Below are 57,671 nucleotides of genomic sequence, written 5' to 3'. Positions count from 1 at the left end.
TCTAAAAGATGGTATTTTACGGCATACTTATAATTTTAATTTTTTTACACCAAAGTTTCTATAAATTTAACAGGCTCTCCTTGTGAAGGTGTAACAATTTCACCTTCCCACATAACGCGCATACCACGGATAATAGTCCCAACAGGCCAACCTTTAACTTTTTGACCATCATAAGGTGTCCAACCGGTACGCGAACCAATTAAGCTATTCGTAATAATTTCTTCTCGCTTAAGATCAACAATGGTTAAATCAGCATCAAACCCAACAGCAATGCGCCCTTTACAACTTATACCAAAAATACGACTAGGGCCATGTGAAGTGAGATCAACAAAACGTTCAAGAGATATTTTTCCTGCATTCACATGTGTCAACATAATTGCTGCTGTTGTTTGCACGCCTGTCATACCTGAAGGTGAAGAGGGATAAGGTTGAAGTTTTTCTTCAAGAGTATGAGGCGCATGATCTGAACCTAAGACATCAATAATTCCTTGTTGAACACCGTACCAAAGAGCGTCACGGTGGCGCGGCTCACGAATAGGCGGATTCATCTGAATTAATGTACCAAACTTCTTATAATCATCAGCCGTGAGCGTCAAATGATGTTGTGTCACTTCAATTGTTGCAACATCCTTATGTTTTTTTAGAAAATCAATTTCTTCTTCTGTCGAAAGATGTAACACATGAATCCGAGCCTTCGTCTCATGAGCAATTTTTACCAAACGCTGCGTACATTTTAATGCCGCAACTTCATCACGCCAAATCGGATGTGACGATGCATCCCCTTCAATACGCAATATTTTACGCTCTTTGAGCCTCGCCTCATCTTCAGAATGAAAAGCCGCACGACGGCGTGTATTCTTCAAAATAAGGCGTACACTTTCATCATCATCAACCAAAAGATCACCGGTAGAGGACCCCATAAAGACTTTAATTCCAGCCGCACCAGGAAGTCTTTCTAATTCAGATAGTTCATGAGCATTTTCACGCGTTCCTCCAACCCAAAATGCAAAATCACAATGCATTCGATGAAATGCGCGTTGAACCTTATCGCTTAATGTTTCTTCTGATGTTGTCAATGGATTGGTATTAGGCATTTCAAAAACTGCCGTAACACCCCCTAACACAGCAGAATACGAGCCACTTTCCAAATCCTCCTTATATTCATTTCCTGGCTCACGAAAATGCACTTGGCTATCAATAATTCCTGGTAAAATATGAAGCCCCGTACAATCAATGACCTCACTAGCCGATGCACATGTAAGGTCGCCTATTTCAGCAATACGACCATTTGTAATACCAATATCACGCTTGCTTCTTCCATCATGATTCACAAGTGTTGCACCTTTAAAAATTGTATCAAATGTTTTAAACATAACCACGCTCCTTACATATTGCTCACTTATCGATTATGTAACTTTGAGCAGAAAGGCAAGAACCATGATTGAAAAACAAAATGCCATTTGCTTAAAAAACCGCGGGCTTATTCAAATTACAGGTGAAGAAGCAACAGATTTTCTACAATCCCTGATCACGACAGATGTAAAAAAAATCAGTCCACAGGAACTTTTCCCTGGAGCCCTTTTATCCCCACAAGGAAAGGTTCTTGCTGATTTTCTTATCGGAAAAAAAGAAGATGGTTACTTGATTGATATCAGAATGCCTTTAGCTGATACGCTCCATAAGCGTCTGTTGCTCTATAAGCTGCGCAAAAAAGTAGAAATTACACAACCATTCCAAGAGCTTGTTACAGTTTCTTTGAATAATGAATCAGATGCTTTAAATTTTGATTCAAGTTTTGTTGATAAACGCTTCCCACAACAAGAAAAAATAATACGAATCTATGGCAAAAAACCTTTTTTGACTTCAGAATATCATGACACATGGAATCAATTGCGTATCCGTTATGCAATTGCGGAAAGTGATCAAGACTATGAAATTGGCAAAGTCTTTCCTCATGATATTAATTACGATCAAATCAATGGACTTGCATTCAATAAAGGATGTTATATTGGACAAGAAATTGTTTCACGAATGCACCACCGCCGTGCAGCACGTCGCCGTATTTTTATTGTAAAAGGCCAGTGTAAATTAACCCCTCAATCTAGCATTGAAGCAGGAACAAAATTGCTTGGCTACTTGGGAACATGTGTAGAAAATGAGGCTCTTGCTTTAATGCGTATTGACCACGTCAAAGATGCTATGGATCATAACATCCCCTTTACTGTAAAAAACATTCCTGTCACTATAAGCATTGCTGAAAATATGAATTTTACCTTTCCTGAAAATACTATAGAAAACACTCATGGCTAAAGCTGAATTATTAAAAAATGGAGAAGCCCGCGCTTGGCAAAGAATGCTCTCTGGAAGGCGACTTGATCTTCTCAACCCTTCTCCTTTTGATGTTGAAATTGAAGATATTGCCCATGGACTTGCTCGCGTAGCACGTTGGAACGGTCAAACACGAGGAGAGCATGCCTATTCTGTTGCACAACATTCACTTTTGGTTGAACAAATATTTCAAAAACTTTTTCCACAATCGGGAAGCAATGAATGTCTTTATACCCTTCTTCATGATGCTCCAGAATATGTCATCGGCGATATGATTTCCCCTTTTAAAGCTGTCATAGGAAAACAATATGAACGCGTTGAAAAGCGCATCCAAGATGCTATCCACATGCGCTTTTCTCTTCCCGTTGATCTTTCTCAAAAACTTTTAAAAAAAATTAAACAAGCCGACCGTATTGCTGCCTATTATGAAGCGATTACGCTTGCTGGATTTAATACAGAAGAAGCCCTTCACTATTTTGGCTCTCCCAATAATATTCTACCCGATGATCTTAATTTATCCCCTTATTCTACACAACACATTGAAAACGCATTTTTAACGCGCTTTAATGACTTAGATGCCCAAAGATTATAGACTCTTCGCATTGTTGATTCCTTGTCATTACAGACTCATCACACTGACTTATAATAATAATTCATTGTTTTTTCATTTTGAATGAGAGCTCCTAATATCGTAAGCTTCACTCATTTCAAATCTGTTTATATTGAATCAATCAAAATCATTCTCTTGCACACCACAAGCGGGGCTGGCGTGTGGGTAAAATTTTTTAAAGAAAGAGTTAAAATGCTTCTTATGAACCATCTCAAGTGCTAAGCGCTGTCGCAGCATTGAAAATTGGCAAAGTGTGTGATGATGCCGGCTTGCTTTCTTATGAAGCGTAAAGACGGGAGTGCTCTATAAATTTTATACACTTCATAAGGGACTTACCACTATATTATTCACGAACGCCGTCGCGAAATAGGATTGGGTGCCTTAAGAAAGCTCTCTTTAAAAAAGCACGTGAATTAGCGACCCAATGGCGTTCTGTTTTGCATGAGAGGCGTGACTCCATTCAAGAAATGGAAAAAATCACAGCTCAAATTGTATACAAAATATATTAAATAATGCACATTTATTATCAAAACAACAAATGTTCTCTTGTCAAACCTTTCATCTTAAACTGAAGTTTATTTTAGTTTATAAACTTCATTATCCGCTGGGAAAGCACGAGATGTGACATCCTCTGCATAATTCTTTATTGCAGTTTCCATGGCTTGTTCAAGGTCTCCATAACGGCGTACAAATTTTGGCACATGAGAACCATAGCCCAACATATCTTCCATAACCAATACTTGTCCATCACATTGATTAGACGCCCCTATACCGATCGTAGGGATAGAAAGCTTATTTGTCAGTTTCACCGCTAAAGGTTCGACAATCCCTTCTAAAACAACAGCAAAAGCACCTGCCTCTTCAATCGCTGCTCCATCTGCTTCAATTCTTTGCCAATCATTCTCCTTGCGTCCTTGTGTTTTGAAGCCACCAAAACGATTCACCGCCTGGGGTGTAAGACCAATGTGCCCCATCACTGGAATGCCACGTTTACACAAAAAATCTATTGTTTCTGCTATATAAACACCCCCTTCAAGCTTAACTGCACCACACCCCGTTTGAGCAAGAATACGCGATGCATTAAAAAAAGCTTGTTCTGGACTTTCTTCATAAGAACCAAAAGGCATATCAATAACCACAAGAGCTTTTTGAGATCCACGCACCACGGCTTTCCCGTGTAAAATCATCATATCTAAATTAACAGGAAGCGTTGTCTCAAACCCATACACAACCATCCCAACGCTATCACCAACCAAAAGGATATCGCAATATGGATCAGCAATCCGCGCAGTATAAGCTTGATAAGCTGTTAAAGAAACAATTGGCTGTTGTCCCTTTCTTGCACGTATTTCGGAAGATGTTATACGCTTTACGGTTTTATGTACACTCATTTTCCACCCTTCTCTTGCAATATATATTGATCAATCAGCCTTACCTCACCAAAGCGGACAGTAAGAAGTAAAACTGCTGGTTTATTCAATGTTCCTCTAATCACGCATAAATTTTCCATATCCCGTAAATCTATCGCTTCAATGATTGCACGCGTTTCTTGTTGTAAAATATCATGAACAGTTTTGCATAATTTATCAACCGACCGTTCACCTTCATGGTAAAGCTTTTCAGCAGCTTTTCCACTTTCAGGAAGAATTTTGGCAGCTTTACGATCTTCTAATGTTAAAAGCTGATTGCGTGAAGAACAAGCTACACCATCTGACTCCCGTAGAATAGGAACTCCAACGATTTCAATAGGAAAAGCCAAATCTTCAACCATACGCCGAATAATTAAAATTTGTTGAAAATCTTTTTCCCCAAAAAAAGCCTTATCTGGTTGGACAATGTTAAAAAGTTTAGCAACAACGCTTGTTACACCACAAAAGTGCCCTGGACGTAATTTTCCCATCAAAATACGTGATAATTTTTTCACTTGTACAATTGTGTCATTTCCTGGTGGCCACATTTCATCTACAGAAGGAGCAAAAACACATTCAACACCTGCTTCTTTTAACAAAGCACAATCGCCCTTCAAATCTCTTGGATATTGAGAAAAATCTTCATGAGGTCCAAATTGCTTTGGATTGACAAAAATAGAAACTACTACGCGATCACACATTGCTCTTGCATACTGTACTAATGCAAGATGACCATCATGCAATGCCCCCATTGTTGGAACAAAACCAATCGAAAAACCTAAACGTCGTTCCTCTGAAGTATATTGGCGAACTTCAGCAATTGTCTTTAAAATTCTCATTTTCCCATTCAATTATCATCAGATCAACAAATTAATGCCTGTACACCAAATTGGCGCTCAAACAATTGTATCAAATTCATGCGCACTGACGGCTGCTTTATATCTCGTGGCTCCCAGACATGACGCATAAGAAAAAAACCCGTCAGTATAAAACCATTTATTATATCACTAAAATCAGCAGGACGAGTCATTCTTTGTACAAGAAACTGTGGTAGAATAAGAAGTTTTTTTTTCCAAGGTTCTCCTGCTTCTTCACAGACAGCCCGACCAGATTTTGGTGATACGTAATGAAGCCTTTCCTGACGACCTGTTGCAGCACAACAAGATAAATCAAGACCAAAACCAAGTTCTTCAAGAAGCCGCATTTCAAAACGTACAAGCAATTCTGCATTTACAAATGGTTCATCAAAATTCTGCATAAAAAGGTGTAAAATATCATATAAAATGGGGTGCGGATCACGTTCGGGAAGAAGCCGCAAATGAAAAGCTATCAATTGCAAAGCATAAAGTGCTTCTGGTAGACAGATTAATCGTGCCGCATGTAAATCAAGAGCTTCAAGCCGAAAAAGTCCCAAATGTTCGTCTAAACGAGCCCACCATTCAGCCTCCACAAAATTTCCAGGTTGAAGAAGAGCTGCCATGCGACGCGAGCGCCCCCCTTTTACCACTCCCATATAACGACCATGTTCACGTGTCATAATCTCAAGAATAACACTTGTTTCACCATATTGGCGCGTACCAAGTATAACGGCTTGTTCTTTCCACTTCATTTTACTTTAATTATTTTTAAAAATCTTATTTTAAAAAATCCAATCCCATTTCACGATAACGTTCTGGATCGGTATCCCAATTATCGCGCACTTTCACAAAGAGAAAAAGATGAACCTTTTGATCCATAATTTCCATGAGTTCTTTACGTGCTGCTTGACCAATCGCTTTAATTGTATCGCCTTTTGCTCCTAAGACAATTTTTTTCTGACTCTCACGCTCGACATAAATAACTTGATTAATTTTAACGGAACCATCTGAACGCTCTTCCCAGTTTTCTGTTTCAACCGTTGAGGAATAAGGAAGTTCATCATGAAGACGAAGAAAAAGTTTTTCACGCGTAATTTCAGCAGCAAGATGACGCATAGGCATATCAGAAATTTGATCTTCCGGATAATACCATGGTCCTTCCTGCATCATGTTACTCAACGCATGAAGTAAATCCTTGCAACCAGAACCGTTTAGAGCAGAAATCATAAATGTTTGCGCAAACTTTACACGTTCATTTATTTTAGTGGTTAACGCTAGAAGAGATGATTTAACAACTGTATCAACCTTATTAAGAACAAGAACTTTTTCTTGTTTCATATTGTTTACAATATCTAACATCATATCAACTTCATCCGAAAGACCACTTTGAGCGTCAATTAAAACAAGCAGAACATCAGCGCTCTTAGCCCCTCCCCAAGCAGCAGAGACCATGGCTCGTTCTAAGCGCTTATGGGGACGAAAAACACCCGGTGTATCGACCAACACAATTTGCACATCATCATGAATGACAATACCGCGGATTAAAGTTCGTGTTGTTTGTACCTTATGTGTTACAATTGAAACCTTTGTTCCAACCAATTGATTAACCAATGTCGATTTACCGGCATTAGGCATCCCAATAAGCACAACAAACCCAGAACGCGTTTTCATAACGTCACTCATGATTATTTTTTCCCACTGTTTTCCATACACCCTCTCGTCGCAAAATTTTTTCAGCTGCCATTCTTTCAGCATATCTTTTGGAGCTTCCCTGCCCAATCTCTGAAGCAAACCCAGAAATACTGACCTCTACCATAAAAACAGGATCGTGATCTGGACCTGAACGTTTTATAACCTGATAATGTGGTTGTGCATTGCCTTGGATATGCGCCCATTCCTGTAATTCTGTCTTGGCATCACGTCGACCAGCATCCATTTTCTTTGCCCTACTTTGCCAATATTTTTGAATAAAAGGGCGAACACTTTCCAATCCTCCATCGAGATATATTACGGCAATCAAAGCTTCCACGACATCTGCATGCATATTGATAAGTCGACGCCCCTCAAAATTTTTCATCTCAAAACCAACACGGATCATATCAGGAAGTCTCATTTCACGCGCAATATCAGCACATGTCTGTGCATTGACCAGATGATTTAAACGGACTGATAATTCACCTTCACTTGCCTGAGGAAAAAGTTGATACAGCATCTCTGCAATCAAAAGCCCTAAAACCCGATCCCCTAGAAACTCTAGTCGTTCATAATTCCCCTGTTCCGAATCTTGTACACTCGAGTGTGTTAATGCCTTCTTTAACCTCTCTTCATCTTTAAAACGATGCCCCGTCAGCTTGAAAAGCTGATCAATCATGAGACGTTTCATCGTTGTTTCCTTGCTTGATAAGCGGCAAATCATGAACCGTATTTATGAAAGAAAACAAACGTTTCCAACGCACATCAAATGGCCAACGCCAAATCTGCCAAGCACTTGAACCATTACTGATAGAAAAGAAAATCACGCTCGCGCGACCAATAAGATTTTCTTCTGGAACATAGCCTACATCTAAACGACTATCATCTGAATTGTCGCGGTTATCCCCCATCATAAAGTAATGTCCCTGAGGAACTTCAAAGACTTCTGTATCATCAACTTTCGGGATGAAAGCTAAATCAAGTGTATCATAACTGACACCGTTAGGCATTGTCTCGCGATAAACCTCAACAGGATAGTTCACTTCCGTTATATCAGAATTATCAATCTCCCCCATAAAGTGACGTGAAACAGCCTCATCATTAATATAAAGGACACTTTGACGGACTTGTATACGATCACCTGGTAGCCCAACGACGCGTTTTATATAATCAATCTTCGGATTACTTGGTAAGCGAAAAACGACCACATCTCCACGTTGAGGTTGAGATGCCCAAATCCGTCCAGAAAAAAGAGGAGGAGAAAAGGGGATGGAAAAACGAGAATACCCATATGCATACTTAGAAACAAACAGATAATCTCCCACCAACAAAGTAGGACGCATTGAACCGGAAGGAATACTAAACGGCTGGAAAAAAAGTGTCCGAATAAACGCTGCTAAAAGTAGAGCCTGTATTAAAACAGAAATAAATTCACGAAGCCCACCTTTTTTTTCTTTTTTATGCACTTTATCTTTTTGGATCATCACCAACTGCCTTCTCATCACAGATATAATTTTTTTCATCATAATATTCAAATAACAAAAGCACAATCTCTCACGCCATCTATCCACGTGGAAGTGCTTCGATAATAATAAATGCCTGTGCCCAAGGAAAATCATCTGTTATACTAAGATGAATAACTGCATCATGATGAGGAGGTAATAACTTTTGAAGTTGTATTTGCGCACGATTTGTTAATTGCATTATTGGTTTACCAGATGGCAAATTGACTACCCCCATGTCTTTCCAATTGATACCACAAGCGATTCCCGTTCCTAAGGCTTTAGCACATGCTTCTTTAGCAGCAAATCTTTTTGCATAGGAAGAGGAGCTTTTTTTGAGATTTTCAGATCTATTTCTTTCAATATCCGTAAAAATACGTTGGATAAAACGCTCACCATAACGAACCAACATTTTCTCAATACGTCGTATATCAACCAGATCATTTCCAAGACCAATAATCATAAGATATTACCCGATCTTTCTTACGATGAGCGCTTCTTTAAACGCCTTTTTTTATAATCTTTTGATATCGCTTTTGTTTAAAACGAACCGTTGCTCTGTAAACACCTATATAAGATAAACCACCAAAAACAATACCTAAAAGAGTTCCCCCTAAAATCATAGGACTCATAATTGTGTCCCATGCGCCTTTAAAGAGGAGAGAGAGATTTGACAATGTCAAACCATTAAATAGAGCACGAATTTGCGAAAGAGAAATCTCTTTGACATCGCTAAAAAGTGATAAACAAAAATACCCTACTTTATAATCAGCCATGACAATCAATAAAAATGTGAGTGGATTAGAAAAAATTGTCCCAATGATTGCGGCAGCAAAGTTTGCACGCAAAAGCCAAGAAAAAAATATTGCCAAAATAATATGCAGCCCAAAGAAAGGTGAACAAGCTAAAAAAACGCCAACAGCAACCCCTAATGCTACTTCATGCGGTGTTGCTGATATACGCAAAATACGTTTATGTATGTAGCAAAATGAGCGAGAAAATGAACGACGTGGCCATAACCAAAGTCGAATACGCGTTACAAAATCTATTGGTTTTCGACGACGAAAAAGCATATGACTCTCAATATACATCTTTTGATGATGAAATAATCTATATCATCCAAATTAATCTTTTTAAGCTTTTGCACAAAAAAAATAGAACGACAATTAAATATTTCGACTGCCTGGTTTAATCGCGGGAAGAACAGAAAGCTCTGCAGGAAGTGCATCACTAGCATAAGAGGTTATCTCGTATTCAGCAAGCGCAATCAATGGAACTCCAACATTGACCTTACCACCAGAACGATCAAGGATACATGCACTGGCCAATACCTCTGCTCCTGCTGCAACAAGCGCTTCAACAGTCTCACGAATGGAAAGACCCGTTGTTACAATATCTTCAACAATAACAACCCGTGCACCCTTCTTGATTTCAAAACGACGCAATTCAAAGATGCCATTTACACGCTCTACCCAAAGAGAAGGAACACCAAGGTGACGTGAAGTTTCATAGGAAGGAATAAGACCGCCAATTGCGGGACCAACAACATAGTCAATTTTTCCCTCAATAGATTTTTTGATTTTTTCAGCCAATCCACGACATAACTTTTCCGTCAAGTCAGCATGCATGAATACTTTCGCTTTTTGCATATAAGTCGCACTATGGCGCCCCGATGTTAAAATAAAATGCCCTTCTAGAATAGCATCTGCTTGTTTAAAAATATCAATGACATCTTGTGTATTCATTGCAAAATCTTTCTTTTTATCCATGAACCCGCCGTACTGTACTTACTGAACCTGCCTTTTTTAACTGAGAAAAAATACGATTCAAATGTTTTAAATCCCACACTTCCAAATCAATCATAATTTCTGTAAAATCTGGTGCTGTACGGATAAAAGATAAATTTTGGATATTGGCATCGTTAGCAGAAATTATTTGTGTAATTTCAGCCAAAGAACCAGGACTATTTACAACTAAAATATTCATCCGTGCAGGAAAACGTTCATTCATTTGGGCATCAATATCCCAGCGGACATCAATCCATCGTTCTGGTTGATCATCATACGCCATCAAAGCTGAAGACTGGATTGGATAAATAACGATCCCAGCTCCTGGCTGCATAATACCAACAATCCGATCTCCAGGTACTGCTCCTTCCGGTGAAAAACGTACGGGTATATCTCCACGGGTTCCTCTAATAGGCAAGGCTTTAGATTGATGATTCTCGACCATTCCATTCTTTTCATTTTCTGGAACTTTAAAAATCATACCTTGAGCATTTTCAATATTAAACCAACCTTCTTCCCCAGGCTTAAAAGATGACTTTTGTACCACACGGTGATCTTGATAATCAGGATAAACCGCTTTAATCACATCAGCGGAAAACAGCTCTCCACGCCCAACAGCAGCCAATACATCCTCTACATCTTTACGTGCTAAACGTGGCAAAACTTTCTTCAAAAGGTCTTTTGAAAATTGCTTTCCCATATATTCAAATGAACGCTCTAGAATACGATATCCTAAACCCGAATATTGTTTACGTACCGCTGCACGACTTGCTCGTCGAATAGCTGAACGTGCTTTACCCGTGACAACAAGAAATTCCCATGCTGCTGGCGGAATTTGAGCGTGTGAGCGAATAATATCAACCTCATCACCATTTTTTAATTTGGTCATTAAAGGCATAATACGACCATTGATTTTTACACCAACACAAGAATCACCGATATCTGTATGGACGGCATAAGCAAAATCAATAGGCGTAGCTCCTTTAGGAAAAGCAATTAATCGACCTTTCGGCGTAAAACAAAAAACTTGGTCTTGAAAAAGCTCAAGTTTTGTATGTTCTAAAAACTCTTCTGGATTATCTCCATCAGACAAAGATTGTATCGTTTGACGCAACCATGCATAGGCATTCGTTTCACTTGATAACTTCACAGTCGAATAATTGGAGCCGTGCTCTTTATATATGGAATGAGCAGCAACCCCATATTCAGCAACTTCATCCATAGCAGCCGTTCTAATTTGCAACTCAACACGTTGTCTTGAAGGACCAACAATTGTTGTATGAATAGAACGATAATCATTTTGCTTTGGTATAGAGATATAATCTTTAAAACGACCAGGAACCATTGGCCATGTCGTATGAATGACACCAAGAGCACGATAACAATCATTCACGGACTCAACAATCACACGAAATCCAAAAATATCCGATAATTGTTCAAAAGATAATGCTTTACTTTCCATTTTGCGAAAGACTGAATAAGATTTTTTCTGACGGCTTTTAACATCTGCTTTAATGCCATGCTCGAAAAAAAGTTTTGTCAATTCATTTTCAATTGTGGAAAGCAAATCACGGTTGTGTTTCAATAATTCAGAAAGTCGATTGGTAATCGTACGATAACCTTCTGGATTTAAATAAAAGAAAGAGAGATCCTCTAATTCCTCACGCATATCCTGCATACCCATACGACCTGCAAGTGGCGCATAGATATCCATCGTCTCCTCAGCAATTCGCCGACGTTTATCATCACGCATAACACCAAGGGTACGCATATTATGAAGACGATCAGCAAGTTTGACTAAAAGAACACGAACATCATCAGAAATAGCTATAAGAAGTTTACGAAGATTTTCTGCTTGTACGGCTTTCTTTGATACAAGATCAAGCTTATTAAGCTTTGTAAGCCCTTCAACCAACTTTCCAATTTCAGAACCAAAAAGCTGATCAATTTCTGCTCGTGTAGCGCTTGTATCTTCAATTGTATCATGCAAAAGAGCAACAGCAATCGTTGCCTCGTCCAACCGCATATCTGTCAAAATAGCAGCAACTTCTAAAGGATGAGAAAAATAAAGATCACCTGACGCACGCTTTTGATGTGCATGCTTTTTCATTGCATAATCATAGGCCCTGTTTAAAAGAGCCTCATCTACGTCAGACTTGTAACGTTGAACACGTCCAACAAGCTCACACTGACGCATCATACGAGCATATCCTTTATCTTTTCACACCCCTAATCTTTATTGAACACGTCCTATTAATAAAAGACACGAAAAATAATTGCTCCTCACATGACAAAGTATCTTTACCCCTTTAACATAAATTGCTGCAATTAATAATCGTCACTTTTTTCTGGAACAACCAAACCTTCAATACCCGCTAAAAGCTCTTCTTCTGACATATGATCAAATGAAGTACCTTCTTCTTGCGACGACGTATTAAAAACACTTTCAGCTTCACCTGAATGGGTAATAAATCCACTTGCCATTTCTGGCTCATCTACTTCCACATGCTTTTGCAGCGAATGAATAAGGTCTTCCTTTAAATCAGCAGGCGACAATGTTTCTTCTGCTATTTCACGCAAAGCAACAACTGGATTTTTATCATTATCACGATCAACCGTAATCTGCGCTCCTTGTGAAATCTGACGCGCCCGATGACCTGCTAAAAGTACCAATTCAAAGCGGTTGTCAACTTTATCAATACAATCTTCTACCGTTACGCGGGCCATTTATGCCTCTTTCTCAAATAAAAAAATAATAGCGGATAAAGGAGTATATACAATAATCAAAATAAAACACAAGAAAAACAACACAAACTTTTATATTTTTTGATTAAAGAACTTATTTAAAAAAATTCTTGGAAAATTTATAAAAATGTATAACCTATCCATGCTCGTTATCAAAATTTCTTTTAAAAGCATTCCAATAGATTGACTTCAAACAAAGGGAGGTCTTTCTTGACAAAATACTTGTCTGGAGTCCTTATCCTTTTAAAAGGAATACCTGCTGTTTAAACCCTTTGCAATAACAGCAGCCTTATACATACTTTTTATGATAATATCTTCATCTAAAGAGAGAACTTTTTTCTTTGAACGTCATGTGTATCGCACTCTTATTCATCGAATAAATTACTGAAAAATGACCTCTCTTTACACAATAATGAGCAATAAGTTTATATTAAACTTTCTTCTAAAAAAGTTTATTTATATTCATTATAGATTGTTTATCAAAACATAACCCGTCATATACGCTATAAAGACTCAAAAAATAGAAAAACGATTGATGCCTAACACCATGAATAGCCAATTAACATCACTGTGCCCAGAACCACCCAAAAATTGCAATTTATGTCCGAGGCTTCATCAATTTATCGCTGGCTGGCGTGCAAAAGAACCAAGTTGGTATAACGCACCGGTGCGCCCATTCTTTCCTTATAAAGGGCCAGATACAACACGCCTTCTTATTGTTGGGCTTGCTCCTGGATTACGCGGAGCAAATCGAACTGGACGTCCATTTACTGGTGATTATGCTGGGCACTTACTTTATTCAACTTTAAAAAAGTTTGGTTTTGCCCAAGGAACCTTTGAAGAAAGAGCAGACGATACTCTTGAACTTATTGATGCAGCAATTGTTAACTCTGTTCGTTGTGTTCCACCAGAAAATAAACCCACCGGTGCAGAAATTAACACGTGCCGCTATTTCTTCTCACCTCTTTTAACAAATCTTCCCAAACTTAAAGCCGTTATTACCTTAGGCACCATTGCGCACCATTCAACGATACGTGCCCTTAATGCAAAAGTTTTAGCTCACCCTTTTGGACACGGCGAAATCAATAACATCGGCAGATTACGCATCTTTTCGAGCTATCACTGTTCTCGTTATAATACAAATACTGGACGTTTGACAGACGCCATGTTTCATCAAATCTTTCAAGCAGCAAAAACATACTTAAATCAATGCTAAAACTGTTTTAAACAGTGCTATGAATAAAGAATATCTAGATCGCATCCATTAGCCATACCTTTTTAAAAGTCTTGCTTTTTCACGTCCCCAATCGCGTTTTTTTTCCGTTTCGCGCTTATCATGAAGCTTTTTCCCTCGCGCTAGAGCGATCTCCAACTTAACGCGCCCTCGTTCATTAAAATAAAGTTTGAGAGGAACAAGTGTCATTCCTTCACGAGACGTTGCATTAAAAAAACGTGCCATCTCACGTTTTGAAAGTAATAATTTGCGCAAACGTCGTGGTTCATGATTAAAACGATTAGCCTGCGTATATTCAGGAATATAGCTGTTTACTAACCATAATTCCCCATTCTCAAAACTCGCATAGCTTTCAGCAATATTGGCATGATTAGAACGTAAGGACTTCACTTCCGCTCCCTGAAGGACAAGACCAGCCTCGAGATTATTAAGGATTTCAAAATTAAAACGTGCTTTACGATTGTCAGCAATTATTTTCCGTACGGGCGCGTTCTTTTTTTTATTCATGGCTTTGTCAATATCATTTTATGCTTTTAAAAGACCAGCATGACTGAGGGCTGCATCAATAATTTTCTTTGTTCTTTCTGTTAATGGAACAATAGGAGAACGCACAGTATCACCACAAAATCCTAATTTTGCAGCAGCATATTTAATACCTGCTGGACTAGGTTCAATAAATACAGCACGATTAAGAGGCATCAAGCGATCATTTAATTCTCGTGCTGTTTTATAATCACCACGAAAACAAGCGGCTTGAAGCTCTGCACAAAGCTTTGGAGCAACATTAGAGGAAACTGAAATACACCCCATACCTCCATGTGCATTAAAACCTAACGCCGTACAATCATCACCGGAAAGCTGCACAAAATCTTTTCCACACTTTTCACCTTGTTCACTAACGCGCTCAATTCTGCTCGTTGCATCCTTAACACCAATGATATTGTTAAAATCTTGATAAAGGTCTTTCATCGTTTCTACAGCCATATCGATAATAGAACGACCAGGAATATTATAAATTATAATTGGAATAGAAACAGCTTTGGCAATGGAAGAAAAGTGCTTGTATAAACCAGATTGATTTGGTCTATTATAATAGGGAGTGACAACCAAAACTGCATCTGCACCAGCTTTTTGCGCGTATTGTGCAAGCTCTACGGCCTCACTTGTGCTATTTGATCCCGCTCCAGCAACAACAGGAACACGCTTTGCAACCTGCTCAACACACAATTCTATAATCCGCTTATGTTCTTCATGACTTAACGTTGCTGATTCACCTGTTGTCCCAACAGGGCTTACACCGTTAATCCCTTGTGTGATCTGCCATTCAACAAAATCACAAAACGCCTTCTCATCAATCGCGCCCTTGTTATCAAACGGTGTGATAAGCGCAGTTATAGCTCCCTTGAGCATGATAAACTCCCTATAATGTTTGCTTTTATTTTTTTTATAATCGCCTTTTATAAATTTTAAATAGAGCATAATCTTGCTCTATCATTGAAGCAAGATGAATTTCAAAAAAAGCCCCCATAAGATGAAAATGTCCCTCCTTAAATGTTGAACATTTCTTTAAAATAAGCCGTCTATATTAACGCGTTTTTCATGCTTGTGTTCTATAAATCCTTAAGTTTTTACAAAAAGCAAGGTCTCAAGGTCTTTTCTCTATGCGTGTATTTTCCACCTCTCTTTTCGTATCAACCTTTACTGCACTTATACTGGCAATAAGAATTTTATTTTCAAGTGCACTTGCACAAACACCGCTTTTACATGGGAAAGTACCAATCCCTTCGACACGTCCTACCCCCATTGCCATAAAACAAGAAGCTCAAGAACCTCTTCAACAGAGACACACGACATCGCACAATACTGCGACACTCAAACAACTAAAAGCTGGATTAGATGCACTAGCAAACAACAATATTGCAAAAACAATAAATCTTCGTAATTCAATGGAAAAACATAGCCTTGATCGTTATATTTTGACATGGGCGCTAGGACTATCAAAGCAAAATAATATACCAAGCTCTGAAATATCTAATGCAATTAACATGCTAAAAGGATGGCCTGGTATAGAAACGATGCAACGCAATGCTGAACGTTCTTTTCTTAACGAAACCAATATCACACACGCCATTATCCAAAAATTTTCTCATCATCCCCCCCTTACAGCACAAGGCATGGCTCTCTTTGCTAAAGCACTCATTGCAACGGGACAAATCACCCGTGCTCAACACATTATTGCACCATGGTGGCATAAAACACGGCTTAATGCACAAGAAGAAGTATTTGTTCTTAAAAATGCAAGTGCTGCCTTAAAACCTATTGATCATTTAAAACGCATGCAGTTTATGTTGTATGCACATCGTTTTGATTCAGCGGCACGCGTTGCAAAATTAGCCCATGCTCAATCTCTTTTTGATGCTTTTGTAGCCGTTGAAAAAAATGATCCTAGAGCTACACAAAAATTAAAAGCTGTAGAGAGATCATGGAAAAAAGATCCTCTCTTCCAGTTTGCTCGAATGCGCCATCTGCGGCGAACAGAACAATATGATGCAGCCGCAACACTCATGATGAAAACATCACAAGATGCATTCCATCTTATGAACCCTCAATCATTGTGGAAAGAGCAACGCGCCCTTTCTCGTGAAATGCTTGATTTAAACAAACCCCAAATAGCTTATCAACTCGTTGCAAGGCACACTGGTATGACATCTGCATTAGCCGTCGATGCTGAATTTCACGCAGGATGGTATGCACTACGGTTTCTTCATAACCCTAAGTTGGCAATGCAGCATTTTTCACGTATTCCTCAACTCTCTTCTTTACCTTTTTATGCATCACGTGGATATTACTGGATGGGACGAACAGCAGAAGCGCTAAAAGAACATCAAAATGCCCAGCAATACTTTCATCGCGCCGCTCATTTTGGCGCAACGTATTATGGTCAATTAGCCGCTGCGCGACTCAACCAAAAAAAATTTAATATCTCTTTTCCTAAACCAACAATCGCTGAGCGACAACATTTTAGTGCACGAAAAGCGATCAAAGCAATTCAACGTCTTGAAGAAGCTGGATATGCTGAGTTTGCTAAAGTTTTTTATAGAGAACTCGGAAAAAAAATAGAAAGCCCCGGTGAATTAGCTCTTCTGGCTGTTATGGCAGAAAAAAATGGTGACTATTATACCAGCCTCAGAATCGGAAAAATGGCTGCTTTCCTAGGAAAAAATGTCGGAGCACTCTCTCATCCTCTGGGAGCTATACCAGACTCTGCTCATATTTCTGTAGAAGAAAAATCGCTTATCTATGCCATTGCACACAAAGAAAGCGAATTTAATCCAACAGCCATATCACAAGCAGGTGCACAAGGGATACTCCAATTGCTTCCTACAACTGCAGAAGCACTAGCAAAAAAATACTCAATCGCATGGTCTCCTAAAAGATTTAGCAGTGATGCGCGTTATAATGTGACATTAGGCACCCATTTTCTCAATGAACAATTGGAACGTTTTAATGGATCCTATATACTAACTCTTATTGGCTATAATGCGGGTCCCCGTCGAGTCAATGAATGGATAAAACGTTATGGCGATCCTCGAGGTCAATCTCTCGATAACGTCATTGATTGGATTGAACGTATTCCTTATACAGAAACACGTAATTACGTGATGCGTGTCATGGAAAATTATGGTGTCTACAAAGCAAGACTCACTGGGAAAATAGATATAAAAACCGACTTGCTTTCTGGTCGACGGAAATAATATGCCTTAACTTCCCAAATAGCATTTGAAAGCGTTGATAAGAAGTGTTTTTATTCCTTTTTAAATAGTACCATACCCACTTTCTTAGGACGTATAAGAAAGTAATTTTAATTGATTCAGTATTAATAAATTCGAAATGATGAATTATCATTATAAATCAACAGGTAGTACAAATAATTCATTTCTTCTCAACATAGATGACAATATCATAGAGATTACAAATATAAGAGAAGAGTGAAACAAATAGCTCATCCTTTTACTGTTGCTTATTAGTCAATATTCAAATCTTGTGAAACAGCTTATTTTAAGACTATTTTTTCTGCTTACAATATTTCTATACCCAATAGGGGCGCATTATTGTGTATATCGTTTAGATTATCTCTGATAACAGAAAGAGAGACGCATTGAGTTAGAAAGCCTTAAAGACAAACAATTCTCTTCTGCCCCTTCCCTTTTCATTCGGTTTTACGACTTTTAAATATGTCAATATCTTTTAATAATAAAGATGAATCTTTGCTTTTTTCTCATTTTTACATATAAGCTCACATCCTTTACACAAAACAGAGCATCCCCAAATAGTATGTTTTTCTTATTTATATTATTGTTTTATTTTAATGTTTCTAAGTCCATTTCACAACGGTGTATCTGAAAAGTACTTACGAAAATCCTCTCACGAATGGTATAAAAATCGATTAGACACGATTAACCTTTAATTAATAAAACCTATAGCTCTATCATCCCTTAACTCCCAATGTTGCAAAAGCCCTTTCATTTAGAGCACTCATAAGAAGTATATTCACTGCTTTTTAGAAGTTTTTTATCCATGCTCCTCCTCAACTTGTATCATAAGTAAGCGGATGGTTTTGATTGATTCAACATCAAAAAAATTCGAATAAATTATATTTGAACTTTCATCAAAATTATAAACAATCATTATAAATCAATATATTATAAGAAAATCGCCCCGTATAAAAAATCAGCTAAATATTAGGGATACTCTAATTGTTTTATTCACTTTTGATGGTGGTGGTGGTGGAAAAGAACCAACGCGTCGAAGGGCTGCCATCGCTAATCGATCAAGTTCTGGATCTCCAGCAGAAACAATGACACGACTAGAAAAAATACTCCCCTGCTCATGCACCATAAATTCTAACTTCACCGTTCCTTTTGTACGATTGGTGCGCTGTCCCACAATATAATTTTTTTGCCTTTCTAATTGTGACTGTACCTTTGCTAACCACTCCATTAACAACATATCTTCAAGCCCTGCTGTACCGCCGCCCTTGTTGATGGAAGAAGAACGTACCGCCTTTGCATTGGAGCGCTTTACTACAGCCTTTGGCATCGGTATTGTTTTTTTGATAAACGCTTTATGCTCCACTTTTTGAGGTAGGGGTTCTTCCAAAGGCTTTAAGTCATCTTGTTCTACTATATGCTGAGGTTCTTCCGATTGAACTTCATCCACGGATTCCAATCCTTCTGACTCCTGCTCTAGGAGATCAGACTGTAATACTTCTTGCTCTGTATTAATATCCGACTCTCTATGAATATCTGGCAAATCTGTATCAACATCCGGATATACAGTTTCTTGCACAAAAGTCAGCATAATCTCCGATGAGAGCAAGCCATTACTTATACCAGTACTTTGAAAATAAAACTGTGCTGCTAATAATACATGCAAAAAGAAAGCCCCAATAAATGCACCAATCCAAAGAGTTAATAATTGTTTCGTATTTGCAAAATTCATCGTTTATTCTGCCACTATTTTAAGCTTAATATTGGTGTTCAATCTCATTAAAACAGGCTATTTTGAAATTGCAACTTTTTTCTTGACTGATTTTGTCATGTTTAATATGGTCTTCTAATGATTTTGTGCCGTTGTCAAAATCATTCCTGCTTGGCTGGCAAGTTTTAATCAGTGAGTCCAGCCTTTTTGTATTAAAAAAATTTCAAAACAGAGAGGGGATGTTTAAAAGGGTTATGATGTGTTATGCAAATAAGACGAAAAAATATCTATAAAAGCTGTGTAATTTTAAGTGCATTATCGGTTTGTATACCTTCATTTGTTTTTGCACAAAATAAAGATGGAAGTGCTGTCACTGAACTCAAACCAATCCTTATTAAAGGAAAAAAAATAGAAGATGCTTCAAATTCAATAACCATTCTGACTGATCGTAAGACCAACAAGAATATTGATGAAAGACAAATAACTGATGTTTATGATGTGAGTCGTCTTAATCCTTCCGTATCCTATAACTCAGAAAATAACAGTTTCGTTATTCGGGGTTTAGATGCAAACCGTGTTCTTACGACAATGGATGGTATTTCTCTTCCATGGTTTAATGATATATTCCGTGGTGGAGGTGGAAACACAACTTTTGATTTCAATGCTCTTTCTACGTTTGATACTATTCAAGGATCAGATTCTAGTCTTTATGGTTCTGGCGCCTTAGGGGGAATCATTGCGTTGCGTACCCTTGATCCTGAAGACCTGATCGTGGAAGAAAAGAATTGGGGAAGCCTTATAAAAGGTGGTTATAATTCTGTTGATAACAGCTGGCGCATCGATCAAGCTTTTGCTGTGCGTAATTACCGGACATTTTTACTTTTTCAAGGATCTTATGTAGAAGGTCATGAGCGCAAAAATATGGGAACAGTAGAAGGGTATGAGGAACGCACGCGTAAAAACCCTTCTCACTTTGATAAAAATAACTTGCTTTTTAAAATTCATCAATATTTGAGTGATAATCACCGCCTTGGTTTTACCGCAGAGCGTTTTGGTCATAATAGTAACACACATGAATTAAATTCGTCTAAAAGATACGCTCCAGGTTCCGTTTATGAGCAGGATAATAAACTTCGTGAGCGCTTTTCTCTTTCTTATAATTATAATGGTAATGGTGATGCAGTTCTTGATGTGTTTAATGGGCAGCTTTATTGGCAAAGGCAATCAAGTCGTTACGTTATGACAGGCGTTCGTGTTTCAGCACCCAAAGGGGATTATTTGAGAGATAATTTCTTGCGTAATATCAATTATGGTTTCAATGCTGATGCCCTTAAAAAAGTGGATTTTGGCACTATAAACCATACGTTAAAGTTTGTAATGAATGTTTCGTCATCTAAATTTCATCACTATTTGTTAGGTAAAGACAACTGTCATATAAAAGAATACGCTCGGGGATGTCTTTTTGTTCCTGCTAATCGATCAGATTCACCAGACACAAATGGTTACAATTTAGGTTTTGTTTTTGAAGATGAAATTGGGTTGGTTGATGATCGTTTTCGTGTAATACCGGGAATCCGGTATGATTGGTACAAATATGTTCCTCAGAAAACACCTTCTTATGAGAAAGCATTGATTTCTGATAAATTCCCTCCAGAAAGAAGTGGTTCACGCTTTTCTCCTAAATTACGCGTGGAGTGGGATGTTCGTAATCAAGTAACGCTCTATGCTCAGTGGGCACAGGCTTTTCGTGCACCACGTATTTCAGAACTTTACGTCTCTTATATCAAACCTTCTGCTTATTATGTGAAAGGGAATCCTGATCTTCAACCAGAAACAAGCAATGGGTATGATGTTGGTCTACGGTATGGAAATGTAAATTTCGGTGGTTCCTTCAATGCCTTTTTCAATCAATATAAGAATTTCATAGATACTGAGGATAGAGGGCCATCAGAGGAATTTAGATTTGCGCGTCGGCATTACATGAATCGTTTTCACGTGCAAATTTTTGGTGTTGAAACAAAAGCCCATTTAGTTCTTAAAAATGGTTTTCATAGCAATGTTGCTCTTGCTTATTCACAAGGAAAAGATCTTGATAAAAAGGAGTATCTTAACTCAATTCCTCCTTTGAAAGCAGTTATCGGATTAGGATATGCAAAAGAGGTTTGGGGAAGCGATATTATCCTTACTTTGGCAGCTAAACGTGACAAAGTAGCCGGAGAATCTGATTACCAAAAAATTCCAGGATATCATGTCGTTGATATGACAGGGTGGTGGAAACCATTCGGTGAAACGGGACCTATTCTAAGAGCCGGTGTTTATAATCTTTTCAATACAAAATATTGGAATGTATCTGAACTTCCTTCAGGTAAAAGTTCAACACCAAAAGATTATTATAGCCAGCCTGGTCGTAACTTTAAGGTGTCGTTTGTACAAAAGTTTTAGTCACTTCTGTTAATTATTCGGTCAATAAAATCGTATTGATAAAAGGATTAATTATTGTGTTTCTATTTTCAACATCTTTTAAATTACAAAGATTTGGTAGAAAAGTTTTAATTCTTTCTGTTTTATCGTTTTTTGATTGCTCAGCTGTTGGCGATAGAGTGTTATTTTGTGATAGATTGAACTCTTAAAAGAATTTAATTTATTGCCTTGGAATTGTAAAATTTGAAAGTTAGTTTTTGAGTTAAGTAACATAAGGTAAATTCATGGCACATACAGCTGAAATGATTCTTCGTTTGCGTGAAGAAAAAAAAGAAATGCGAAACCGCGATTTTGCGGTTTCGATTGGTATATCTGAAGCAGAGCTTATTGCGGCTTATTGTACCATTGGAAAAGCAAAAAGGCTACAAACTGATGTTGCTACTCTCTTAGAAAATGCACCTCGACTTGGAACCGTCATGGTCTTAACTCGCAATGAATATGCTGTTCACGAAATAACGGGACGTTTTGAAAAAATTGTTCAAAACGAACATATTCCTATCACACTTGGTGAAATTGATTTGCGTATTTTTACAAAACAATGGAAGTTCGGTTTTGAATATGATGTCGTTATTCTTGGAAAACCTACAAAAAGTCTGCAATTCTTTGATCAACATGGCGTTGCTATTTTAAAGGTCTATTCTAAAGATATGACAAATATGGAAGAGTGGAATAAACTTGTTGAAAAGCTCCTTCTTGAAGATCAGTCTCCTGTTCTTAACATTCTTCCCGTTTTTCTCCCAGCCCAATGTGACATAACAGAATTGGATATTGAGAGTTTTCGGGATCGTTGGCGGAAAATGACAGATGTACACCAACTTCACAAAATTATTTCCGAATTTAAAATTAATCGACATCATGCTGTAAAATATGTTGGTAATGAATTTGCCGATGAATTACAGGTAAATGCTGTTGAAATAATGCTTAACCAAGTCGCACAACAAGAACTGCCAATCATGTGTTTTGTTGGGAATAAAGGGTGTATTCAAATTTTTAGTGGGACTGTAAAAAATATTAAGCAAATGGGACCTTGGCTTAATGTTCTTGATCCAAGATTTGACCTTCATTTACTCACGTCCGGAATTGCTAGAGTATGGCATGTTCGCAAACCTACCCGTGATGGTTATGTCAGTTCACTTGAAGTTTTCGATAAAGATGATGAGATGGTTATTCAATTCTTTGGCGTACGCAAGGAGGGTCAAAAAGAACGTGAAGATTGGCGTTCTTTATTGAATAGTTTGCCATCATGCCAAGAAAACAGCAGTAACTAAGATAAGGTTAGACATGTTCATATCTCTTTTACATAGGTTATCAAACCTTTTTCTTATGTGTTTACTGCTCTCTCTTACTTGTTTTTCTAAACAAGTAATTGCTGAACCTGCAACGCGTTTTCCTGAAAATGCTCGAATTGTTTCTATCGGCGGAGCACTTACAGAAATTGTCTATGCATTGGGAGCCCAAGATCAACTTGTCGCCCGTGATAGTACAAGCGTCTACCCACAAGAAGCGCTCAAGCTTCCTGTGCTTGGATATATGCGTGCTCTTTCACCTGAGGGGGTTTTATCACTTGCTCCAGAGGGTATATTGCTTGTTGAAGGAAGTGGTCCCGCTTCAACAATTGATATTCTCAAAAAAACATCGATACCTCTGGTGATCATACCAGAAGACTACTCCCGTGAAAATGTGATAGAAAAGATTCGCCTCGTTGGTCAAGCCATTCATCGGGAAGTGCAAGCCGCGGCGTTAATTGAGAAATTGAAGCGTAATTTTTTAGACAACGATGCGCTTTTGGCGAAAGTAACAACACCAAAGCGTGTTCTTTTTGTTTTCTCTGTGCAAAATGGACGCGTCATGGCATCTGGAACAGGTACTGCAGCTGATAGTATGATCAAACTTTCAGGCGCTATCAATGCTATCACCGATTATAAAGGATATAAACTTCTCAACGGCGAAGCATTATTGAAATCAGATCCTGATGTTATTTTGCTTGTAAAACATGGTGCAAGATCAACCAGCATTGATAAGATTTTAGCCATACCGGCAGTTCAAGCAACAACTGCAGCGAAAAATCATGCCATAAAACAGATGGATGCTATGTATTTTTTGGGATTTGGTCCACGTACTGCAGACGCATCAAGAGAACTTATTGAGATACTTTATGGTGCACATCAAAACGGTAAGAGCTGATAAAAATGGTAGACGGTACATCCAGGATGCATTTACCTAAAGAAAAAGAAGGTAAAAAAATAAACCGTTCAAAACAGGGGAAGATTTTATTATTAAGCTTAATAATATTCCTTATTTTCAGTATTTTTGGTGGGCTCTTGAATGGTGCAGCAAAGGTTTCTTTCGTTGATCTCCTCCATGTGATGCTTACACAAGATTTTTCGGTAAGTAGTAAAACGCGTGATTACCTCGTGCTCATCGACATAAGGCTTCCCCGTGTTATCTTGGGATTATTGATTGGAGCAGCTTTAGCTGTCTCCGGTGTTCTTATGCAAGGGCTTTTTCGTAATCCTCTTGCAGATCCCGGAATTGTAGGTGTATCAGCAGGTGCTGGACTTGGAGCAGTCTTAGCAATTGTTGTCGGCATTGCTTTTCCTGTTTCTTTTGCACCTTTTCTAGAGCCTTATAAAGTTATCATAGGTGCTTTTTTTGGTGGACTTTTATCAACGATTATTCTCTACATAATAGCAACGCATAACAGCTTTACCTCTATTGCAACCATGCTGCTTGCTGGCATTGCTCTTGGTGCATTAAGCAGTGCTGTTGTCGGAACATTGATTTTTGTCGCAAATGACCAACAACTGCGTGATATCACTTTTTGGAGTCTGGGCTCTCTTGCGGGCGCTACATGGTTGAAAGTATGGCTCGTTCTCCCTTTTATCGTTATTGGTCTTCTTTTCTCTCCCTTTTTATCACGAGCACTTAATGCCCTTGCTCTTGGAGAAGCTGTTGCTGGCCATATTGGTTTCCATATTCAACGCGTCAAAAATATTGCTATTCCTCTTGTTGCTCTTATGTGCGGCAGTGCTGTTGCTGTCAGTGGTGGTATTGGTTTTATTGGTATTATTGTTCCTCATATTTTACGTCAGCTCATTGGTCCTGATCATCGCTATCTCATTCCTTGCTCTGCTCTCTTGGGAGCAGCATTACTTATTTTTGCTGATATGTTTGCACGCTTAATTGTTGCCCCCGCAGAATTGCCGATTGGGATTGTAACAGCACTTTTTGGTGCACCTTTCTTTCTATGGATCCTTATATGCAAACGAGGAACAGACTTTTCATGATTGAAGCGACAAATATTTGTGTTCAGCGCGGAAAGAAGCAGATTCTTAAACACATTAATCTTCAAGCTAAAAGTGGTGCTTTTACCATTATTATTGGTCCTAATGGATCAGGAAAAAGTACTTTTATCAAAGCTCTGAGTGGTGAAATTCCTTACAGTGGAAAAATAACCTTAAATGGTTATAATGTATGCCAAACAAAAACTCATGTAATGGCAAAAATGCGCGCTGTACTACCACAATCAACAACGCTCGTATTTCCATTCTTAGTCCATGAAGTTGTAGGGCTTGGCCTTTCTGTAAACCAATTTAGCATTGCCAAAGCCGAATTGCAAAATCTTATCCAGAAAGCTTTAGAGTGCGTTGACCTTTCTGATTATGGCAACCTGTATTATCACCAATTATCAGGCGGAGAACAAGCTAGAGTGCAACTTGCCCGTGTACTTTGCCAAGTCTGGAAACCTGTTCATAATGGGATTCCTCGCTGGATGATATTAGATGAACCTATTGCTAGCCTCGATATTCAACATCAAATCATCGTTATGGATATTGCTAAACAATTTGCTCATTCTGGTGGCGGTGTTCTTGCTGTTCTTCATGACCTCAATCTCGCGGCACATTATGCAGATAACATGATCTTGCTCAAGGAAGGTAAGATTTATTGCGAAGGAAATGCAACTAATGTTTTGACAACACAAAATCTCCGCAATGTTTATCATTGTTCTTTAAACGTTTCTGAATTACCTAAAGAAGATATCCCTTTTATACTCCCTCAAACGACATCCTCCTATGAAATTAGATCTCTAAGCTATCGGCTTCAATCTAAAAACTAAAGTCCATAGCAAAATAAAACACGCAAATATTCAAGAATCTTTTTTATTTTTATATGAATTCCTTTTTGTCATCTATCATAAAAAAAGAAGACCAATTACCCTAAAGATATTTTTTGAAAAAAATACCAGTTTAAAATCTTTCAAGATTTTACGTAACTAAAAACATGTGAAGTTTTGTTTTGTTATCAAATTTTTAGATAATACGAATTTATACAACATAAATATGCGTTTTCTCACTCTTTCTATCACTTTTATCTTTATAAAAATGATTCAAGAAATACATACAAATGCCTTTGTTATAATAACGGGTGTATTATTTATATCTTCTAAGGACTATATAGAAATCAAGTACCTTTCTCCCCTCCATAAAAGATTTATTTGTAGCTTTAATGGTAATGTTTTCTTTATAACACATATACTTTAGCTTTTTTTATAAATAAATATTGATTTACAATGATATTTTTACTTTTCTCTCTCTATTAAAAAATTGTTTATTGGCATATCATAAAGAATTAACCTATTGAATAAAAACTTTAAAATAAACTCAATAACGCTTCTTGTAAGCCCCCTAATGCAAAAACAATACGGAATATAGGGATGAGGAGAGAGTATAGAAATAGCGTTGCTCTGCTGCTTCACAAGCATAACGATGATTCCACTCAAAGGGGTACACTATCATTTACAGATAAAGCCTCCTACCATGGCAATGCAAAGAAATGAAATCGACAACAAGGTGAAAAATATCTTTATAAGATGAATTAACTCATACAGGGTTATGCTATTTTTGCACAAAAAACGCTAAAAATATTGTACTTTTTTATGCCTCAGGTTGAATAATTTTACTACCTTCCCCTATCAAAACACCTTATGAAAAAATATATCTCCAGATCTCTTCACGGCACAGTTTAAATGATTTTTACACATTTTCCCTATGTTATCGTACAATTATAAAAAAGTTATGATTTTCTTTTTTTTATAATAAATTATATCCTTAACTCTTTCTTTCAATCATTTTAAAATTGTTTTTTCACTCTCTCAAGTATCCTATTAACAATATAGATTTCCTTTTCATATGCATAGAAAATAACGCGGAATTGCTCCGCGTTAACAAAATTATCAAGGTGTATAGATTATTATTACTTAAACATACTCATGATTTTATAGCATAGACAACGGTTGTATTAACAGGGCGCGTTTCTGCCTCACCCGTATGGGAAAGAGTTACCTTGTGTGTATGTGCACCAGCAGAAGCTGTTCTCCCTTTCAGGGTCGCATTATAAGTATAATGATTCGGGAGTCTCCCAATATCACCAACGGGCCATCCTACCCCTTGATACTCAAAATTATGCGCATGCTCGCCTGCGTTTTCAATACTCCCAATATGCGTATGTGATTTTATGCTATCTTGTTGTTCATCTGCAAACTTTCTACCACCATCTAAACCCCGACCATTATCAAAGCCGCGTAAAAACATACCTCTAAAATCAGGAACTTTAAAAGTTTTATTGCTGTCTTTTCCCCATTTATCACCTATTGCCTCGAATAACTGCGGATAATCTTCACGCTTATAGGCCTTACCATCACATAAAAGCCAACCATTTGGCACATTTTGCATAGCAAATGTTGCAATGAATCCAGAGGGGAAACTTTCTATCTTAGGTGGTGTAGGGTTTAATAAATACCAACCCTCATGCTCTTTTATTAAAACACCATTATTGTATACCATTTCATAAATGCCATCTGTTTGAAATTCTCCACCTTCTAATGGTATAACCCCCGTATCAGTGGCTTTATAGATAAGCTTTTCTCCTATATTATTAACAGTTATTGTTGTCACGCCAATATTTACACCACAAGCTTTAAAACGTATGACGATATCATTGTTGTATTTCTTTATAGGCGAAACTGTCTTTAAGGTAATTAATGTTGTTTTATCTTCCAAATTTACTATAAAGCTTGAATTAATAGATCCACCATTATCTGCAAGATATTCGCGCACGCGCTGCATCATCGCCCGTGCACTATCATTAACAGAACTAGGCGGCTGTCCTTCTGCCCAATTAATGATACTATCTGAATAAGCATTTTCATCAGCCTTTAGAGACCAATCGTAAATATTAGACATTTTAAATCCCCCATTATTTTCATAGTTTTTCTAACAACTTCTCGTTCTGTGCACTAAAATGTGCTGCCGCTGTTGATTGGTACATCATAACCACTGCACCATCCTTATTTACGTATTTTATCTCTCTTCACTCCTTCCAATTTTATAACCTAAATTCACCAGACGCTTTTCATAACATTAGTATTAATGCTTTCTCTTCTAATGTATAATCTAACTAACTCATCTTATGTTACTTAATATCTTGTTTTGTTGCTTTGCTGTTGTTATATAATTATTTTTTAAATCTTGCATCTTGTTGCAAAATTTATAAATACTATTCAAATTTTTCCTTATTATGGATTTCATATAACCATTACTGAATGTAATAACTTATCATCCACATAGAAAGTTTCTGACTTAAACATTATCTTTTTTTTCAATAGCTTAAATCTATCTCGTCGATATTTTATACCATATATTTTAAACAAAGAAATTCTATCTTTTAGCTATCATTTGTATTAAAATTTTAAAAATTAGCTTCAAATTTTTTATATGCTTCATTATGTTTTTATTCCCACGCACATACTTTGTTCTATTTTATTCAATTTATTTCTGAAATTGTGTCACAAGATTAGCACCAATGTTTTTTTTGAATAAGCTTTTGTTCAATCTAAATGTATCACAGAGAATATATTCAATATGGACATTTGCTCCACACTTTCATTAAACTGGAAATAAAATACTTTGAAATATTCAATATCACACACCTTCACAAAATTTGAAGGTTGTATCCGATCCGGAAAAAATTAAAAAGCATAACCTAGCCTCTCCCCCAATTTTTATGAACAATATCCTTGTTTTTTAAACGCCCCATAACCAACTTTTCCCCTCCCACAGTTAACACATCTACCTCTATATATTATTATATGTATATTTTTTTTGCAAGAACAATAAATCATTCTAAACAACATCTTGCAATTATTGGTGTTCTTCTTAATTCAAGACAATATTATTTTTAATAATAAAGATTAGGTATTGTTTCACGCTTTTGTTTATCGCATTCTTAATGGGAACATCCCCCTCATGAAGAATAGAATGCCCCAAACAAAATATAATGATATTGCATATTACGCACTTTTTAAGAAATATTGCTCAAAATATACTCCTTTCATTTTACGACAGCGCACGTCCATGATACAATAGCAAGCCATTATAGATCATCAGCTTTAAGATTTTGAAGATACAAGTGGAATCCATCATACATTTTGTTGTCCCCCACGTTTTGACAGCCTCACATCTTAGAATGTTCATTAAATGACATTTGGCTTCCTTTCTTCAAGTGCTTTGCCCCATACGCTCCCATTTATGACGTGCAAGGAAATGTTTTTATATGAAAAGATATATGATGAGAGGATCTTATGGTATTCTGAGTTATTATTTTAATATGAAAAAAATCTCAATCAGAGCCATAAACTATCTACTTTTCCCTGATAGTCCGTTTTTAACTTTATTCTGGTTTATAAAAGCTTCAATATCATAGTTTATCACTTCATAATATCTATTTTCACTCTTAAAAACAAACCAAAATTGTTTAAAATATATTTTTATGATTGACAATATAGATATTTAAGCCAACCATATTCGTATTAACAAAAATACTTCAAGTGGGAGGAGGCATGCAAATATTAGAATAGATATTGTTTTAGTTTTTCAAAATAATTTTTCTTGAGATGTATTGGGTTTTCTTTGCTATAAAGCAATACTATCCCTATTCTTCTGAATGCTCGTAATTGATAATTTGAATACATCTCCATTAACATCATAACTCCATTAACATCGCAACCTATTTTTGAACTCTGTGTCTATAAGGAAAAAGTTTGTGCAGAAAAATACTCCATCAATCAGTTGTAGCCCCTTTCCCGCTTCACGCAAAATTTATCAACAGAGCCTTCTCTTTTCTGATGTGCGCGTACCATTGCGTGAAATTTCACTGGCTGATGGCAGTGGTGAAAAACCTTTAAACGTCTACGATACTTCTGGCCCCTACACAGATAAAGATATGATCATTGATATTACAAAAGGCCTGCCAGCAATTAGCTTGCCTTGGCTCTCTAAGCGGGATGATACTGAAACTTATCCTGCACGATTAGTTAAACCTGAAGATAATGGATTGACTTCTGATAAAAACCTTACACCAGCCTTTAAGCAAAAACGTTCTATTTTACGAGCAAAAAATGGCAAAGCAATTACACAAATGGCTTACGCACGCGCAGGCATTATTACCGAAGAAATGGAATATGTGGCTATACGAGAAAATGAAGGATTAGCAGTAGAAGAACGGCAGAATGTACCATCAAATGAAACATTTGCTGGATCAATACCAGAAATTTATACTGCGGAATTTGTTCGCAATGAAATTGCTTGTGGACGCGCCATTATCCCACAAAACATTAATCATCCAGAATGCGAACCCATGATTATTGGACGTAATTTTCGTGTTAAAATTAATGCCAATATTGGCAATTCAGCAGTGACTTCATCTATGGAAGAAGAAGTTGATAAAATGGTTTGGGCCATTCGCTGGGGAGCAGATACAGTTATGGATCTCTCAACAGGTCGAAACATTCACAATATTCGTGAGTGGATTATTCGAAATGCCCCTGTTCCCATCGGGACTGTTCCTCTGTATCAAGCACTCGAAAAAGTACAGGGTATTGCCGAAAACTTAACATGGGACATTTTCCGTGATACCCTTATTGAGCAAGCAGAGCAAGGGGTTGATTATTTTACCATTCATGCGGGATTAAGACTACCTTTTATCCCTTTGACCGTTGATCGGGTAACAGGTATTGTTTCACGAGGTGGTTCTATTATGGCAAAATGGTGTTTGCATCATCATAAAGAAAGTTTTCTTTATGAACATTTTGATGAAATTTGTGATATTGCAAAAACGTATGACATCTCTCTTTCATTGGGGGATGGATTGCGTCCTGGCTCTATTGCCGATGCCAATGATGAAGCCCAATTTGCAGAGCTTAAAACCTTGGGAGAATTGACAAAAATTGCTTGGAAAAAAGATGTACAGGTTATGATTGAAGGCCCTGGGCATGTCCCAATGCACAAAATTAAAGAAAATATGGAGCAACAATTAGATCTTTGTCATGAGGCGCCTTTTTATACTTTGGGACCTCTTACAACAGACATTGCTCCTGGTTATGACCATATTACATCAGCAATTGGTGCCGCTATGATTGGATGGTTTGGAACTGCTATGTTGTGTTATGTAACACCTAAAGAACACCTAGGACTGCCCGATAGGAATGACGTAAAAACTGGTGTGATTACTTATAAAATTGCTGCTCATGCCGCAGACCTTGCCAAAGGTTTGCCTAGAGCACAATTGCGCGATAATGCTCTTTCGCGTGCACGATTTGATTTTAGATGGCATGATCAATTTAACCTTTCTCTTGATCCAGAAACAGCCTGTGCCTTTCATGATGAGACAATGCCTAAAGAAGCCCATAAATTGGTGCATTTTTGTTCCATGTGTGGACCAAAGTTCTGTTCTATGCGTATTTCCCATGATATTCGTGAGGCAGCCGCAATAAGAAAAACAAAAGGGGAAGGTATGATCGCCATGGCCGAAAAATATCAGAAAAATGGTGACCTTTATATGGAAATTGTTCCTCCTCAAAAAAAGAAAGTAAATAGTTGAAGAACATTCTTATCAAAGGTGCAGGTGTAGGCGGCTTAACAGCTGCCTTTATGTTAAAGCAAAAAGGTGCTTCTGTTACTGTATCAGCCCCCTCTCATTCACCTATAGGAAGTGCTAGTTGGTATGCAGGAGGAATGCTCGCACCTTACTGTGAAAGGGAAAGTGCAGAACAAATTGTTGAAGATCTTGGTGTACAAGCTATACAATGGTGGCGTAAAACGCTCCCCAACCTTGTCATACAAAAAGGCACTTTAGTGGTTGCACCTACACGAGATAGAGGAGAGCTTGAACGATTTTCTGTGCGTACGCATAATCACAAAACCATAGATAATACAGAAATAGCTCATCTTGAACCAGATCTTGCTGAACGTTTTAACTGTGCACTCTTTTATGAAAATGAAGCCCATATTGACCCTCGCAAAGCACTTATGGCTTTAAAAGAAAAGCTTCTCAACAATGGAGCCTGTTTTGTTGATGTAGAGAAGGCTGAAAAAAATTTTGATATTGTTATTGATGCGACAGGAATAGCACGTTTAGGAAAAGATAAAAATATACGGGGCGTACGCGGTGAAATGCTTCTCGTGCGCTGCACCGATATTAAAATTTCGCGTCCAATTCGTCTTCTTCACCCACGGTTTCCTCTTTACATTGTACCTCGACAAGATAATATTTTTATGATTGGTGCAACGATGATTGAAAGTGACTTTGATGGTGCAATCTCTGTAAGATCAATGATGGAACTGCTCAACGCGGCTTATACTTTACATCCTGCTTTTGCTGAAGCAGAAATTATTGAATCTGGCGTTGGTGTTCGTCCATGTTATCCTAATAACTTCCCTTCTGTGCATAAAGATGGTAACTTTATTTCTATTAATGGATTTTATAGACATGGTTTTCTGTTGTCTCCAGAAATGGCAAAACGAGCAATGAAATTGGCATTGGAATAAAGCATGCAAATATTTGTTAATGGTGAAACAGTCCAAACAGAAGTTATGACTCTCGGTCTCTTGCTTGAAGAATTGGGGTATGAAGGGAATTGGCTTGCAACTGCTGTTAACGCTGAAGTTGTTCCTATAGATGCACGAAGCCAATTTGTCTTGCATGAAGGAGATAAAATTGAAATTTTAAGCCCAATGCAAGGAGGCTAAAATTATGCTGAATCTTTATGGACGACAATTCTCTTCCCGTCTTCTATTAGGTACAGCGCAATATCCTTCACCAGCAATCCTTCGTGATGCTATTCATAAATCGAATACGGAAATTGTAACTGTTTCCTTGCGCCGTGAAACTGCAGGAGGAAAACAAGGCGGACAATTTTGGCAATTTCTTCAAGATCTTGGGGTAACAGTGCTTCCTAATACTGCTGGTTGTTATACTGTTAAAGAAGCCGTAACCACAGCGCAATTAGCAAGAGATCTTTTTAAAACAGCTTGGATTAAACTCGAAATTATCGGTAATTCAGACACCTTACAGCCAAATATTTTTTCCTTAATCGAAGCTGCTCAAATTTTAAACAATGAAGGTTTCAAAATTTTTGCCTATACAACGGATGATCTCATTGTTGCTGAAAAACTTTTCGACATTGGTTGCCGTGTTATTATGCCTTGGTGTGCTCCTATTGGTTCTGCCAAAGGACCTCATAATACTGATGGATTGCGTTCTATCCGTGCTTACCTTCCTGATGCTACTCTTGTTATTGATGCCGGCATTGGACGCCCATCACATGCCGCCATTGCGATGGAACTAGGTTATGATGCAGTACTGCTTAATACCGCAGTTGCTAAAGCAGCTGATCCTGTCTTAATGGCTGAAGCATTTTCTAAAGCTGTTCAAGCAGGACGTATGGGATATAAAGCTGGCATGATCGAAGCACGCAATGTAGCAGTCCCTTCAACACCAATCATTGGAAAAGCGGTATTTTCATGAAACTGGATCCATTTTACCTCATCGTTGATAACGCTGATTGGATTGAACGTTTGCTTCCTCTTGGTATCAAGCTCGTACAATTGCGTATGAAACATGAAAATCAACAAATAATCCGTCAACATATTAAGCGTGCAAAAAACATATGCAATAAATTGGGAGCACAATTAATTATTAATGATCATTGGGAAATAGCAATTGATGAAAAGTGTAATTTTATTCATCTGGGACAAGAAGACCTGAGCAATGCTGATCTTCACGCAATTCGTAAAAGTGGTATAAAAGTTGGTCTTAGTACACATGATGAATATGAATTGGATACCGCACTCTCTGCTAATCCTGAGTATATTGCACTTGGTCCTATTTATCCGACAATCTTAAAAAAAATGAAATGGATGCCGCAAGGACTAGAGAAAATCAAACAATGGAGAAAGCGGATTGGTGCTTTACCTTTGGTGGGTATTGGTGGTTTAACACCAGAACGCGCAGTTGGTGTTTTAAAAGCAGGAGCAAATAGTGCTGCTGTTGTGACTGATATTATCCTCCATAAAAAACCTGAAGAACGTGTACAGCAGTGGATAAAAGTGACACAAACATGGCGTTGATACCTTCCATTCTTATTGTTGCGGGCACTGATCCAACAGGAGGTGCTGGTATTGTTCGTGATATAGAAACCACTGCGCATTTTCAAATAAAAGCAAATTTAGCAATTACTTGTGTTAACGTACAAGATGATAATCGCGTTGTCGAAATCATTCCAATGCGTGGAGACCTCGTCGCTGCGCAAATGCGTGCTGCCCTAGAAGCAAATCCAATAAGCGCAATAAAAATCGGTATGACGGGGACAAAAGCAATTATAGCAGTAATCTGTAACGTACTCAAAGACTATCCCCATGTTCCAGTTATTTTGGACCCTGTACTTGTCGCTTCATCAGGAGGAAAACTAATAACGGAAACAATCATCGACACTATGATCGATAAACTGCTTCCTCATGTTGATCTTTTAACACCGAATAGAGAAGAACTCGCTCTTCTTAGCCAAAGTCCATTGGCATCTCATGATAAGCAAGCAATACAACAAGCAAAAAAACTTTTGTCATTGGGAGCTCGCTCTATTTTAGTAAAAGGGGGACATGCAGAAGGTCCTCTTGCAATTGATAGCTTCATTGACAAAACTGAAGTCATAAATATCTCTACTCCACGTTTAAAAGGAACAATGCGAGGAACAGGTTGCATTCTCTCAAGCGCTATTGCAGCGCATTTAGCATTAAATGAACCTCTCATTTCAGCTGTAAAAAAAGCAAAAGCATATATCCACACATTGCTTTTAACCCATTGTAAAAATAGTTTATAACGTCTTAGTATTTTCTTATATAAAAGTAATATTTATATATTTCAATTAATATATTTAATATTTTTAATAAAAGTTATTAAAAAATATAATAATATAAAATTTATACTTAATTTTATAAATAAAATACTACAAAATTCACTTTCATTAAGTATTGAATATAGAATATAATGATAAAAAATATTATCACACCACTTGCATTCAGTAAAAAATTCTTTTATTATGAGTGAGTTTAGTCTGTTTAAAAAGTTAAAATAGCGCAATTTAAACAAATTATACATTTAAAGATGCATATAATCGCGAACACTCGCATTTTACGATTTGCCTTTTTTGTGAAAAGAGAGAAGCCTATCAGCGTTCTTATACATTAATGGCTAGCGAATACATTTAATAAAACTTGAAGGATAATTTTGTTTGATCTATAATCGCTAGATCATTAGAAAAAGTAAAATGTTAAATCAAACGCCTTGCTCAATTTCCTATGAAGAACTCTTAAACTTTTATAAAGAAAGTGGTGCGGATGCCGTTCTGACAGATTTTCCTATTGATCGTTTTAAGCAGTCTGCTTGTTCAGAGAGAAAATTAACGCCTGTTGTTAACATTTCTCATAATCAACAAGCATCTCCCAAAACATCTCCAACCGTAAAATTAGATCATCATCAGCTGCATAACTCTAGGACTATACAAAATGAATCCACAGCTATAGAGAGTGCAAAAAGTGCAAAGACACTTGATGAATTAAAATCTGCTCTCCTTGCATTTAATGGCTGTTCATTAAAATTGACAGCAAAAAATACCTGTTTTTCAGATGGAACAGCAGGAAGCCCCCTGATGCTTATAGGCGAAGCACCAGGACGAGACGAGGATATACAAGGAATTCCTTTTGTGGGAAAAGCTGGGATGTTGCTTAATAAAATCCTCGCATCAATTGGCTTAACAAGAAATAATGTTTACATTGCCAACACTATTCCTTGGCGTCCACCAGGAAATCGTACACCAACACCAAGAGAAGTTGCCTTGTGCCGCCCTTTTATTGAACGGCACATTTATTTAGCGCGTCCTCGTGTTCTTATAGCACTGGGAGGCGTTGCTGCACAGTTTCTTACTGGATCTCAAAATGGGATTATCCGAACAAGAGGGAAATGGCATATCTATGAAAGCGAGGATAATATAAAAATACCTGTTATGCCAACTTTCCACCCAGCTTACCTTCTTAGAACCCCTAGTCAAAAGAAGCTTACATGGATAGACTTCTTAGAAGTAAAAAATCGCCTCGACAGCCTTTTGTAATTCTTTAATCCTATATTGCTTCTAAAATTAACACACCCTTCTTTAACTCTTAAAATACAAATGGGAAAAAACTATGAAACAGCCAATAACATCTATTTATCGTTTGGAAGACTACCAACCAACCCCTTACGTTATCCCTAAAACACAACTTTCTTTCCAATTAGCACCGACAAAAACCTATGTTACAGCCATATTGTCTATTGAATCCCGTCACGATACAAAAGAATTAGCACCTCTTGTTCTTTCTGGTGATGATCTTACTTTAATTTCTGTTTCTATTAATGATGAGATATTAGCCCCAAACACTTATAAAGTGACGCCTTCACGTTTAGAAATTACAACGCCACCAACGGCTCCTTTTACATTGAAATTGGTTACGGAACTGAATCCTGAAAGCAACCGCCAACTTATGGGGCTTTATCTTTCAAATGGTGTTTATTGTTCACAATGCGAATCGGAAGGTTTTCGTCGTATTACTTATTTTTACGACCGCCCAGATGTTCTTTCTACCTATAGAGTGAAAATTGAAGCAGATACCCAAACAATCCCAATCTTGCTTTCAAATGGTAATCTGGTGGAAACAGGAACTTTAGAGAATAATCGCCATTTTGCCATTTGGGAAGATCCTTATCCCAAACCATCTTATCTCTTTGCTTTAGTAGGTGGAGATCTTGATAAGTTAGAAGACCATTTTACAACTGTATCTGGACGACGTATCGAGCTTGGTATCTATGTAGAAAAAGGAAAAACCGAACGCGCAACCTATGCAATGGATGCTCTTAAACGTTCCATGCGTTGGGATGAACAATGTTTCGGACGCGAATATGATCTTGATGTTTTCAATATTGTTGCTGTGTCCGACTTTAACATGGGAGCAATGGAAAACAAAGGCCTTAACGTTTTTAATGATAAATATGTTCTTGTCGATCCTGAAACAGCAACCGATCAGGATTATAGAAATGTTGAACGTGTCATTGCACATGAATATTTCCATAATTGGAGCGGTAATCGTGTTACCTGTCGCGATTGGTTTCAACTCTGTTTAAAAGAAGGATTCACTGTTTATCGTGATCAGGAATTTTCATCAGATCAAAATGTACGCAGCCTACAGCGAATTGAAAATGTAAAAGCATTAAAAGCGACGCAATTTGCAGAAGACGCAGGACCTCTTGCGCATCCTGTACGTCCTCGTCAATATAGCCAAATTAATAATTTTTACACCACAACTGTTTATGAAAAAGGTGCTGAAGTTGTTCGCATGATACGAACTATTTTAGGTCCTACTCTGTTTCGTAAAGGCACTGATCTTTATTTTCAACGTCATGATGGACAAGCTTGTACAATTGAAGATTTTATTACCTGTTTTGCTGAAGTGTCTGGTCAAGACTTCTCCCAATTCATGCTATGGTATGAACAAGCAGGAACACCCAATGTAGAAATCGATAGTCATTATAGCGATGGTGTTTTAACAATTCATACAAAGCAACATATTCCCGCAACCCCACAACAAAATACAAAAAAGCCTATGCTTATCCCTATCGTATTTGGCTTGTTAGGATCTAACGGAGAAAACCTCACCTATGAAGCAGATACAGATATTCAATCAAATGTTATGCTTTTATCCAAGGAAAGCCAAACGTTTACATTAAAGGGACTGCATGAAAAACCTGTTTTATCACTGCTGCGAGACTTTTCAGCACCAATCATTCTACACACTCCATTCAATGAAAGAGAACTTATTTTTCTTGCACAACATGATGACAATCACATCAATCGCTGGCAATCTCTTAATCATTTAATGACGCAAGCTTTGATTCACAGCATTCAAGATAAAACACAAGAAAAAGCAACACTCCCTTCTGCTTTGCTAAAGCTGATTGAAACGATCATAACAGATGAAACCTTAGAGCCTGAATTTCGTGCCTTCTGTTTAAATTTACCTAGTGAAGTTGAGCTTGCTCATACAATCGGTAAAAATATTGATCCAGATCGTATTCATTATGTCCGCCATCAGTTTTTAGCTTCACTTGCACAAACTCATCAAGAGCTCTTAACAAAATTCTATGGACAAATGCAAACCCAAGAGCCCTATTCACCAAACACAGCACAAGCTGGAAAGCGAGCATTAAAGAATATCATACTGGATTACCTTTCCATTGCTGAAGCCAATCCAAATCGAGCTGCTATACAGTATGCAACAGCTGATAATATGACTGACCGTATGGCGAGTATCGCTGTTCTCGTGAAGCGTTTTAATGAAAGTGAGCAGGCACAAAATGCCTTAAATGATTTTGAAAACCGCTATCAGCATGACCCTTTGGTCATGGATAAATGGTTTTCTATTCAAGCAATGGTTGCTGGCACATCAACACTCGAGAATGTTCAAAAGCTCATGCAACATCCGCTTTTTTCACAAGATAATCCTAATCGTGTACGTTCCCTAATCGGTGTTTTTGCCTCTAACAATCTCACGGGCTTTAATAGGATGGATGGAGCGTCTTATCATTTTCTTTGCCAAGTCATTTTGGAAATTGACAAAAAAAATCCACAGCTTGCTTCACGATTATTAACAATGATGCGCTCTTGGCGACAATTAGAACCTATTCGACAACAAAAACTTGAAACTGAATTAAAAATGATTGCTGCTGCGCCAAAATTATCAAGCGATGTTGCTGATATCATCAACCGTCTGCTCACTTGAAACAAAAAAATATTTTAAATCAATATGCTATAATATTTTTTAAAATAAATTCTATAAACTATTCGATCATCATTAAATCTATAAACAGGCAATCTAAGCCTGTTTATAGATCACGTTTAAAGTACTTTTTTCTTTTCATATTCCAAAATCATAAAAGTAAAATTATTTTTTTTAAAAAAAAGACTGGACAGAAGACTCCTGTTTTGATTCATTGCACTCGATGGGGTTACTATGAATATCGAAGCAGTTTTTAAATCACATTATTCCAGAATTAAAGGAACGCGAGATGGCTAAATTGGACGCATATAATGCGCCAAGGGAGGTGTATGCTGATTCAAAATCAAGCGCTCAAAGTCGCAAGAAGCGGACAGAGCGTACCAATCTATTTTCTGGTTCTGCCTATAAAAAACTTCTTTTTATTGAACCTTGGCTGCGACGTTCACTCCCATTTGTAATTCTTGCATTTCTTGTTATACTAGCAGCAATCCGTTTCCTATCAATCTATGATTGGCGCAACACAATTGATAAAAACACGCATTCTACCATCACTCTCTTAGCTTCTCATATTACCAATACAATCGACCGTGACTTACTTGCCGCCACTCGACAAGGAAAAGCTGCTGCTCTTTCTCATAATCATTTACAAAATATCCTAACCAATTTTCGTAACAAAGGTTTTATAAAAACCAGCGCTGTTATTGCTATTGTCGATCAAAAAGGCAATGTCCTAGCTTCATCAAGTTCCGAGATTGTCTTAGGAAAACCCTTACAGGATTTTACCTCTGAAAGCATTACTTTACAAGCTCTAGGAAAACATGCTGGAATCATGAAAATTACAATAGGAAAAGATATTCCTGCTCTTGCTTCCTTTCAGCAAACAGAAAATGGACAATATGGGGTATTCATCAGTAAAAAAATGCAACATATTTACATGGAATGGCGGAAAGCTCTCTCGTTAAATATAACCATGTTCATTGGAACTAGTGGCGTTATCCTCGCTCTTCTTTATGCTTATTATAACCAAATTGTACGAGCACGCAAAACAGATCTTGTTTCAGAAAAAATTCAAAACCGTATTGATATGGCAATGATGCGTGGACGCTGTGGACTATGGGATTGGAATATGGCAAGTGGACGCGTCTACTGGTCACGAGCAATGTACGAAATGCTCGGCTATGTCCCTCAAGATGCATTGCTCTCAATTTCCCAAATTAGCGCCATTATCAATCCAAATGATGCGAATTTTTTTGACCTTGCTCAGGAATTAATGAGCGGTAAAAAAAAGCATATCGATATTAACGTTCCTATGCGTCATGCTGATGGTCATTATGTATGGATGCGCATTCGTGCCGAAGTGACTGAAGAAGAAGAACCCCATTTGGTTGGTATTTCCTTCGATATTAGTGAACAGCAACAATTGGCTGAACAAACGGCGCAAGCCGACCTTCGTATCCGTGATGCGATTGAAAACATTTCAGAATCTTTCGTCTTGTGGGATGCTGAAGGACGTTTAGTCATGTCCAACAGCAAATTTTGCGAATATGCCGCTATTCCTAAACAAATTCTACAATCAGGTATCCAACGTGCAACCGTCGAAGCCATGGCACGCCCTGCACTCAGTGAATATCCCCTTAAAGATGATGGTACTGGTAACTTAACCAGTATTCGCCAAACGGCAGATGGTTGTTGGCTCAAAATTAACGAACGACGAACCCAAGATGGAGGATTGGTTTGTATTGGTACTGATATTTCTGAGCTTAAACAACAACAGGAAAAATTTGAAGACAGTGAAAGGCGTCTTTTTTCTTTCATTCAAGAACTCAAGCGCGCGCGAGGGAGTGCTCAACAACGCGCAACAGAAGTTGAAAAACTTAATAAAAGTTTGAAAGCAGAAAAAGAACGCGCCGAAAGTGCTAATAAGGCTAAATCAGAATTTTTAGCCAATATGTCTCATGAATTGCGCACGCCTCTGAATGCTATTCTTGGTTTTTCAGACATCATGTTGCAATCAACTTTTGGTCCTCTTGGTTCACAACGCTATAAGGAATATATGCATGATATTTACAATTCAGGAACCCATCTTCTAACCCTTATCAATGACATCCTTGATATGTCAAAAATCGAAGCAGGAAGATTTACGCTTGATTGTAAAAATACCGATCTTGAGCCCATCATTAGTGAAGCAGTACGAACATTAACGCCTCAAGCTCAAGAAAAAAATATTGTTGTTACAACAAACATTACCCCAGAACTTCATGCTGAAGTTGATGGTCGTGCAATGAAACAGATTTTCCTTAATCTCATCTCTAATGCCGTTAAATTTACGCCTTCTGGTGGAAATATTGATGTCTGCGCTTTCAAGAAAAAAAATAATCTTATTTTTAAAATTACAGATACAGGTGTTGGTATTCCCCAATCAGCAATTAAAAAACTTGGGCAACCTTTTGAACAAGTTGAAAATCAGCTTACTAAATCTCATACGGGCTCAGGTCTTGGCTTAGCCATTTCACGCTCCTTGCTAGAACTCCACAAAGGAAAACTTGAAATTACTTCAAAAGAAATGAAAGGAACAACTGTAACGATTATAATGCCCATCACACAAAGTTAAATTTCTCCATTTTTTCTCGTTGTAGTAAAATCTGTTTCCGTTTGTCCCCCCAACGATACCCTGAAATAAAACCATTTTTACGCACAACACGATGACAAGGAATGATAACAGCCAATTCGTTACGTGCACAGGCATTAGCAACGGCACGAAAAGCTTTCGGCATACCAATACGGCACGCTAAGATCTCATAGGAAATTGTTTCACCACATGGTATATCACATAATACTGCCCATACTTGTCGTTGAAAAACTGTACCATTTATATCTAAGGGAAAATTATATTTTTTTACCAGCTTAGGTGTTTCTATCATGGCTATAATATGGGCAACTTCTCTCTTAAATGTATTGTCACCTACAACTTGTTGTGCATCACCAAAGCGTATCGTAAACTCCTGTAATAATTGCTCTATAGTGTCTCCTAACGCTATATGACAAATCCCTTTTTGAGACCTAGCCACCAAAAGCTTTCCTATTGATACATCTTTCAAACAGAATACTCTTGTTTGGGAAATGTTCAGCATTTTAGCCTTCTTTATATTTTAAATAAGTCTTGAACATCATCAATAAAGTAAAAGGAGAGTATTCACTATCTTTTAAAAACAAACAAAATCATTCTGAAATTATATCCTTAGCCATTGTATTAAAATACACTCTCACCCTTTTATGAAATGGAAAGATACATAGATTGACTGTCTTCCTACCCTAAAACGGAAACTTCGACCAGAGCCGATCTATCAACAATCTTGCTTTTTATATAACAGATTCCAACTGAAACCATTTTATATGGTTTATTTCATAAGCTCTCTACAGACAAATCCTGTCCTGAATTCTATCATACACTCTAACAAAAAACACCTTAATGTGGTAAATTTTCATACCTTATATCACAGCTCTAAACGGCAGTATTTTACGGAAAAACACGATAAGCTTCCCATTTCATTTTACGAAATCCCATCGAACCATAAATAATGGCTTATGTTTTACAAGCAACAGAAAAAGCGCGTGCTCTCTTAAGCAAAAAACGTCATAAAACACAAAATATGCCGGCAATGGATTGGAAAGATGTTCTGGCTTTTTATGCTCCACGTATGCTTGAATATTCTAATTTGTTGGAGCACTGTTATTATTTTTTTATCAAAGGTCATACTTTTGATAGACTGATGAGATGACTCAACTCAAAAAAGAAATTTATCTTCAATTTTATGAAAAAAAGCATGGAAAAGGTATTTTAATGCTTACTTTCTTTGTCACTTAACTTATAAAATGATTGTAGCCTCAGAACTGAAATATTTTGCCCGCAACAATCGCACATAGATATTTGTCATAGGAAAAAGTCATGCCCAAACGCACAGATATAAAATCTATTCTTATCATCGGAGCAGGACCTATTATCATTGGTCAGGCATGTGAATTTGATTATTCAGGCACTCAAGCCTGTAAAGCATTAAAAGAAGAAGGTTACCGAATTATTTTGGTAAATTCTAATCCTGCCACGATTATGACAGATCCAGATCTAGCTGATGCAACTTATATAGAGCCCATTACTCCTGAAATAGTTGCCAAAATTATTGCCCACGAGCGTCCCGATGCCCTTTTACCCACTATGGGAGGACAAACAGCCCTCAATACTGCTTTATCATTAAAGCGTATGGGTATTTTAGACCGCTATCATGTTGAAATGATAGGAGCCAATGCTGATGCTATTGATAAAGCTGAAGATCGTGCTTTATTCCGCCAAGCGATGGCAAAAATCGGTTTGGAAACGCCACGCTCTATGTTAGCCAATGCAACAGAACTGAAAGAAGAAAATCGTCAACAACACGCAAAAACGTGTGCTGAACTTAAAGCCAAGCTTTCTGGTGCTGCGCTTGACAAAGCACTCGAAGAACTTGAGCGCAACTGGCGACATACCGAAGCTGATCGCAAACAACATTATATCGCCCATGCAACAGCAAAAGCAGTTCAAGCTCTTGATGTTGTCGGGCTTCCAGCTATTATTCGTCCTTCATTTACCCTTGGTGGAACTGGTGGTGGAATTGCTTATAACCGCTCTGAATTCTATGAAATTATTGAACGTGGGCTTGAAGCTTCACCAACAACAGAAGTATTAATTGAAGAAAGTGTTTTAGGGTGGAAAGAATATGAGATGGAAGTTGTTCGTGATAAGAACGACAATTGTATCATCGTTTGTTCTATTGAAAACATTGATCCGATGGGGATTCATACCGGTGATTCGATCACTGTAGCACCTGCTCTCACCTTAACCGATAAAGAATATCAATGTATGCGTAATGCTTCGATTGCTGTTTTGCGTGAAATTGGTGTTGAAACGGGGGGATCCAATGTACAGTTTGCTGTCAATCCTGAAAATGGGCGCCTCATTGTTATTGAAATGAATCCGCGTGTTTCTCGCTCTTCAGCGCTTGCCTCAAAAGCAACGGGGTTTCCCATTGCTAAAGTAGCGGCTAAACTGGCTGTTGGTTATACACTTGATGAATTAAAAAATGATATCACGGGTGGTGCAACACCAGCATCATTTGAGCCTTCTATTGACTATATTGTGACAAAAATTCCTCGTTTTGCGTTCGAAAAATTTCCCGGTTCATCACCTGTCCTCACAACTGCGATGAAATCTGTAGGAGAAGTCATGGCAATTGGACGCACTTTTCAAGAATCGTTACAAAAAGCACTCCGTGGACTTGAAACAGGGCTTACGGGTCTTGATGAAATTGTGATTCCAGAGCATGCTGAAGGTGATGAAAAAAGTTCTATACGCTCCGCCATTGCCATACCAAGCCCTGATCGTCTACGCTATATTGCTCAAGCCATGCGCACAGGCTTACCCTTAAACGAGATTCACCAAATTAGCAAAATTGATCCGTGGTTTTTAGAACAAATAGCCTCCATCATTGAAATGGAGCAGCGTATCCGCATTCATGGATTACCCCAAGACGCAGATAACTTACGTATGTTAAAAGCTATGGGCTTTTCAGATGCGCGATTAGCCTCCCTTACAGGGAAAGAACCCGATTATATCGCAGCTTTACGCAAATCACTGAATGTTAAACACGTCTTCAAACGGATTGATACTTGTGCCGCTGAATTTTCTTCTCCTACAGCCTATATGTATTCAACATATGAAGTTCCCTTTGCAGGTGTAGAGCACTCGGAAGCACACGTTTCTGAACGCAAAAAAATTGCTATTTTAGGCGGTGGACCAAACCGCATTGGGCAAGGTATTGAATTTGATTACTGTTGCTGCCACGCTGCTTTTGCACTGCGTGATGCAGGATTTGAAGCGATTATGATTAACTGTAATCCTGAAACAGTTTCAACCGACTATGATACCTCTGATCGCCTTTACTTTGAATCTTTAACAACAGAAGACGTTATCGCTATTTTAGAAGCAGAACAGGAAAAAGGAGATTTGGTTGGAGTCATCGTCCAATTTGGCGGACAAACACCCTTGAAATTGGCAAGCGCTCTAGAAAAACACAACATCCCCATCCTAGGTACTTCACCTGACGCTATCGACTTAGCAGAAGATAGAGATCGCTTTCAAAAACTGTTATTTAAACTTAATTTAACACAACCTCAAAATGGTATTGCCCACTCCATTGAACAAGCACGCCTCATTGCCCACGAACTAGGCTTCCCCTTGGTTGTACGTCCCTCTTATGTTTTAGGAGGACGTGCTATGCAAATTATCCGTGATGAACGTAGCTTACAAAATTATTTACTTGAGAGTGTCCCCGAATTAATTTCAGAAGATATCAAAGTCCGTTATCCTAACGACACAACAGGACAAATCAATATATTGCTTGGTAAAAATCCGCTTCTCTTTGATACCTATTTAACAGAAGCAATTGAAGTAGACGTCGATTGTCTATGTGATGGCAAAGAAACACTAATCGTTGGTATTATGGAACATATTGAAGAAGCTGGTATCCACTCTGGTGATTCAGCATGTTCTCTACCAGTCCATACGCTCTCAAATAAAATAGTTACTGAATTAGAGCGCCAAACCAAAGCATTAGCACAAGCACTTCATGTTCGCGGCTTAATGAATGTACAATATGCTATAAAAGATGACACCATTTATGTCTTAGAAGTCAATCCCCGTGCTTCACGTACTGTCCCATTTGTTGCAAAAACGATTGGTCGCCCTATTGCTAAAATGGCTGCACGTATTATGGCAGGAGAAACGCTTCATGATGCTCTTCAAGCTTATGGTGGATTACCTTCTTTGCAAAAAAAACAACATATTGCCGTCAAGGAAGCAGTATTTCCTTTTGCTCGTTTTTCAGGTGTTGATACACTTCTTGGTCCAGAAATGCGCTCAACCGGTGAAGTTATGGGACTTGACTATGAATTTTCGCTTGCTTTTGCTAAAGCCCAACTTGGAGCTGGTGTAAAACTCCCTAAAGAGGGAACTTTGTTCGTTTCTGTAAGGGATGAAGATAAAAAACGCATCTTAAATCCTGTAAAACGTTTAACTGAGCTTGGCTTTTCTGTTGTCGCCACAAGTGGAACACAAAAATTTCTCACCGAACACCACGTTGAAGCAAAAAAAATCAACAAAGTTCTAGAGGGACATCCCCATATTGAAGACGCTATTCGTAATCGCCAAATTCAATTAATTTTTAATACAACTAGCACTGCCAGTGCCATCTCAGACTCAAAATCATTACGTTATGCAGCACTCATGCAAAATGTTCCCTATTATACAACAATAGCTGGAGCCGAAGCCGTCGTAGAAGCGATCAAAGCACTCAAAAAAAGGCACCTTGAGGTACGTTCACTACAAAGTTATTTTAGTTGAATTTTTTTCTACTTAGCAAAATGTACACTGTTTTCTTATTTTTTCTTTATATAAAAATTGATTAAGACTTGCTTTTTGTTCTAAAAACTTTTATAGAGGTTTCATCGAATTTTCGGTTACGTGACTTTCTTTCCTGTGCAATCTGCACTTTCGGCGAAACTTCTCCCACCTAATTTCGATCTACAACCGTATTGAAGAAATGAAAGCTTCAATGCTCAATGTAATTATATATTCTAAGGAGTTTCCTATGTCTACAGGAACAGTTAAGTGGTTTAATACAACAAAAGGTTTCGGATTCATTCAGCCTAGCGATGGTAGTGCAGATGTATTTGTACACATTTCTGCCGTCGAGCGTTCAGGTCTAAACAGTCTTAATGAAGGGCAAAAAATCTCTTATGATGTTCTTCAAGATCGTCGTTCAGGAAAATTTGCCGCTGGTAACCTTGCAGCACTTTAAAGTTTAAATTCTGCAATATTTTATTTAGAAATCTTCGTCTGTAAAGACGAAGATTTTTTTATTTTGTATAAAGCATTATTTTACCTTGTTAAAATAAAAGACTGCTTATCTCCTTTGCACAATTTATCAAACCTCTCTTATACTTCCTCAAAAACTTTCATAAAATCTACGAAGAGATTATCTTGTAAAAGATCTCAAAAAAGAAGAATATAAAGCCCGTGTAAGAGTATTTTGGAAGTTTTTTATTGCATACAATATAATCTCTTATAGAATATCCTTAAAGCAATAACCATTTGTTGATATAATATAAGGATTTAAAATTATGGCTTTTATTGCCGACAAGCTGTCTCGTATCAAACCTTCTGCAACAATTGCTGCTTCTCAAAAGGCCCGTCATTTAAAAGCATTAGGGCGAAATGTTATTGCTTTAAGTGCTGGAGAGCCAGACTTTGATACCCCAGACAACATCAAAAACGCGGCTATTGAAGCTATTCGAAGGGGAGAAACAAAATACCCTCCCATATCTGGAATTCCAGAATTGCGCCAAGCAATTTCTGCAAAGTTTAAAAGAGAAAATAACCTTCTTTACCAACCAGAACAAATTATTGTTGGTACTGGTGGAAAACAAATTCTCTTTAATGCATTCATGGCAACTTTGAATAAAGGAGATGAGGTCATCATTCCATCCCCTTATTGGGTTAGTTATCCAGAAATGGTTGCACTCAACGATGGTACGCCTGTCTTTTTAGAAACAAAAGCCGAATTTTCTTATAAACTCCAACCACAAGAGCTAGAAGCTGCCATTACCCCCAAAACCAAATGGTTCATCTTTAACTCTCCTTCAAATCCATCAGGTGCCGCTTATACACATAATGAATTGAAAAAACTTACAGATGTTTTAGTAAAATATCCTCATGTTTATATCCTTTCCGATGATATATATGAACATCTCACATATGAGGGTTTTACCTTTGTGACTCCAGCTCAAGTAGAACCAGCGCTTTATGAGCGTACACTCACAATGAATGGTGTTTCTAAAGCCTATGCGATGACGGGATGGAGAATCGGTTATGCAGGCGGACCACAAGAATTAATTAAAGCCATGGATACCATTCAAGGACAGCAAACATCTGGAACAAGTGTCATTTCACAATGGGCTGCGGTTGAAGCACTCAACGGACCACAAGACTTTATTGCTAAAAATAAAAGTATTTTTCAAGCACGCCGTGATCTCGTTGTCTCCATGCTAAATCAAGCTCCTGGCATTTACTGTCCAACGCCTGAGGGTGCTTTTTATGTTTATCCTTCTTGCACCGGACTTATTGGAAAGAAAACACCCAATGGTCAACGTATTACGAATGATGAAGACTTTGCCATAGCGCTTCTAGAAACAGAAGCTGTTGCTGTCGTCCAAGGATCTGCTTTTGGACTTGGATCAACTTTTCGTATTTCTTATGCAACATCAGAAGAATTACTTGAAAAAGCTTGTATACGTATACAGCGTTTTTGCAACAGTTTAATTTAAAATTTTTAATATCATCTCTTGTGATTGTTTTTTGCCGAATGTTAGTATATCCGAGAAAATATCTGAAACTGTGTCACTAAATCTATCGATTCAGCAAAAATATCTATGAATAAACACAAAAATAGATGCTGTAGATAAAGATCAAAAAAATTTAGCTATCAAATAAATGAATCGGTCTATTATCATAAGAGATGACACGCCTATTCTACTTTCTCCATTCAATTTATAACTCTAAAAAAGACCGAGCACTTTTAAACACAATTGCCCTTATAATCAAAGTCCCTTACAATAAAATCTCTTCTATTTCTCAACTTCTTCTTCGTCCTAAAACGAAGAAGAAGCCACCTCCCATCGTTGTGTAAACAATCTAGTTTCCTTTAAGTTCTATTTAATAACTACTTGATTTACTTCATAGGCTTTATGAACACGACCTGCCTTAAATATTCACCTCACATTCTAATAAAAAGCACTTCATGTATAAGGTTTTAAATATTTTATATCACGCCCCTAAAAGACAGACTTTTACAGTACAATAGAATACCCCCTCTCAAACTCCTCATTGAATTTTAGTATTCTTAAAAAAATTGTTGGATATCCACCAGTTTCGAAATTTTTTCTTTATCATCTTCCCATATATTGCAATTTCTAGGGACTCTTTCAAAAATTAAAAAAAAGCCGGACATATGTCCGGCAAATTTGGAAGATCCTCAGAGATAAAATCAATCTGATAGATCTTCGTAAGGGAACACTCAAGAAAACGAAACTGGGAGGCAACATAATCAAGAGATAGTATTCTATGTCATTTTATAAGGAAAAGCACAATAAAGACTTAAGCGTATCTGCTATGCAATAAACACATAGCTTTAAATTTGTCTCCATCATGTACCACTCTCTTTAATTAAATAGTAAAAATGTTAACTACACCATGACACGATTGTCCATTTTTCAATATATAATAGCTCTCACGTTTGCTAGCATTTGTAAAAAAACATTTATCCCTCTTTTCAAAAATATTTACCCGTACGGACTCCCTCCACTTTTAATGTGCAACAAATAATTTTAATTGATTCAATATAGGCAAATTTGAAACGAAAGAATATTACGGGAGTCTCAAGTTGCAAAACAGCTAATTATTCCTTATAAATTAAGATATTAATATTAAAAAGACCACTGGCGAGCTTTTAAAAAAATATAATCTCGAAAAGCATTTAACCTTGCCAAATTCTTTAAATTATAAGGATAACAAAAAAAAGTATCAAAAGAGGGAATATCAACCATATCAGGAAAAAGACGCACTAAATGCTCATCATTATTGACGATATAATCAGGAAGCACAGCAATCCCAAGATCACGCATAAGCGCATTCTTTATTGAGATGATATTGTTGATTTGTAAAACTGAAACGCGCAATGATCCATCACTTCTACCAGCCTTTTCCAACCAATTTAAACCAGACAAATAAGGTGGAACAGGTTCACCGAACGAAATAATACGATGCTCATCGAGATCAGACAATTTTTCCGGCTTTCCATAATTTGCAATATACTTTTCCGAAGCATAAACATGCATATGAATTGTAAAGAGTTTTCTTTGTATAAGATCAGGTTGTTTGGGTTGATGTAAGCGAACAGCACAATCCGCATGACACATTGTCAAATCAAGCTCTTCATCGGAAAGCAAAAGCTGAACCTGCATATCAGGATAAAGACTAAGAAATTCTGGCATACGCTCTGCAATCCACCCTGCCCCCATTCCAAAGGTCGAGGTCACACGCAAGTGCCCCGTTGGTTTTGCATAGCTTTCACTTAATTGCAAACGCACACTTTCAAGCTTCATCAAAACATCATGAGCTGTACGATAAAGAGTTTCTCCCTGTTCTGTAAGAATCAAACCACGCGCATGACGTTGAAATAAGGATACCCCAACCTCTTGTTCTAAAGCCGAAACCTGTCGTGAAACGGCTGATTGAGATAAATGAAGTTTTTGAGCAGCATGCGTAAAAGATCCCGCTTCTGCTGCAGCGTGAAAAACCCTTAACTTATCCCAATCCAACGGTGGCGCCACAATTAATTCTACCTCTATATTCTCTATGTTCTCAATGAGTGACTAACGCCTGGGTATATCCAAAAACCGTTCTGCTTCCAACGCTGCCATACATCCTCTTCCCGCAGCTGTTACAGCTTGGCGGAATGTTTCATCTGTCACATCCCCAGCAGCAAAAACACCAGCAATGCTTGTTGCTGTTGAGTTGGGTGCTGTCCATAAATAGCCGCCTCGTTTTTGTTTCAGCTGTCCTTCAAACAGAGAAACAGCAGGATCATGCCCAATGGCAATAAATATGCCCTCTGCATTAACTTTCATCTCGTGACCTGTCTTAACATTTTTCAGACGTGCCCCTGTTACAACAGCGCCCATTGAATCTTGAGCTGGCAGCCCCACAATTTCTTCAACCACATGATCCCAAAGAACACGCACATTATTACAAGCCAGCAACCTATCTTGCAAAATTTTTTCTGCCCGAAACTGCCCCCGCCTGTGAACCACGCTTACACTCTTAGCCAAATGCGATAAATAAAGTGCTTCTTCAACAGCCGTATTTCCTCCTCCCACGACAATAACATCCTTATCACGATAAAAAAAGCCATCACATGTAGCACAAGCGGAAACACCTCCGCCCATAAAGGTCTGTTCACTTTCTAAACCAAGCCAGCGCGCTTGAGCTCCTGTTGCAATAATCAGTGCATCACAAGAATATTGTGTTCCTGAATCCCCATATAAGACAAAAGGATACTTCAACAAATCAGCCTTTATAATTGTATCATAAACAATTTTTGTCCCCATATTCTCAGCTTGTTTTGCCATTTGTTCCATCAACCATGGTCCTTGAATGGGATCTGCAAAACCTGGATAATTCTCAACATCAGTTGTAATTGTCAATTGTCCCCCCTGCTGCAAGCCCGTCACCAAAACAGGCTTAAGCATTGCTCTTGCTGCATAGATCGCCGCTGTATAACCAGCCGGACCTGAGCCAATAATCAGCAGACGAATATGCGATTGTACCATTAAATCCCCTTCACTTTATTATAAATTAATTATTCTATAAATGATAACGGAATGCAGCCTTTTAAAAAAATATTTTTCAAGAGCCCTAATTATGTTATGTATACTTCTTTTCAAGTTTTATGAAAAGGTCTGATTACTAATTCATCAAGGCACGCTAATGTTAAGAATTAATCCTTATCCTATAAAGAGAAAAATGTAACTTCTTATGAGCACAAAACCATAATAAAAAGAGATACAAAGATAGGGAACGATCATTTTTCAATTTATTATCAATGTCTGTGCACGTTTTGCCTTAATCATGGGAGGAGCAATGCTTTTGCCAATTTTTGTGGATTTGCACGACAACAATCGTAATTGGATAAGCTTTCTCTATTCTTGTGCCATAACCACCATGTTAGCAACGCTGATTCTTTTAGCAACTAAGGGAGCTACTTGTCGCTTTTCAGCACGGCTTGGCTTTATGCTCACTGTTTGTCTTTGGCTTACAGGAAGCATCGTAGGTGCCTTACCTCTTTATCTTTCTCCTCTTCCCATTTCTCTAGCAGGAGCCATTTTTGAATCTGTTTCTGGAATTACAACAACAGGCTCCACAGTCCTTTCTGATCTTGATAATTTATCGCGAAGTATTTTATTATGGCGTTCTCTTATATGCTGGATTGGGGGCATTGGTTTTATCGGTTTAGCCCTCTTAATTTTGCCTTCACTGCGTGTGGGTGGCGTGCGACTTTTTCATATGGAATCATCTGATAAATCTGAAAAAATATTGCCTCGCATCAACCAAATTGCTAACGGAATTATCATCGCTTATGTTGGGTTAACATTGGCTTGTATGCTTTCTTATTTTGCTGCAGGCATGAATTTATTTGATGCCATTAACCATGCAATGAGTACAGTAGCAACAGCTGGTTTTTCAACGCATGATGCTTCTTTTGGCTATTTTTCTGATACACCAGCCATCTTAATTATTTCAACAATCTTCATGTTGCTTTCTGCTTTACCTTTCGTACTTTATGTTAAATTAGTCCTTCCTGGACACTCTAAACGCTTCCTTGACCCACAAGTGATTGTTTTTCTCCATATCGTTCTCCTTTTCAGCTTTGCTTTAGCGGCATGGCTACGGTTTTATGATCATCGCGCGTTCCACTTGATTTTTCTTGATGTCATTTTTCACCTTTCATCCATTATTAGCACCACCGGTTACAGCGCTGAAGATTATCAACTTTGGGGACCGTTTGCGCTTGGAGTTTTCTTCATTGTTTCTTTTACAGGCGGATGTGCTGGTTCTACTTCTGGTGGTATGAAAATCAATCGCCTCATTATTCTTTGGCGTATTACACAAACAAATATAGAAAAACTTCTTTCTCCTAATGTCGTTGTAAAAGCGCGCTACGATCACTCAAATATATCAAATGATGTTGCTCAAGCCGTTTTGTTTTTTGTCTGTCTTTATATGTTTTGCCTTGTTATCGGCACTGCACTTTTGCTTACAACCGGTCTTGACTTTACCTCTGCCTTTACCGGGGTCTTAACCGCACTTTCAAATGTTGGTCCAGGCTTTGGAGATATTATTGGCCCCACTGGTAATTTCTCTACAATCAACGATCATGCTTTATGGATTTTAAGTTTTCTAATGTTAGCTGGACGCCTTGAAATCATAACAATATTCGTCCTTTTTATTCCCGCTTTCTGGCGTGAACAATTCTAATGCAGAGATATTTTATGCTACCATGATAAAAAATTTACAAGATAAAAAGGCGAGAACAGTATGCGTCATAATATTCACTCCTCACCCAATCTACTGAAGATTTCCTAAAATTTCATACAAAACATCATATCAATGATATAAAAATAATTCAACAAAAACAATCAAATACCGATATTCTCAAAGCCATAACATATAAAACTTCACTTTATTGATCTTCTTTATCAAATAAAGTGGACGCATAGAACATTCTTTTTTACGAATAATCTCTCATGCAAAAATATGAACATTTGCTGATAAAAGTGTTTTTCTTTTTAATAGAGTTACACCCTTATAGAAAATAAAATGCTATTATATTACGAACTCACAAACTTGTAAAAAACATCTCACAATACTCATCACCCCCATTTCACGACAGCCCTTATGAAAGATATAAAATGGGCACCATCATTTTTACTTAAATAATAATAAGGTGCAAGTCGCTACTACAAAATAAGATATAAATTAGTACCACCATATTATTTTCTTTCTGCTAATATCGTAACAGCCTGTATTTCAGACAATTTATAAGAAATCTCTTTACACCCTGTCTTCAATAGTTTTTATCCACCACATGCCTTCTTCCAATTGTGATGTGCAAGAAGATAGCTCTCATTAATTTAATATCAACAGATTTTACATGAGAAAATCTTACGGTACTCAAAGCTCTTATTCAAATTGAAAAGGTAAATTATCTATAAAAATCATATATATTGATCTTAAATCCATCTTATTATGAATTTATTGAAAATATGTACGACTATTTTATTCATGGAGATACCATCATTATCTTTTTAAGACAAGAAAACGTTTTTTTGCTATCTATTTAAGTCTTACAAAACGAACAATATCAGTACGACACCGTATAAGATAGTGCATAAATCCCCAGACTTGAGTTAAAGCATTATTTTCTTATTCTAAAATATCAATGAATAAAAGTAGCTTTCCTCTCTCTTAGTATGCTTTATCATAAACTACATATCGCTCTCAAGCGTATACATTTTTAATATTTTATCCAAAATTTTGAGAACTTTTTATAGCGTGCTACTAAAGACAATATAAATTTTGTAAAATAACATTTATATCATTGAGCTGTTTTCTTGATGACTATGAAAAACCTTTAAGGAAAATACTTTTATCATTCCTCAAAAAGATTTTTGATATAATAATCAAAGTGTTTTTTCTGCAAACAGTTCTTTGTAAACACTTTCAATCTTGCTTGCCTCTTTTTCCAAAGGAAAGTGAGTACGAACATGGGTTAAAGCTTTCTTTCCGGCTGCCAATGTTTTTTCTACATCAGCAAAATAAGGTTCAATTGCTGCTGTTAAAGCCGCTCCATCTCCTGCTTGAACAACCGTTCCTGTTCCCTCGACCACCAATTCTTTAAAAATTCCTACATCACTCGCCACTACAGCCGTCTGTGATGCCATTGCCTCCAATGGTGTCAGACCAAAACCTTCCAAACGAGAAGGAGTTACATAAAGTGATAAACGGCGATACCACACAGGTATATCAAGCCTTTCACCAAGAAAAATAATGCGGTCGTTTAAACCAGCTTCAGCAATCTTCTGTCGTAATTTCTTTTCAAAACCATAATGCTGTTCTGTAGTCCGACCAGCGATAAGTGCTGTCCATTCGGGATAGTCAGGCAATAATGCTATCATCGCGTCCACAAACAAATCAGTACCCTTTAAATAGCGCACGCGCCCAAAACATCCTACCGCATATTTTCCTGGCACCCCAGTTGCTGGAAAGTAATCATCAGGAATTTGGGGGGGTGAAAAACGCCTAATATCCACTCCATGCATAATAACCTTATGAGGCACTTCTAGATAGGTTCCCGTACATACACTAGTAGCGATAACTTTATCCATACGACGAAGCAACCATTTGGTAAAAGGCTTGTGTTCGCGTCGAGATGCCGAAGTAAAGATGAGTTTAAGCTTCATTCGCAAAACATCGCGCAAAAAGATCCCACAAAGCATCTCAATATTGCGTCGTGCATGCCAAATACGAAATGGCTTCCCTTTCGGACTTTTCCAAAGTCCGAAAAGGTCCTTAAAGGCGAGTGTCGGTAAAGTTCGTGGTAAACCAAACCCCAAAGTGGATATACGCACACCCTGTTCGCGTTGCAGTGGAATAAGCTGAATAATCGTAGATGTTACTCCCGATAAACGCCTTTTCAAGTGAGGCGCAATAATCTCAGTTTCGTCCAAAGATACACGCATAATAATCCATATGTTATTTAGATGTACTGAACCTTAATGATCTCGTAATTATGCGCACCACCTGGTGCATTCACCTCAATCACATCACCTTCTTGCTTGCCAATAAGTGCACGTGCGATAGGCGAAGAAATAGAGATTTTACCAACCTTTACATCAGCTTCTTGATCTCCTACGATCTGATACACTTTTTTTTCTTCAGTGTCCTCATCCAAGAGTTTAATGGTTGCGCCAAATTTTATTTTGTCACCTGAAAGACGCGAGACATCTATAACTTCTGCTCGTGCGATATAATCTTCAAGCTCATTTATACGCCCCTCATTATGACTTTGCGCTTCTTTAGCTGCATGATACTCAGCATTTTCAGATAAATCACCATGCGCACGCGCCTCAGAAATTGCTTCAATAATTCGCGGACGCTCCTGTTGTTGACGCCAACGCAACTCTTCTTTAAGACTCTCAAAACCAGCTGTAGTCATCGGAACTTTTTCCATAATCCGTCCCTTTCTATTACACGGAAGGTTTAATAAAAATACAAAAAACGGCTTCCAAAATTACTTTTGGAATCCGAAAACTACGATCTTTTTTATTATATAGTACAGTATCGCTGTTTTCCATACAAAAATAAATAAAGGAAACAAAACATGCACAAATAGTGATTAAAACATCTCATTTTGGTGTTTAAAACGTTAAACTTCACTCTTCTCTTTAAAGTATCCTAAAGAAGAAAGAATTGTATTTTTTTCTGTTTTATCATAATCTAGTATAAAGAAATTATATGGAATATGAAGAGAGAAGGATAGAAAATCTCTAAAGAAATTCTTTACAGAAAAATGAAAAAAATCGTCATTTTTTTTATGTTTGGCTCTTTCTTTTTAGCCACAACAATATCAGAGGCAGCAGATGCTTTTGTTACGAGAAATCTTAATTTTAGAACAGGTCCCAGCACTCAGTATGCACTTTGCGGCTTAATCTCTGCTGGAGAATTAGTTTTTGTTAAAAACTGTGAAGGAAATTGGTGCCATATCCGATATAACACTCAAATAGGTTGGGTGTCATCTCGTTATCTTTCATTTAAAGATGGAAATGATCTTTATCACACATATACAATGTCTTTAATGCCCAAACGTACCGATTATTCTCCATAACAGCCATAATAACTTATGCCCTCTTGAATATCATCATGGTAAAAATGCAATAGTGTTCACGAACAACCACAAAGATGCTCCCTCCAAAGAAATACTTCGAAGAATTTGTCTCATAGAAAAAACTTGATTAATATCCTAATGAAGGCTTCAATAAACCAAAACAAATCTGTTCAATAACGTTTTGCTGTTGTCGTAATGAAATTGTAAAAATTAGTATTTTCTTTAAAATCACCAGCACTTTTCTATCAAAGGATACAACAATGAAAAATGGTGTTACTGCAACAGTAGAAGCTCTTTCTGCTCTTATTGCTTCAGGTAATCCTCTTTTTAAGAATGGTGCATTATGGACACCTCACCGCCCTATTCGTCCCGAAAAATCTGAAGGTGGTATTCCATTTCAACTCGAAACATCTTTTAAACCAGCGGGGGATCAACCTCAAGCCATTAAAACTCTGGTTGAGGGAATTCAAAAAAATGAACGTACACAAGTGCTTTTGGGTGTTACCGGCTCAGGAAAAACCTATACAATGGCCAATATCATTGAAAAAACACAGCGTCCAGCTTTAATATTAGCTCCCAATAAAACTCTAGCAGCGCAGCTTTATGGGGAATTTAAAAGTTTTTTTCCCCATAATGCCGTCGAATATTTTGTTTCCTATTATGACTATTATCAGCCAGAAGCCTACGTTGCACGCTCTGATACCTATATTGAAAAAGAATCCTCAATTAATGAACAAATCGACCGTATGCGCCATG

General features: G+C 37.5%; 46 protein-coding genes (1 of these 46 only partly in view). 25 read left to right on the top strand and 21 right to left on the bottom strand.

Annotated features, from left to right (window positions below; genetic code table 11):
- Positions 1-44: 44 nt before the first annotated feature.
- Positions 45-1,373 carry a dihydroorotase gene (locus ACFIJW_RS10025; protein WP_375634315.1) on the bottom strand — a complete coding sequence of 443 codons (1,329 nt, stop codon included), beginning with the start codon at positions 1,371-1,373 and terminating at the stop codon, positions 45-47.
- A 64-nt stretch (positions 1,374-1,437) separates the two neighbouring features.
- Between ACFIJW_RS10025 and ACFIJW_RS10020 the strand changes: the two genes are divergently transcribed.
- Both ACFIJW_RS10020 and ACFIJW_RS10015 read left to right on the top strand, forming a co-directional pair.
- A complete protein-coding gene (locus ACFIJW_RS10020) occupies positions 1,438-2,310 on the top strand; it encodes a YgfZ/GcvT domain-containing protein (RefSeq protein ID WP_375634314.1) in 873 nt (290 codons plus the stop codon).
- The gene (locus tag ACFIJW_RS10015; protein ID WP_375634154.1) at positions 2,303-2,920 is read left to right on the top strand and encodes a YfbR-like 5'-deoxynucleotidase; all 618 of its coding nucleotides are present in this window, start codon (positions 2,303-2,305) and stop codon (positions 2,918-2,920) included. The genes ACFIJW_RS10020 and ACFIJW_RS10015 overlap by 8 nt, the downstream gene beginning before the upstream one ends.
- A 593-nt stretch (positions 2,921-3,513) precedes the next feature.
- On the opposite strand, the gene panB is transcribed toward ACFIJW_RS10015, so the two are convergent.
- From panB to rpoZ, 11 genes are all read right to left on the bottom strand, one after another.
- Entirely contained in the window at positions 3,514-4,329 is an 816-nt protein-coding gene (gene panB / locus ACFIJW_RS10010) for a 3-methyl-2-oxobutanoate hydroxymethyltransferase (RefSeq protein ID WP_375634156.1), read from the bottom strand.
- The gene (gene panC / locus ACFIJW_RS10005) at positions 4,326-5,186 is read right to left on the bottom strand and encodes a pantoate--beta-alanine ligase (RefSeq protein ID WP_375634313.1); all 861 of its coding nucleotides are present in this window, start codon (positions 5,184-5,186) and stop codon (positions 4,326-4,328) included. The genes panB and panC overlap by 4 nt, the downstream gene beginning before the upstream one ends.
- 23 nt (positions 5,187-5,209) lie before the next feature.
- A complete protein-coding gene (gene recO, locus ACFIJW_RS10000) occupies positions 5,210-5,956 on the bottom strand; it encodes a DNA repair protein RecO (protein WP_375617640.1) in 747 nt (248 codons plus the stop codon).
- Positions 5,957-5,981: 25 nt separating this feature from the next.
- A complete protein-coding gene (gene era, locus ACFIJW_RS09995; protein WP_012754937.1) occupies positions 5,982-6,887 on the bottom strand; it encodes a GTPase Era in 906 nt (301 codons plus the stop codon).
- Complete coding sequence (gene rnc / locus ACFIJW_RS09990) at positions 6,880-7,587, bottom strand: ribonuclease III (protein WP_375634160.1); 708 nt, start codon at positions 7,585-7,587, stop codon at positions 6,880-6,882. The genes era and rnc overlap by 8 nt, the downstream gene beginning before the upstream one ends.
- Positions 7,568-8,380, bottom strand: coding sequence for a signal peptidase I (lepB, locus tag ACFIJW_RS09985; RefSeq protein ID WP_375611213.1), 813 nt, complete (start codon positions 8,378-8,380; stop codon positions 7,568-7,570). The genes rnc and lepB overlap by 20 nt, the downstream gene beginning before the upstream one ends.
- 79 nt (positions 8,381-8,459) lie before the next feature.
- Entirely contained in the window at positions 8,460-8,861 is a 402-nt protein-coding gene (gene acpS, locus ACFIJW_RS09980; protein WP_375634162.1) for a holo-ACP synthase, read from the bottom strand.
- 37 nt (positions 8,862-8,898) lie between these two features.
- Positions 8,899-9,471, bottom strand: coding sequence for a DUF2062 domain-containing protein (locus ACFIJW_RS09975; protein WP_375617637.1), 573 nt, complete (start codon positions 9,469-9,471; stop codon positions 8,899-8,901).
- Positions 9,472-9,564: 93 nt separating this feature from the next.
- Positions 9,565-10,143: an orotate phosphoribosyltransferase gene (pyrE, locus tag ACFIJW_RS09970; RefSeq protein WP_375634303.1), complete on the bottom strand. Its 579-nt coding sequence runs from the start codon at positions 10,141-10,143 to the stop codon at positions 9,565-9,567.
- Between the two features lie 16 nt (positions 10,144-10,159).
- Entirely contained in the window at positions 10,160-12,385 is a 2,226-nt protein-coding gene (locus ACFIJW_RS09965; protein ID WP_375634164.1) for a RelA/SpoT family protein, read from the bottom strand.
- A 128-nt stretch (positions 12,386-12,513) separates the two neighbouring features.
- Entirely contained in the window at positions 12,514-12,912 is a 399-nt protein-coding gene (gene rpoZ, locus ACFIJW_RS09960; protein WP_375617635.1) for a DNA-directed RNA polymerase subunit omega, read from the bottom strand.
- A 565-nt stretch (positions 12,913-13,477) separates the two neighbouring features.
- Here rpoZ and ACFIJW_RS09955 point away from each other — a divergent pair.
- Positions 13,478-14,146, top strand: a complete 669-nt coding sequence (locus ACFIJW_RS09955) for a uracil-DNA glycosylase (protein ID WP_375634305.1) — start codon at positions 13,478-13,480, stop codon at positions 14,144-14,146.
- A 48-nt stretch (positions 14,147-14,194) separates the two neighbouring features.
- On the opposite strand, the gene smpB is transcribed toward ACFIJW_RS09955, so the two are convergent.
- Together smpB and dapA are read right to left on the bottom strand one after the other, a co-directional pair.
- Positions 14,195-14,671 carry an SsrA-binding protein SmpB gene (gene smpB, locus ACFIJW_RS09950; RefSeq protein ID WP_012231306.1) on the bottom strand — a complete coding sequence of 159 codons (477 nt, stop codon included), beginning with the start codon at positions 14,669-14,671 and terminating at the stop codon, positions 14,195-14,197.
- An 18-nt stretch (positions 14,672-14,689) separates the two neighbouring features.
- Complete coding sequence (dapA, locus tag ACFIJW_RS09945; protein ID WP_375612952.1) at positions 14,690-15,574, bottom strand: 4-hydroxy-tetrahydrodipicolinate synthase; 885 nt, start codon at positions 15,572-15,574, stop codon at positions 14,690-14,692.
- A gap of 251 nt (positions 15,575-15,825) precedes the next feature.
- Between dapA and ACFIJW_RS09940 the strand changes: the two genes are divergently transcribed.
- On the top strand, positions 15,826-17,919 hold the full coding sequence (locus tag ACFIJW_RS09940) for a lytic transglycosylase domain-containing protein (RefSeq protein ID WP_375634309.1): 2,094 nt from the start codon (positions 15,826-15,828) through the stop codon (positions 17,917-17,919).
- A gap of 976 nt (positions 17,920-18,895) precedes the next feature.
- Here the strand turns inward: ACFIJW_RS09940 and ACFIJW_RS09935 are convergent.
- On the bottom strand, positions 18,896-19,666 hold the full coding sequence (locus ACFIJW_RS09935) for an energy transducer TonB (protein ID WP_375634308.1): 771 nt from the start codon (positions 19,664-19,666) through the stop codon (positions 18,896-18,898).
- 243 nt (positions 19,667-19,909) lie between these two features.
- Between ACFIJW_RS09935 and ACFIJW_RS09930 the strand changes: the two genes are divergently transcribed.
- From ACFIJW_RS09930 to ACFIJW_RS09910, 5 genes are all read left to right on the top strand, one after another.
- A complete protein-coding gene (locus ACFIJW_RS09930) occupies positions 19,910-22,087 on the top strand; it encodes a TonB-dependent hemoglobin/transferrin/lactoferrin family receptor (protein ID WP_375634306.1) in 2,178 nt (725 codons plus the stop codon).
- Between the two features lie 263 nt (positions 22,088-22,350).
- Positions 22,351-23,394 carry a hemin-degrading factor gene (locus ACFIJW_RS09925; protein WP_375634304.1) on the top strand — a complete coding sequence of 348 codons (1,044 nt, stop codon included), beginning with the start codon at positions 22,351-22,353 and terminating at the stop codon, positions 23,392-23,394.
- Positions 23,395-23,407: 13 nt separating this feature from the next.
- A complete protein-coding gene (locus tag ACFIJW_RS09920; protein WP_375634174.1) occupies positions 23,408-24,310 on the top strand; it encodes a hemin ABC transporter substrate-binding protein in 903 nt (300 codons plus the stop codon).
- 5 nt (positions 24,311-24,315) lie between these two features.
- Entirely contained in the window at positions 24,316-25,413 is a 1,098-nt protein-coding gene (locus tag ACFIJW_RS09915) for a FecCD family ABC transporter permease (RefSeq protein ID WP_375617630.1), read from the top strand.
- Positions 25,410-26,243: a heme ABC transporter ATP-binding protein gene (locus tag ACFIJW_RS09910; protein WP_375634176.1), complete on the top strand. Its 834-nt coding sequence runs from the start codon at positions 25,410-25,412 to the stop codon at positions 26,241-26,243. The genes ACFIJW_RS09915 and ACFIJW_RS09910 overlap by 4 nt, the downstream gene beginning before the upstream one ends.
- Positions 26,244-27,393: 1,150 nt before the next feature.
- Here ACFIJW_RS09910 and ACFIJW_RS09905 read toward each other — a convergent pair.
- Entirely contained in the window at positions 27,394-28,368 is a 975-nt protein-coding gene (locus ACFIJW_RS09905) for a tail fiber protein (RefSeq protein ID WP_375611203.1), read from the bottom strand.
- A 1,858-nt stretch (positions 28,369-30,226) separates the two neighbouring features.
- Here ACFIJW_RS09905 and thiC point away from each other — a divergent pair.
- The 9 genes from thiC (at position 30,227) to ACFIJW_RS09860 (ending at position 41,935) form a co-directional block, all read left to right on the top strand.
- Positions 30,227-32,062 (top strand): phosphomethylpyrimidine synthase ThiC, encoded by a 1,836-nt coding sequence (gene thiC / locus ACFIJW_RS09900; RefSeq protein ID WP_375617627.1) that lies wholly within the window; start codon positions 30,227-30,229, stop codon positions 32,060-32,062.
- A complete protein-coding gene (gene thiO / locus ACFIJW_RS09895) occupies positions 32,059-33,009 on the top strand; it encodes a glycine oxidase ThiO (RefSeq protein WP_375617626.1) in 951 nt (316 codons plus the stop codon). Before thiC ends, thiO begins: the two co-directional genes overlap by 4 nt.
- Positions 33,010-33,012: 3 nt before the next feature.
- Positions 33,013-33,210, top strand: a complete 198-nt coding sequence (gene thiS, locus ACFIJW_RS09890) for a sulfur carrier protein ThiS (RefSeq protein WP_273791115.1) — start codon at positions 33,013-33,015, stop codon at positions 33,208-33,210.
- Between the two features lie 4 nt (positions 33,211-33,214).
- Entirely contained in the window at positions 33,215-33,988 is a 774-nt protein-coding gene (locus tag ACFIJW_RS09885; RefSeq protein WP_375617625.1) for a thiazole synthase, read from the top strand.
- Positions 33,985-34,590: a thiamine phosphate synthase gene (locus ACFIJW_RS09880; protein ID WP_375634178.1), complete on the top strand. Its 606-nt coding sequence runs from the start codon at positions 33,985-33,987 to the stop codon at positions 34,588-34,590. The genes ACFIJW_RS09885 and ACFIJW_RS09880 overlap by 4 nt, the downstream gene beginning before the upstream one ends.
- Positions 34,581-35,339: a hydroxymethylpyrimidine/phosphomethylpyrimidine kinase gene (locus tag ACFIJW_RS09875; protein WP_375634300.1), complete on the top strand. Its 759-nt coding sequence runs from the start codon at positions 34,581-34,583 to the stop codon at positions 35,337-35,339. Before ACFIJW_RS09880 ends, ACFIJW_RS09875 begins: the two co-directional genes overlap by 10 nt.
- A 447-nt stretch (positions 35,340-35,786) precedes the next feature.
- On the top strand, positions 35,787-36,626 hold the full coding sequence (locus ACFIJW_RS09870; RefSeq protein WP_375634182.1) for a uracil-DNA glycosylase family protein: 840 nt from the start codon (positions 35,787-35,789) through the stop codon (positions 36,624-36,626).
- A 73-nt stretch (positions 36,627-36,699) separates the two neighbouring features.
- Entirely contained in the window at positions 36,700-39,327 is a 2,628-nt protein-coding gene (gene pepN / locus ACFIJW_RS09865) for an aminopeptidase N (protein WP_375634185.1), read from the top strand.
- A gap of 286 nt (positions 39,328-39,613) precedes the next feature.
- Positions 39,614-41,935: an ATP-binding protein gene (locus tag ACFIJW_RS09860; RefSeq protein ID WP_375634187.1), complete on the top strand. Its 2,322-nt coding sequence runs from the start codon at positions 39,614-39,616 to the stop codon at positions 41,933-41,935.
- On the opposite strand, the gene ACFIJW_RS09855 is transcribed toward ACFIJW_RS09860, so the two are convergent.
- Entirely contained in the window at positions 41,922-42,455 is a 534-nt protein-coding gene (locus ACFIJW_RS09855; protein ID WP_375634297.1) for a methylated-DNA--[protein]-cysteine S-methyltransferase, read from the bottom strand. The genes ACFIJW_RS09860 and ACFIJW_RS09855 overlap by 14 nt on opposite strands.
- Before the next feature lie 447 nt (positions 42,456-42,902).
- Between ACFIJW_RS09855 and ACFIJW_RS09850 the strand changes: the two genes are divergently transcribed.
- The 4 genes from ACFIJW_RS09850 (at position 42,903) to ACFIJW_RS09835 (ending at position 48,738) form a co-directional block, all read left to right on the top strand.
- A complete protein-coding gene (locus ACFIJW_RS09850; RefSeq protein ID WP_375634312.1) occupies positions 42,903-43,103 on the top strand; it encodes a hypothetical protein in 201 nt (66 codons plus the stop codon).
- 167 nt (positions 43,104-43,270) lie between these two features.
- A complete protein-coding gene (carB, locus tag ACFIJW_RS09845; RefSeq protein WP_375611195.1) occupies positions 43,271-46,756 on the top strand; it encodes a carbamoyl-phosphate synthase large subunit in 3,486 nt (1,161 codons plus the stop codon).
- 247 nt (positions 46,757-47,003) lie between these two features.
- Positions 47,004-47,213 carry a cold-shock protein gene (locus ACFIJW_RS09840; RefSeq protein WP_012754908.1) on the top strand — a complete coding sequence of 70 codons (210 nt, stop codon included), beginning with the start codon at positions 47,004-47,006 and terminating at the stop codon, positions 47,211-47,213.
- Between the two features lie 322 nt (positions 47,214-47,535).
- Positions 47,536-48,738 carry a pyridoxal phosphate-dependent aminotransferase gene (locus tag ACFIJW_RS09835; protein ID WP_375634296.1) on the top strand — a complete coding sequence of 401 codons (1,203 nt, stop codon included), beginning with the start codon at positions 47,536-47,538 and terminating at the stop codon, positions 48,736-48,738.
- 1,158 nt (positions 48,739-49,896) lie between these two features.
- On the opposite strand, the gene ACFIJW_RS09830 is transcribed toward ACFIJW_RS09835, so the two are convergent.
- The gene (locus ACFIJW_RS09830) at positions 49,897-50,802 is read right to left on the bottom strand and encodes a LysR family transcriptional regulator (RefSeq protein WP_273791217.1); all 906 of its coding nucleotides are present in this window, start codon (positions 50,800-50,802) and stop codon (positions 49,897-49,899) included.
- A 42-nt stretch (positions 50,803-50,844) separates the two neighbouring features.
- Complete coding sequence (gene trxB / locus ACFIJW_RS09825) at positions 50,845-51,801, bottom strand: thioredoxin-disulfide reductase (protein WP_375620705.1); 957 nt, start codon at positions 51,799-51,801, stop codon at positions 50,845-50,847.
- 310 nt (positions 51,802-52,111) lie between these two features.
- Between trxB and ACFIJW_RS09820 the strand changes: the two genes are divergently transcribed.
- Positions 52,112-53,506: a TrkH family potassium uptake protein gene (locus ACFIJW_RS09820; RefSeq protein WP_375620704.1), complete on the top strand. Its 1,395-nt coding sequence runs from the start codon at positions 52,112-52,114 to the stop codon at positions 53,504-53,506.
- A 1,205-nt stretch (positions 53,507-54,711) separates the two neighbouring features.
- Here ACFIJW_RS09820 and ACFIJW_RS09815 read toward each other — a convergent pair.
- Both ACFIJW_RS09815 and greA read right to left on the bottom strand, forming a co-directional pair.
- Positions 54,712-55,770 carry a glycosyltransferase family 4 protein gene (locus ACFIJW_RS09815; protein ID WP_375634295.1) on the bottom strand — a complete coding sequence of 353 codons (1,059 nt, stop codon included), beginning with the start codon at positions 55,768-55,770 and terminating at the stop codon, positions 54,712-54,714.
- A gap of 17 nt (positions 55,771-55,787) precedes the next feature.
- Positions 55,788-56,261, bottom strand: coding sequence for a transcription elongation factor GreA (gene greA / locus ACFIJW_RS09810; RefSeq protein ID WP_007347010.1), 474 nt, complete (start codon positions 56,259-56,261; stop codon positions 55,788-55,790).
- 339 nt (positions 56,262-56,600) lie between these two features.
- Between greA and ACFIJW_RS09805 the strand changes: the two genes are divergently transcribed.
- Both ACFIJW_RS09805 and uvrB read left to right on the top strand, forming a co-directional pair.
- The gene (locus ACFIJW_RS09805) at positions 56,601-56,915 is read left to right on the top strand and encodes an SH3 domain-containing protein (protein WP_375612971.1); all 315 of its coding nucleotides are present in this window, start codon (positions 56,601-56,603) and stop codon (positions 56,913-56,915) included.
- 260 nt (positions 56,916-57,175) lie between these two features.
- Positions 57,176-57,671: the 5' end (the start) of an excinuclease ABC subunit UvrB gene (gene uvrB, locus ACFIJW_RS09800; protein WP_375634198.1), read on the top strand. The gene runs 1,814 nt beyond the window's last position; 496 of the gene's 2,310 nt are visible here — the first part of the coding sequence; the start codon lies at positions 57,176-57,178; its stop codon lies off the right edge, out of view.

It is taken from the genome of Bartonella sp. MM97QHHN, assembly GCF_042194285.1.
Lineage (GTDB): Bacteria > Pseudomonadota > Alphaproteobacteria > Rhizobiales > Rhizobiaceae > Bartonella.
This window is presented reverse-complemented; position numbering and strand designations above follow the sequence as displayed.

Bases quoted from the DNA above. Each gene is read 5' to 3' on its own strand.
- ACFIJW_RS10025 (WP_375634315.1), bottom strand. From the start codon at position 1,373: ATGTTTAAAACATTTGATACAATTTTTAAAGGTGCAACACTTGTGAAT.
- ACFIJW_RS10020 (WP_375634314.1), top strand. From the start codon at position 1,438: ATGATTGAAAAACAAAATGCCATTTGCTTAAAAAACCGCGGGCTTATT.
- ACFIJW_RS10015 (WP_375634154.1), top strand. From the start codon at position 2,303: ATGGCTAAAGCTGAATTATTAAAAAATGGAGAAGCCCGCGCTTGGCAA.
- panB (WP_375634156.1), bottom strand. From the start codon at position 4,329: ATGAGTGTACATAAAACCGTAAAGCGTATAACATCTTCCGAAATACGT.
- panC (WP_375634313.1), bottom strand. From the start codon at position 5,186: ATGAGAATTTTAAAGACAATTGCTGAAGTTCGCCAATATACTTCAGAG.
- recO (WP_375617640.1), bottom strand. From the start codon at position 5,956: ATGAAGTGGAAAGAACAAGCCGTTATACTTGGTACGCGCCAATATGGT.
- era (WP_012754937.1), bottom strand. From the start codon at position 6,887: ATGAGTGACGTTATGAAAACGCGTTCTGGGTTTGTTGTGCTTATTGGG.
- rnc (WP_375634160.1), bottom strand. From the start codon at position 7,587: ATGAAACGTCTCATGATTGATCAGCTTTTCAAGCTGACGGGGCATCGT.
- lepB (WP_375611213.1), bottom strand. From the start codon at position 8,380: ATGATCCAAAAAGATAAAGTGCATAAAAAAGAAAAAAAAGGTGGGCTT.
- acpS (WP_375634162.1), bottom strand. From the start codon at position 8,861: ATGATTATTGGTCTTGGAAATGATCTGGTTGATATACGACGTATTGAG.
- ACFIJW_RS09975 (WP_375617637.1), bottom strand. From the start codon at position 9,471: ATGCTTTTTCGTCGTCGAAAACCAATAGATTTTGTAACGCGTATTCGA.
- pyrE (WP_375634303.1), bottom strand. From the start codon at position 10,143: ATGAATACACAAGATGTCATTGATATTTTTAAACAAGCAGATGCTATT.
- ACFIJW_RS09965 (WP_375634164.1), bottom strand. From the start codon at position 12,385: ATGATGCGTCAGTGTGAGCTTGTTGGACGTGTTCAACGTTACAAGTCT.
- rpoZ (WP_375617635.1), bottom strand. From the start codon at position 12,912: ATGGCCCGCGTAACGGTAGAAGATTGTATTGATAAAGTTGACAACCGC.
- ACFIJW_RS09955 (WP_375634305.1), top strand. From the start codon at position 13,478: ATGAATAGCCAATTAACATCACTGTGCCCAGAACCACCCAAAAATTGC.
- smpB (WP_012231306.1), bottom strand. From the start codon at position 14,671: ATGAATAAAAAAAAGAACGCGCCCGTACGGAAAATAATTGCTGACAAT.
- dapA (WP_375612952.1), bottom strand. From the start codon at position 15,574: ATGCTCAAGGGAGCTATAACTGCGCTTATCACACCGTTTGATAACAAG.
- ACFIJW_RS09940 (WP_375634309.1), top strand. From the start codon at position 15,826: ATGCGTGTATTTTCCACCTCTCTTTTCGTATCAACCTTTACTGCACTT.
- ACFIJW_RS09935 (WP_375634308.1), bottom strand. From the start codon at position 19,666: ATGAATTTTGCAAATACGAAACAATTATTAACTCTTTGGATTGGTGCA.
- ACFIJW_RS09930 (WP_375634306.1), top strand. From the start codon at position 19,910: ATGCAAATAAGACGAAAAAATATCTATAAAAGCTGTGTAATTTTAAGT.
- ACFIJW_RS09925 (WP_375634304.1), top strand. From the start codon at position 22,351: ATGGCACATACAGCTGAAATGATTCTTCGTTTGCGTGAAGAAAAAAAA.
- ACFIJW_RS09920 (WP_375634174.1), top strand. From the start codon at position 23,408: ATGTTCATATCTCTTTTACATAGGTTATCAAACCTTTTTCTTATGTGT.
- ACFIJW_RS09915 (WP_375617630.1), top strand. From the start codon at position 24,316: ATGGTAGACGGTACATCCAGGATGCATTTACCTAAAGAAAAAGAAGGT.
- ACFIJW_RS09910 (WP_375634176.1), top strand. From the start codon at position 25,410: ATGATTGAAGCGACAAATATTTGTGTTCAGCGCGGAAAGAAGCAGATT.
- ACFIJW_RS09905 (WP_375611203.1), bottom strand. From the start codon at position 28,368: ATGTCTAATATTTACGATTGGTCTCTAAAGGCTGATGAAAATGCTTAT.
- thiS (WP_273791115.1), top strand. From the start codon at position 33,013: ATGCAAATATTTGTTAATGGTGAAACAGTCCAAACAGAAGTTATGACT.
- ACFIJW_RS09885 (WP_375617625.1), top strand. From the start codon at position 33,215: ATGCTGAATCTTTATGGACGACAATTCTCTTCCCGTCTTCTATTAGGT.
- ACFIJW_RS09880 (WP_375634178.1), top strand. From the start codon at position 33,985: ATGAAACTGGATCCATTTTACCTCATCGTTGATAACGCTGATTGGATT.
- ACFIJW_RS09875 (WP_375634300.1), top strand. From the start codon at position 34,581: ATGGCGTTGATACCTTCCATTCTTATTGTTGCGGGCACTGATCCAACA.
- ACFIJW_RS09870 (WP_375634182.1), top strand. From the start codon at position 35,787: ATGTTAAATCAAACGCCTTGCTCAATTTCCTATGAAGAACTCTTAAAC.
- pepN (WP_375634185.1), top strand. From the start codon at position 36,700: ATGAAACAGCCAATAACATCTATTTATCGTTTGGAAGACTACCAACCA.
- ACFIJW_RS09860 (WP_375634187.1), top strand. From the start codon at position 39,614: ATGGCTAAATTGGACGCATATAATGCGCCAAGGGAGGTGTATGCTGAT.
- ACFIJW_RS09855 (WP_375634297.1), bottom strand. From the start codon at position 42,455: ATGCTGAACATTTCCCAAACAAGAGTATTCTGTTTGAAAGATGTATCA.
- ACFIJW_RS09850 (WP_375634312.1), top strand. From the start codon at position 42,903: ATGGCTTATGTTTTACAAGCAACAGAAAAAGCGCGTGCTCTCTTAAGC.
- carB (WP_375611195.1), top strand. From the start codon at position 43,271: ATGCCCAAACGCACAGATATAAAATCTATTCTTATCATCGGAGCAGGA.
- ACFIJW_RS09840 (WP_012754908.1), top strand. From the start codon at position 47,004: ATGTCTACAGGAACAGTTAAGTGGTTTAATACAACAAAAGGTTTCGGA.
- ACFIJW_RS09835 (WP_375634296.1), top strand. From the start codon at position 47,536: ATGGCTTTTATTGCCGACAAGCTGTCTCGTATCAAACCTTCTGCAACA.
- trxB (WP_375620705.1), bottom strand. From the start codon at position 51,801: ATGGTACAATCGCATATTCGTCTGCTGATTATTGGCTCAGGTCCGGCT.
- ACFIJW_RS09820 (WP_375620704.1), top strand. From the start codon at position 52,112: ATGCTTTTGCCAATTTTTGTGGATTTGCACGACAACAATCGTAATTGG.
- ACFIJW_RS09815 (WP_375634295.1), bottom strand. From the start codon at position 55,770: ATGCGTGTATCTTTGGACGAAACTGAGATTATTGCGCCTCACTTGAAA.
- greA (WP_007347010.1), bottom strand. From the start codon at position 56,261: ATGGAAAAAGTTCCGATGACTACAGCTGGTTTTGAGAGTCTTAAAGAA.
- ACFIJW_RS09805 (WP_375612971.1), top strand. From the start codon at position 56,601: ATGAAAAAAATCGTCATTTTTTTTATGTTTGGCTCTTTCTTTTTAGCC.